Origin of the sequence: Draconibacterium sp., assembly GCF_041583095.1 — a bacterium.
Taxonomy (GTDB): Bacteria; Bacteroidota; Bacteroidia; order Bacteroidales; family Prolixibacteraceae; genus Draconibacterium.
Window position 1 is genome coordinate 1 of the sequence record NZ_JBFHGM010000012.1, and the last position, 41,111, is coordinate 41,111.

Here is a 41,111-nt window from a genome sequence, read left to right on the forward strand (position 1 = left end):
AACTCAAAAAAACAACTGCCAGTAATATGAAAAGAATTCGTTTTACCATAACACTACTTAATCACATTCACTTTGATTTTCACATCATTATACGGCCGGTTATTGCTATCGGTTTTTAGAGCTGCAATTTTATCAATCACATCAAATCCCGAAATGCATTCGCCAAAAATGGTGTATTTCCCGTCCAGCTCGGGATAACCTCCAACGGTAGTATAAGCTTTGCGCTGCGCTTCAGAAAATTCAAGCGTATTAGGATCAAGATTATAATCCGTTTCAATGTCGTCTTTTATTTCGCCGGCCAATTCCCGAAACTCTTTCACCTTTTTTTCTTCTTTCAACTGTTTCAGCTGCTCCCGGACTTCAGGCGTCATATACCTCTCTACAATTTTCTTCCGGATAGGAACATTCACCGCCATTTCCATGGTGTCCAAAGCACCACTGGTATGCACGCTTCCTTTTACTATAAAAAACTGTGAAATATCCGACTGCTTAAACGGGTTTACCTCATCGGGCTGGCGGGGTGCACAAAGCGATCCCTTTTTATGGAAATAATGCTTCAGAATTTCGTCGTCAACGGTTTTGTCCGGATCGCCATAACCAATGCGTTTTCCTGGGGGTACATTTCTCGAGCTTTTTGAACCTCCCTGAATCAGAAAATCTTCGATAACACGGTAAAACAAAGTGCCATCGTAATAACCTTCGTTGGCCAGTTCGATAAATGCCTTTTGGTGTTTCGGCGTGTCGTCGTAAAGCCGGAAACGCATATCGCCGTAATTGGTCGAAATCTCTACAACACGCGACTGAGCAAAAGATGAAACACCTAATAAACAAACAAATACAATTAACAATCCGGTTCTAAACATAAACTACTTTGTGCTTTTTATTTCCATTTTTATATCCGTATTCGGCCGGTCGTACTGATCCGTTTCAACGGCCGCAATCTTATCCAAAACATCCAATCCCTCAACAACCTCGCCAAAAACAGTGTAATCTCCATCTAACGATGGATAGCCGCCAATGGTAGTGTAGGCCTCACGTTGCTCGTCGGTAAACGAAAATTTTGGTTGCTCAGTCCAGGCACTATCGGCAGCTGCACGCAGTTCAGCAATAAAAATATTAAAACCATCCTGATCGTTATTTTTTCGGTATTCGTCTAACTTCGGTTTTTCTTCGGCAAATTTTTCCTGCATAAATTCATTCTTGGCGCGGCTGTTCAGCATCATTTCCATGGTGTCGAGTTTCCCGGGTGTAAAAACTTCGCCATGCACAATGTAGAACTGTGAGCCGCTCGATCGTTTTTCAGGATTCGACGGGCCGCCACGGCGCGCTGCTGCCAAAACTCCTTTTTTATGAAAATGCTGCGGTAGAATTTCTGCCGGAATGGTATATCCCGGATTTCCGCCTCCCAAACGTTTGCCGGGCGCTGCATCTTTCGAATCCGGATCGCCTCCCTGTATCATAAAATTTTCCATAACGCGATGAAACAGCAATCCATCGTAATAACCTTCGTCAATCAGTTTTAGAAAATTCTGTTTGTGCTCCGGTGTATCGTCGTACAATTTCAATTTTATTTCGCCAAAATCTGTTGAAATAACAACCAGGTTATGTTCGTTGCTCTGTTTGGCATTGCTACACGAAATTCCTGCGCCTACAAAAGCAATTAATATTAAAACAATTAATTTCATTCGTTTACTATTGTCAATTCTCAATGGTAACTCAGGGAACTCGCTTATAATCCTCTTCCATTGTGTAAAATTCTTACATGCTCGTTTCTTCATTCCTATATAATTTTCTTATTTTAACATTACAAAATTCCCGTAAAGATAAAAAGATGATAAACATTCACTCCTGCCTTCTTTTAATGTTCGTGTTTTTTTCCTGTTCAAGCCCCCGGAAGAAGACAGACAACCCAATTGTACTATTGCAGGCCGAAAAATATATTCCTGATGTTGCAGATAAATTAAACGAGATTTCGGGACTGATGATTTTCAACGATCATTTTTGGGGATTTAACGACAGCGGTGGCAAAAACGAGCTGTATGGTTTTAATAAATCGGGGAAAATAAAGTACGAAATTGAGCTCGACAACGCCAAAAACAGGGACTGGGAATCGATAACACAAACCGATGAAAAGATTTTTATCGGTGATTTTGGGAACAACCTGGGCAACCGCAACAATCTGCTCATTTACAAAATTGATAAAAAGGACATTTCGGACAATGAAGAGCAAAAAGTTGATGTGAAAGAAATTAATTTCAAATATGCCCAACAAAATCGCTTCTCGTTTTTAGATAAAACTACCCCATACGATTGCGAGGCGATGGTGGCTTTTAAGAGCAAACTCTACCTTTTTAGCAAAAACTGGCGCGACGGAACTACCTGGCAGTACGAACTGCCCACAAAAAAGGGCGAATACGAAATAACCCCTACCGATACGTTTACTATAAAATGCCTGGTAACCGGAGCCGATATTAGCCCCGATAATAAAACACTGGCGCTGGTAGGCTACGTAAACTACAAGTCTTATATCTGGCTGTTTTCCGACTTTCCGGGAGACCAATTTTTTGAAGGAAAAAGCCGACATATAAAACTGGAAGGAATTGATGGTGCCCAAACCGAAGGAATCTGTTTTTTAAACAACGACAGCATTTTGGTATCGTGCGAAAAAACAAGAAGTCACAATCAGCAGGTTTTTCTGTTCGATTTAAATAAACTCAACGATGGAACACATTAGGGTAAACCATAAAATCAGGCTCGAACTGATTAATTCGTCGATGGCAGAAATTGTTTTTCAAGCCATTGACCGCGATCGCGAATACCTGAAAAAATGGCTCCCGTTTGTGCAGCACACCAGCAAAATTGAAGACACGCAGGCATTTATTGACAGCATCTCCCGAAGCAGCAATAAAAGCGACCTGATTTTCACCATTTGGTACAATGAAGAATTTGCCGGATTGATAGGTTTTAAAGACACGGATTGGGTAAACCGCAAAACCGAAATCGGCTATTGGCTGGCCGAAGAAATGCAGGGAAAAGGAATTATTACGGCCTGTGTTGAAAAACTTGTCCGTTTTGCCTTTCAGAAACAAAAAATGAATCGCATACAGATTAAAGTGGCGGAAGAAAATTTACAGAGTGAGAAAATTCCACAAAAACTTGGATTCGTCTACGAAGGCACTGAACGCCAGGGCGAACACCACAACACCGGCTATGTAAATCTTAAAATTTACAGCAAACTCAAACACGAAATTGCAGATTAGTTGCAACTTTCACCCAATTTTCATGTCGGTATTAATGTAAAACAATGGTTATGATGCAGATTGTTAGCCATAAAGTATAACGAACTCGTTGATAATTTATATATTTGACCCGTAAATTCATTTGTTCGAATTTTAAACAATAACAATGGAGACAGAAACAGTTACAGAAAAGTCGCTACGAAGAAACCTCTACCGGGTGTTGCGTAAAACGGGTGTTACCAGAGATAACATCTGTTTAACCGCCTCGTTTTATGAGGATCTGAATTTCGACAACATTGATTGGACAATTTTTATTCACTATTTAGAACGCATCTTCAACATACGAATAAATGATGACGAGCTAAATAGTTTCTCGAATGTAAACGATACGCTCCTGTACTTACGTGGAGCATTGGTTTTTTCGAGAAATTAGACATTGGAAACAGAAATGAAAGAAAAAGGGATTCAATAAATTTGAGTCCCTTTTTTATTTGAACTTTTCAGATGAAATTTGTATCTTACATACAAATTTAAATGACCAAACAAAATGGAAGAAGTAAACAATTTATCAGAACAAATTTACGATTTAGTAATGTTCTATGGCCCCAAACTAATCGGTGCAATCGTTACACTTATTGTTGGTTTATGGATTATCTCTATTCTTAGAAGAGCGATTCGTAGTCGTTTTGAAAAACAAAATGTAGATCCCTCACTTCGGGGCTTTCTAAACAGCCTGGTCGGGATTGGCTTAAAAGCTATGCTTTGGATCGCTGTTATTGGAATGATGGGCGTTCAGATGACCTCTTTTATTGCAATTCTTGGTGCTGCCGGTTTGGCCATCGGTATGGCTTTTTCGGGCACTTTATCAAATTTCGCAGGAGGGGTAATGATCCTCATTTTCAAACCTTTTAAAGTTGGAAACTATATTAGTGCCCAGGGACATTCAGGAACTGTGAGCGAGATCCAGATCTTTAACACAATACTTAAAACACCTGACAACAAAACGATTATCATACCAAACGGCGGATTATCTACCGGATCTATGATCAATTTCTCGACCGAAGCCAAACGTCGTGTTGACTTTACTTTTGGTATTGCTTACGGCGATGATGTAGATAAAGCGAAAGAAGTTTTAATGAAACTGATAAAAGCTGACGAAAGAATTATAAATGATCCGGCCGAACCTTTTATTGCAGTTAGCGAACTGGCCGACAGCTCGGTAAATTTAGTGGTTCGTGTGTGGGCTGAAGCCGCCAATTACTGGGGCATTTATTTCGATCTTCAAGAGAAAGTTTACAAAACATTCGATAAGGAAGGTCTCAATATTCCTTTCCCGCAAATGGATGTACACGTACAGAAATAAAAAATTATATACAGAAAAGAAAAAGGCGCTTATTCGAGCGCCTTTTTTGTTTTTATCTTAATTACTGTTATTCCGTCTTCATTTGTTTTCTCGATTTGTTCAACCTCATTATTTTTCAATAATTCCTTCACCTTGTCGCTTTTTACTTTTTTACCATCGATGTAATAAACCGTACTGGTGTCACCCGGTGTGGTTAAGAAGATTGGTTGCCGGCCGTATTTTTCTGCCATTTCCCTTTGCTTCTCTGCCATTTCCCTTTGCTTCTCGAATTGCATTTGCGCCTGCTGCTCAATTTTGGCTATTTGCTCTTCAGACAGGCTTGCTTTTTCGGCCATCTCACGTGCCCGGGCTTCAATTTCGGCCAGTCGGGCCTCATCAAATTCAAAACCAGGAAAGTTTCCAGGTCCTGCAAAATAACCTGGCGACGAATTATCAATTTTATACAGATTCTCTAATCCGCGCAGGTTTAAAGCTTTATTCAGGTCGGCCACTGTTGACAGGTCAATATCGCCATCCAGTTCAACCAAACTGGTAGACCGACTTGAGTTGGTAATTAAAGCAAGTGCCGTTACTAATCCATCATTTCGTTGAAGATAAACTTTTACTTCTTCGCCCATGCGCTTTTCAGTTTTCAATAGCGAATAACCATTTTGTTTGTAATGTTTTATTATATCCTCAAATAATTCAGGCTCTCCTGATTTTTCCTTTTTTGCAGGCTTATCGCCATCAAAAAAAGCAGCTTCTGCCGATCCAAATCTATTTTGGCTGATCACTAAAATATTATCCAGACTTTCCAGCGCTTCTGCCAGTTCCGAGTCTTCATCTATATTTTTCTTTTTCAGGTACAGATCGAACATATCTCTGCTTAACATGCTGGCGCTAAAACCATCCTGGTTGGCATATTTTTCTGTTAACTGCTCAAACAGGCTCTGAAACTGCTGTGCCAATACCGGAAAACAAATTCCAATCATTAACACAAATACTACTAATTTTTTCATATTCCTTTCTTTTTTAATTGATTCTTTTTCCTTTTAAACTCACTCTTCTGTTTTGGGATTCGCATTTAAATAACCACTAAAAAATCGCTGTCAGTTTATAATAATTTCCACATCATCATCTACCCAAAGAACAAGCATATCGTCAGGTTCCGGTTCGGGCTGCAAACTTTCCGACACCTGGAACAAGGCTTGTTCCATTACAAAAAACTGGTCCTCCAACTGTGTCTGCTTTTTATTTCTTACATCAAGAAAAACAGTTAATACAATCAGCACTACGGCAGCGGCTGAAACAACCGAGTAAAGTCGCATTCGAATGCTTTTCTTCTTAACTGTCTGCTTTTCGATTCCGGCAAAAAGATCGTCCTCCAATCCTTCCGGAACCTTAGCTTCTTTTTCATAAAAAGAAAAAATATCCTTCTCCGCACTTTTTGTTTTACTTTCTGAAACGGCGGTTTTCAGCTCTTTTTCCTCCTCCAGTGAAGTTTCGCCTTTATAATATTTGTCGAGCATATTTTCCTGATGTGTCATAATCGTAAATTTTTTCAACCTCTTCTTTTACTTTTTGCCTGGCCCGCGAGAGAATCACCCGCAGGTTGGCCACTTCATAACCGGTTATTTCTTTGATCTCCTCAAACGAAAAGCCATCAATGTCGCGAAACTCAATAACCGTTCTGTATTTCTCAGGCAAATCTTTAATCACCTGTTTTACCTTTTCGTATCGTTCAATTGTGTCAGAATCTGTTCCATCGGCTTCCATATTCAAAATCAGGTATTCATGCTTCTCCTCAATCGCCTGCGGCTTATTCTTTTTCAGCAGATCAAAACTGTAATTTCGCGCCATGGTTACGATGTAAGCCGACTGGTTAGTGCACTTTACCAGCTCATCCTTCCGGTTCCATAACCTGAGCATCAATTCCTGCAAGGCATCGCGTGTTTCTTCCTCATTTCTGAGAATCCGAAACAACATCGGGTACAGCTTTACGGAATATGGAATCACCGTATTTTTAAACTCTTCAGTGGTCATCTGTTATATTGGACGAGTGGCTTTCAGTTTTATAACAAACATTTTCAAAAAAAAATAGTCGAATAATTTTCATGCTTAAATTCAAAGTATGCAGAAAACTAATTTTATTATTTTTGCGGCACCAATGACTACAGCAAAATTCATAACCTTTTTACTTCTCGGTATTGGCTTGAGTTTCGATTCCTTTGCAGTTTCTGTGTCGTGTGGTTTGATGAAACGAGAGATCAAATTTAAACAGGCGACATTGGTTGCTGCGTCACTGGCATTTTTTCAGGCAAGTTTTCCGGTTATTGGCTGGCTGATTGGCGAAGCACTTAAAGACCTGATCGCGTCGGTAGATCATTGGATCGCTTTTGGATTGCTGGCATTAATTGGTGGAAAAATGATTGTGGAAGGTATAAAAGAAGATGGCACTCTTAAGAACTTCGATCCCTTTAAAATCAGCGTATTAATTGGTCTTTCGATAGCCACCAGTATTGATGCACTGGTTGTCGGGCTAAGTTTTGGGTTTCTTGAAATCCCTATTCTTTTTCCGGTTTTGGTTATTGGTTCGGTAACTTTTATTGCAGCCATGTTGGGCATGTTATTCGGGAAAAACATCTCGGCCAGAAGAAGCCATCAATCGCTTATTATTGGCGGAATAATTTTAATTGCCATTGGCCTGAAGATATTGGCAGAACACCTTTTTATGCAGGCTACCTGAGAATTTTCATTTTAATCCGATAATCTTCAACTTTCGTATCCGCATTAATATCCGGGTAAGGAGTTACATCAATTAATTCGAAAGTATAATCACCCGATGTTGCCGTGCGTTGATCATGCGTACTCAACTCCAGCGTATCAATTTCCGGGCTGGATATCGCAATCTCAACACGAGCTTCTCCTGCCCAAATACAAACTACTCCTGTTGGGCAGCGCGAATCGGAAATAGCAGAGATTTCAAAAACAAGCGATTCACTGAAATCTGAATAAAATTCATGAACCCGGAATTGTTTCTCTTCTCCCAAATCGAAGACGTTTGATTCCTCATCATCTGTGCACGAAAAAACCGCAAACAGCACCACAAATAGTATGAAAATCTTTTTCAAAATATCCATTCTGTTTCTTTTCATATAGATGATTTCAAGGATAAAAAAGTTGCGTAATTTTAAATGTTCATCCAATTCGTCGGATAAAAACCGTAATTTCACGACTTTAAATTTATACATGAATGGCGAAGATAAGAGTTACCAAGAAGTTCCATTTTGAAATGGGCCACGTACTGCACAATTACGATGGCTTGTGCCGCAATATTCACGGGCATACCTACAACATGGAAGTGACTTTACTTGGTGAAATAAGGGAGGAGAAAGGACACCCGAAAGACGGGATGGTGATTGACTTTGGGAAGCTCAAAAAACTGGTAAAAGATAAGATCGTAAATGTGTACGACCACAGTTTGGTGGTAAGCAGGATTTACGCCGATAAAAACCAGAAGCACCTATTGAAAGCTACCGAGCGACTGATCGTTCACGATTTCCAACCCACATCGGAAAATATGTGTGTATATTTTGCCGGCGTTCTTCAACAAGAACTGCCCGAAGATGTTTCTTTGTATAGTATTCGTCTTTACGAAACGGCAACATCGTATGCCGAATGGTTTGCAGAAGACAATAAATAGTTCGTATCCTGAAAATTAATATTATGGCTGAAAACAAACAGCAAAAACTTTTTCTTTTAGACGCTTTCGCACTGATTTACCGCAGTTATTTCGCATTTATCCGCAATCCAAGGTTTAACTCAAAAGGTGTAAATACCTCGGCAATGCTGGGGGTTACCAACACCATTGTGCAGTTAATGGAAAAAGAAGATCCGGAGTATCTCGCTGTGGTTTTTGATGTGTCGGCGCCAACTTTCAGGCACGAAATGTTTAAGGAATACAAGGCCAACCGCGACGAAATGCCGGAAGACCTGCGTAAATCGATTCCATACATTCGTAAAATTATTGAGGCTTTTAACATCCCCATTATTGAAAAAGCAGGTTACGAAGCCGACGATGTTATCGGAACACTGGCAAAAAAAGCAGAAAAAGAAGGTTTCACCACTTATATGATGACGCCTGATAAAGATTATGCACAGCTGGTTTCGGATAAGGTTTTTATGTATAAACCCGGGAAAGGCGGTGGCGATGTTGAGATTTGGGGATTGCCGGAAGTACAGGAAAACTTTGGTATTGAAACTGCCGACCAGGTAATTGACATTCTTGGATTGATGGGCGACTCGGCAGATAATATCCCCGGATGCCCCGGCATTGGACCAAAAACAGCACAAAAATTGATTGCCGATTACGGAAGCATTGAAGAACTGTACAAAAACACCGATAGGCTAAAAGGCAAACAAAAAGAACGTATTATTGAAAACGAAGAGCAGGTGCGCCTATCAAAAGTGCTGGCAACCATTGTTACCGATGCGCCGGTAGAATTTGATCTTAAGCAGCTGCAGAAAGACGAGCTCAACAAAGAGGAACTGGTAAAACTGTTTAACGAACTGGAATTTAAAACACTGATTTCGCGCTTAAACCTGAGCAGTGCCCCTGCCCAACCGGCCATGCAGGGAACACTTTTTGGTGCTCCTGAGGAAGTTGTAACCGAAGTTCCTTCCACAAAAGAAAATATCGACTCAGTTCCGCACCAGTATTACGTGGTTGAAAACGAACTGCAACGCGCCAGTCTGCGGGCCGAACTTTCGGCGCAAAAGGAATTTTGTTTTGATACCGAAACCACCGGGTTGGATACGCAAACGGCCGAGATCGTTTGTATGTCGTTTGCGTTTAGGGAGCACGAAGCTTATTGTGTTACTATTCCCAACAACCGGGAGGAAGCGCAAAAGGTAATGGATGAGTTCCGCGAAATTTTTGCGGATACGAATATTACCAAAATCGGGCAAAATATTAAATACGACATTCTTATTCTGAAGAATTATAACCTGGAGGTGAAAGGGCCACTTTACGATACTATGCTGGCGCATTACCTCATTCAGCCCGAAATGAAACACAACCTCGACCAGTTGTGTTTACAGTATCTTAACTATGAAAAAGTTCCGACTGAAAACCTGATCGGCAAAAAAGGGAAAAACCAGGTAACCATGCGCTCGGTAACAACCGAAAAGTTACGCGATTATGCCTGCGAAGATGCCGACCTGACGCTGCAATTAAAAAATGCTTTGGACCCGGAACTGGATAAAGCCGGGGTACGCGAACTTTTCGAAACACTTGAAATGCCACTGGTGCCGGTGCTCGCAAAAATGGAAAGTGCGGGTGTAAAATTAAATTCAGACGAGTTAAATAAATCTGCCATCGTTTTACGCCAGCAGATCATTGAACTGGAAAAGGAAATTATAGAACTGGGCGGCGAAGAATTTAACGTTTCGTCGCCCAAACAATTGGGCCCCATTCTTTTTGAGAAGCTAAAAATTGATACCAACGCCAAAAAGACCAAAACTAAACAATACTCAACTTCCGAGGAGGTTTTGATTCGTTTGGTCGACAAACACCCGATCGTTCAGAAAGTATTGGATTTCCGTGGATTGAAAAAGCTGTTATCGACTTACGTTGAGGCTTTACCACAATTGGTAAATCCGAAAACCGGCAAGATTCATACTTCTTACAACCAGGCCATTGCTGCCACCGGACGTTTAAGTTCAGTTAATCCGAACCTGCAGAATATTCCGATCCGCGATGCTGCGGGCCGCGAAATTCGCAAAGCTTTTATTCCGTCGGATGATGAGCATACATTCTTTTCTGCTGACTACTCGCAGATTGAGTTGCGGATTATGGCAGCGCTAAGTGGCGACGAAGAAATGCAGCGCGCTTTTAACGAAGGAAAAGATATTCACTCCATTACCGCGGCAAAAATCTACCAGATTCCGGAAAGCGAAGTTGATTCAGACATGCGTCGTAAAGCTAAAACGGCCAACTTTGGAATTATATACGGTATTTCGGCATTTGGATTGTCGCAGCGTTTAAATATTCCAAGAACTGAAGCGAAGGATTTGATTGATGGCTATTTCGAGAATTTTCCGAAGATTAAAGCTTTTATGGACAAACAAATTCACCTGGCCCGCGAGCAGGGTTTTGTTGAAACCATAAAAGGCCGACGACGCTATTTAAACGATATTAATTCGGCTAATGCAGTAGTTCGCGGTATGGCCGAACGAAATGCAGTGAATGCGCCGATTCAGGGTTCTGCGGCCGATATCATTAAAATTGCGATGATCAATATCCATAACAAAATGGAGGAGCAGAACCTGCAATCGAAGATGATTTTACAGGTGCATGATGAATTGAACTTTGATGTGTACAAACCGGAACTGGAAACGGTACGTTCGTTGGTGAAAACAGAAATGGAGAATGCTGTGGATATTGGCGTTCAGTTAACGGTTGAAAGCAACGCCGCCGATAACTGGCTGGATGCGCATTAGCATTCAGTTTCTGCAACGATTGTTTCGACTACGCTCAACATGACCAAAACTGTCAGACTGAGCGAAGTCGAAGTCTCAGCTATTAATTTCGTTAAATATTGATTTTACAGTCGGATTGTATCTATTGAGGGCTTTTACCTTTTTAATGTGTTTCATCACCTTTTTTTGGTTTGGAAAACAATACGCAAAATAACTCCAGAACTGTTTCATTTTATTCAGTGCATTACCTTCGTTATCCATAATTTCAAGATAATGCTCCAACATGGATTGATGAAATATAGACAACAAATCGGTACGTTCTTTATCCGAAATATCAATACCTTTTATTTCGTGTGGCAACAAGGGATTCATTAAAACTCCGCGTCCCAGCATCCAGGTATTTATGCCCGGAAATTTGTTTTGTTTGTCAATAAAATCCTGTTTCGAAAAGATATCGCCGTTGTAAACCAGTTTGTGTTTTAGATTTTGTGTTGCATAAGAAAATGCGTTTTCATCAATTTCACCCGAATACAACTGTCCGGCCAACCGCGCATGGAGAATTACTTCTTTTAACGGAAACTGGTTCAATACGTTTATAACGTCTTTTATCTCCTCTGGTGATTTAAACCCGGCTCTTAATTTTACAGAGAGTTCTCCTTCTTCCTGGCGGAAAAAATGATCAAGTATTTTATAAATCTTTTCCGGAAAAGGTAAGAGCCCGGAACCTTTTCCCCGGTTGGTGACCATCGGGTACGGACATCCCAGATTTAGGTTAAATTCTGAATAACCTTGCCCGACCAATACATTTTCCAGCAATTCAAACTCAGCGGCATCTTTTGCCAGAATTTGAGGAACGACCCTGCTTTGGGTGTTATTCTCCGGAAGTAGCTCGCGCGTATATTTATTCGGCAACACATTGTTTTTCACCGAAATATAAGGGATAAAATAAGCATCAACAGTCTTGAACACCTGTGCGTACGACGCCCGGTACACATAGTCGGTGAAACCCTGTAAAGGGGCTATGTAAATCTTTGCTTCCATTTTTTGTTTTATGCCTTACAAATTAACAAAAATTACTCCGCTGTTTTTTATAAAAAAGCCCACTTGTTCTTTTGGATGATTAAGTTCTCATCCTAATATTTTGGTATCTTTGCGCCATTCAGAACTATGGGGGCAAATTATACATATTACCAGGATACTACTGCAGCATATAACGCAAGTGCTGAAGTGCCCCAAAACGTTGAAAAAACAAGCACAACGGCACCAGTCAACTACACTCCCAAACGAAAGAAACAAGAAGTGCAGAGCTCTGACTACATGGCTCCACGACAACAGGCAGAAATGCAAAGCACTCAACTTGAACAAAACTCCCTGGTTTTACCCAACCGTGAGCGCCAATATCCGGGGCACGACTGGTTAACCATTATTATTTTTGTTGCCATTGCCCTATTTGCCAGCATCCGGTATTCGTATGCCAAATATATTAAGCAACTTTTTTTATCGCTATTCAACAATGCCACTTCAACGCGTATGCTCAACGATAAGAATTACCCTGTTTTTCATGCGGCATTTCGTCTTGAGGCCATTTTTTATATCATCTTCCCCATTTTTCTTTTTCAGTGTTTAAATTTGTTTAAATACCAAAACACAGCATTAACGCCAGCATTGTTAGCCTTAATTTTCGGGAGTTCTTTACTCTACTTTTTTGGCAAAAAAGTTATCTATTTAACATTAGGATTGATGTTTGAAACGCAAAATGAAACCCGGGAATATCTGTTTAGCTACGATAATTTTAACCGTTCGCTCAGTTTAGTTTTTTTACCGGTGGTAATTTTAATTCAATTTGCGCCGCTTAAAACCCCTGTATTTATAGCTATTTTAGGACTAATTATTCTCCTTCTTTTTAATCTAATATTACTAAGAAGGGGTGCAATAATATTATTGAAAAAACAATTTTCTTTATTTTATCTGTTTTTGTACCTTTGTACCCTTGAAATTTTACCCTTGCTTTTAATTTATAAAGTTGTTGTTTGAATAAGAAGGGGGAAAGTCTCATTAAAAGCATAAAAATTTGAAAGTCAAGAGCATTTTAGTTTCACAACCGGAGCCAAGTACAGCAAAATCACCGTATTTTGAGTTGGCTGAAAAGAATGGCCTGAAAATCGACTTCAGACCCTTCATTCAAGTTGAGGGAGTTCCTGCCAAGGAATTCCGCCAAACACGAACGCAGATACTTGAGCATACTGCGGTAATATTTACCAGCCGTACTGCTATCGACCATTTTTTCAGAATTGCACAGGAATTGCGCATCACAGTGCCTGATTCGATGAAATATTTCTGTATTTCTGAAGCAACTGCTTTCTATCTTCAAAAGTATATTGTGTACCGTAAGCGTAAAATATTTTATGCCGATGGTAGATTCGCCGATTTGGTGAATGTGATGAAAAAACACAAAGATGAAAAATTCCTTGTGCCACTTTCGGATATTCACAAACAGGAAATCCCAACCCTGTTAGACAAAGGCGGCTACACCTATACGAAAGCAATTTTGTACCGCACCGTTAGTGCCGATTTATCGGATTTGGCAGATATAAAATATGATGTGCTTGTATTTTTCAGCCCATCGGGAATCAAGTCGCTGTTCCAGAACTTCCCCGACTTTGAGCAAAATTCAACACGCATAGCATGTTTTGGTCCGTCAACAGCAAAAGCAGTAGAAGAAGCCGGATTAAGACTGGATATTCAGGCTCCGACAGCACAGGCTCCTTCGATGACTATGGCTCTTGAACAATACATCAAGAAGAGCAACAAGAATTAAATAGAAAAATATATACTTTTGAAAGGCCGTCCGTCATATGACGTATGGCCTTTACTTTTTTATGGAAGCAAAAGAAAAAATAGAATCGCCAACATCCTACACACTTAAAAAAGTGGAGCGTTTGTGCAGCAAAAAGGTTATCGATAAACTTTTTGCTGAGGGCGAGTCGTTTTTAGCGTTTCCAATAAAAGTCGTTTACAAGGTAACTAAGCTGCCTCAACCTGTTCCCGTTCAGGCTGGTTTTACGGTAAGTAAAAAAATATTTAAACGAGCTGTAAAACGAAACCGCATTAAACGCCTGATGCGGGAAGCTTACCGTTTGAACAAACAAATGCTTCCGCTGCTTGCAGATGAGCAGCAAATGGCCGTTTTCTTCATTTTTATTGGCAAGGAACTGCCAAAGTTTGTGCAGATTGATAAAGCCATGAAGAAGGCTCTTTACAAGCTGGTCAGTTCGTGTGCTGAAGTAGAAAACAAAAAAGCATAAAAAAGCCCCGAAAAATCTCCCGAGGCTTTCTATCATTTTTCCAATAGAATTTTATTCCTGGTCCATAATTTCGGTTTGCATACGTACCGAATCTTCGTGAATCAACTGAAAAAGTATTTTCACAAAGGTTTCATTTATGTCCATACTTTGTCCAAGCTTTACGCGATTTTCCATCAACTGAGTCCAGCGGTTTATCTGCAGTGCTGTAACGTTATTGTCGCGTTTATACTCGCCAATTTGTTTAACAATCTGCACACGCGAAGCCAGTGTTTCCAATAACTCTGCATCAATTGCATCAATTCGGTTACGCAACACATCCAGTTGATTGTCGAATTCAGGATTGCTCGCATTCTCATAACGAATCACCAATTTATCAAGCATTTTTCCAAGATCGGCAGGAGTAAGTTGCTGACCGGCATCACTCAAAGCACACGACGGATCGCGGTGTGATTCGATCATCAAGCCTTCCATTCCCATATCAAAAGCTTTCTGCGAAATTTCGAAAAGGTATTCGCGTGTTCCGGCAATGTGGCTCGGATCGCAGATTACAGGTAAATTCGGCAGCAATCGCTTTAACTCAATAAAGGTTTTCCAGTTGGGGTAGTTACGGTATTTTGTTTCGCGGAATGGCGTAAAACCACGGTGTATTCCCACGATGTTTTTGACACCTGCCTGGTGGATTCGCTCAACTGCCCCCATCCAAAGTTGCACATCAGGATTCACCGGGTTTTTAATCATTACAACAGTGTCCGTTCCTTTTACTACATCGGCAATTTCCTGCACCACAAATGGGCTGGCAGTAGAACGTGCTCCAATCCACAATACATCAAGTCCGGCTTTTAAAGCCTCTTCGGTGTGTTGTGCGTTGGCTACCTCAGTTCCCACCGGCAAACCGGTTTCTTCTTTTACCTGCTGCAGCCATTTTAAACCGATCGATCCAACGCCTTCGAATGATCCCGGGCGTGTTCTGGGTTTCCAAACCCCACCACGAAAAACAAATACGCGTTTGTCTTTTGCCAGCAAACGGGCGGTTTCCATGGTTTGTTCTTCCGTTTCAAGGCTACATGGCCCTGAAATAAGCAATGGATTGTCGATATTTGGCATCCACGCTTTAATCGGATTAATGTCTAATTTTAAAGTCATGATTATTTCGTATAAAGTTTTGTCAATTTCTCTTCATTCTTCAGAAAATGCGGATTCTTACCTTCAAGAATTCCACGGATTTTATTTGCATTGTTAATCAGATCGAGCATTTTATCATCCTCCTCGTTTTTCATACAATCGCGGAATTCAATAAGATGTTTGATGTACACGTTCAGCGATTCAACAACATATTCGCGATTTTGTTGAAAAATCGGGTGCCACATCGTAGCCGAACTCTTTGCCAAACGAACCGTTGAACGAAATCCTCCACTTGCTAGATCGAAAATGATTTTACGATCCTCTTTTGCCTGAACCGCATTGGCCAGCGCATAGGCGGCTGCGTGGGGCAAATGCGACACAAAAGCGGTGCTGTGGTCCTGTTCATCCGATGTCATATAAGCAATATCCATTCCCAGCACCTGAAACATTTTTTCAATTAAAGCCACATGCTGCGGGCCTGAATCCTCCTGGTCGCACAGAATGGCAATTTTGCCTTTAAACAGGCCTTCCAAAGCTGCTGTTGGTCCTGAGTCCTCCGTTCCCGACATGGGGTGCCCCGGAACAAAGTTTTTACGTCGTTTGTGATTGGCCACCAAATCAACAATCACTTTTTTTGTCGATCCCATATCGGTTACCGTTGTTCCGCTGCTAATGGTATCCAACACTCGTGGCAAAACCTCAAGCTCCTTGTTTACCGGAATGGCAATAATAACCAGGTCGGTATCTCTCACCCCGTCTTCCAGCGTTTCAATCCGGTCGACCAATCCAATTTCCAAGGCTTTGGCAGCATTTTCTTCACTGGCATCAACCCCGATTAATTCGGTGGCAAAGTCCGATTTTCGCAAATCGCGGGCAATCGACCCCCCAATTAATCCAAGTCCTATTACTGTTGTTTTCATTTGTATATTCAGTTTTGTTTAATTCATTTTTATCCAAAAAAAAAGGTCCCGAATTTTTTCGAGACCTTTCTGTAAAATATCTTTAATTTAGACAATACCCTACTTCCTGACCCCGTTTTCAGAACCATAATAAAAATAAAAGTAGAAATAGTTATTGTTAAATTTTGTTGTCATTTCTTTAATTTCTGTCAACAAATATAGAGATATATTTTTGAAATGAAATTTTTATCATGTTTTTACTCCGAATTTTAAAGCTAATATTCGAAATTTAGTTTTTAATTAACTTTTTCGTAAGCACGGTTTGCCCGTTTTGGCTCACTTTTACGAGGAACATTCCATTTCCGTATCGCGAAAAATCAATTTCATGCGAATAGGTGCCAATTACTCCCTGCTCTTGTGTAACATATATTTTTTGCCCCACAGCGTTATAAACATCGATTTGGATTTGCGACTCCTGTTGAACAGCTGAAATTTTTACCGTAACATTATCGGTAAACGGGTTTGGATAAACGAGAATCTCTCCCGGCGATAACAAAGTAATATTGGCCGACACGGGTCGTTGAATCTCCAAATTATCGATTGCCCATCCCCAGCCTGCTGCGAAAGGGTCGGAATATAACCGGAAACGAATAAGAATAGTATCACCGGCCGCACAATAATCGTTATCGGTTAGCGTAATCGTACGGGTTACAAACCATTCAGCCTTTCCCAAGGTTTCTGAATCCTGTTCGCCAGTTGGGATTCCACTATTATAGTTGGTTAGCCATGTATTTTGTGATGAAGAATCATAACCGTCGGCCAGCGGATACCACTTACGACCTAAATCTTTGCTTCCTTCAACAATAACATAGTCGAAAAAATCGCTATCACCATAAGTCGATAGCTGCGCTCCGGGTTCTATAAGAACAACTTCATCGAAAGTCATGATCCCACCTTCTTTTAACACCACAGGCCTTTTCAGAAAAGTAGAAAATTCCAGGTCTTCGTTATCTTTATTTGGAGCCGGATATGGATGTACACTATGCAACGCCCCATCGTTAAAAAACTCGGCCGTATAAATATCAAAGTCAGAAATTACAAAATCAGGGGTCTCCTGATTAAAGTTATTACTGTAATAACTAACCGGCTCAAATATTTCTTCAACTTTAAATGAGAAAGATATCTTTTGTATTTCGGGTAATCTTGCACTATTCGGACTGCTTGCTCCGTCAACAGCATATATTGCATAGGTAATTTCATCTCCGTCTTTCAGAGTGTTCAGATCGAATGGGAAATTGCCAATATACCGATCATCAAAATCTCGTTTTAATGCAAAGGGTTCCTGTGCTTCTCCATTGATAGAATATTGAACGTACGCAGTATCAACACCAAGATTGTCGCTGATATTCGCAGATAGTTGCTGCTCTTCATTTATCAAGAGGAAATAATCAATTTCATCATGAGCAATAACTGGTTTTTCGGTATCGGGACCAACATGCACAGTATAGAATTCAGTTGGCGCCAATGCAGGATCGGTCCTCATACGATTCATGGTATCCTGAACTTCAATATAATAAGAAATTTTATCGGTACCGGCTTCGGGAGTATAAGTTACAGAGTACGTTCCGTCGCCTTCCATATCAATTAATTCAAGAGTGTCGGAATGGGTTACAAATTCGTCTAATGAATAAATGAGTTTCGGCGTGGCGGCTTTTACACCGTAATCACTTTCAAACCACCCGCTGAAAACCAGTGGTTTTATCTCCTCAATATCTTTTACCTGATTGAAACGAATAAATATATTTCGCCAGCCAATATCGTCCATTATTCCACGAGTAAGTGGCCCCGGATCATGAATGGCTTCCGCCATGCCAATCGCATGAGTCATCAATGAATTGTCATTTCCATTCGGATACGTGTTATCATTAAGGTGATATACACTTGAACCATCATCGAAAAATTCGGGAGCATAAAGCTTGGGCTTATTTCCCCTGTTACGCTCCATTGCAATCGGACTATTTGCATACAGATTCCTTGATTGTAGCGCACTCAAAAGTTCGGCACTTTTATTCTCAAAAAATGATGTATTTACAAGTTGTTCGCCATCTGCAGCACCTTGCTCTACCAGCAAATCAAAAGAAGTGGCATCACCAAATTCGTAATAACCATAGGCCCCTTGCGACTCCGCATCATCGACAAAAAAGAATCCGGTGAAACCAAGCCCGTGACCAATTTCGTGCATTACAACAGTAACCAGATCGTAAAGGGTATCCGGACAATTCATATCAGTACCGTAGTACCAATCAACGTTGCTGTTAAAATTGGCGATCATATCGTAACGGCTCTCTCCGTTCATTTCTCTTTTGGCTATTTTTTCGGCTATGGCAACCGGGTAATACCGACCTTTAAAAGGAGCATCTTTGAAATTTTTGTAATAGGTTTCAGGTCCACAACTACCCAGAACATTCGTTTCCAAATTGTTCTTCCAGTTGGCTTGCATCCGAATTGGCATATCCGATTCAATAATCGTTTCCCAAATGCTAACAGCATAGGCGAACGCCACCTGCGCTTCTGGTGTAAACCCGTTATAGTCTACAATTATTTCTGCTTTTGCTGCTCCGGCCGATTTCAGTAGGAATTCCGCAGGCGGCCCAATCCGAGCCCTTTCAACTTCGCCGGAACCGTAACAAACCGGTGGTGGAATTTTTATGCTTTGATTGTAACTCTTCATTTGTGCACCTGAGGATAGCGCTACAAGAATCAACAAACTTAACAATGTATAATACTTGCTCATTTTACTCTTTTAATAACATTTTTAGGGCAGTAAATTTTCACATTTAAAAGAACATGGACAACAAAAAGTTCATATAAGTTGGATGTGATGCAAAAAAAATGCCGGAATTTTCATTCCGGCATTACCTAATTTAAGGTCGTAATACCAATCATCTAATATTCTAACCTTTGCGCTTTTTTCTCTGTTAGTAATTTGTACAACACCACTAAAGACGTTACTAACCCTGCGAATGCAGCAATAAATGCGATCATTAATAAAGTTTCCATAGTTCTAATTTTTTATGATTTTTTGAGTAATAGTATTTAAATAATTATCAGAGATACTTGCCATGTAAACTCCGGGAGCTACATTAGGGAGATCGATTTTAATTTTGCCGGAATACGCTGCATTGTAAAGTGTTTCGCGATGCACTGTTTTTCCGTATAAGTCGGTAATTGTTATTTCTACATCGTCTGCCGTCTTTGAACGGAATCCATCGATATAGATGCTGCTTTTAAACGGATTTGGATAAATGCTTACCTCGTTGGCAGCCAGCTCTTCGTTAACATCGGTAGTAACTTGCTGTATTGACAAATTATCGATTGCCCATCCCCATCCGGTTGTGGCTTTATCTGATGCCAAACGAAAGCGAAAAATTACGGTGTCGCCTGCTTCAAAACCGGTGTTGTCGGTTAAGTTTATGGTTTGTTTCAGGAACATGTTTTCTGCTCCGGCAGCTTGCGACACCGCACTTTTTAACGAACCTGTGAACTGCGAACTCCAAAGATCATCAACACTCGAGTCGTAACCATCTGTTATAGGCAACCAGCTTTTTCCATTGTTTTTACTTGCCTCAACGATTACAAAATCCCAAAACTGATCTTCAGTATAAACAGTTCCTTCTACACCCGGTTCTACTAAAACTACCTCATCAAAACTCATCAGACCATTTTCTTCAAGAACAATCGGATATTTTAACTGGGCGAGCAGGTTATATTTTTGATTATCAGCCTGTGATTCAGGGTATGGATTTATGGTGTGTAGGTTACCACTTGAGAAACCGGCCGGTAAGGTTACTTCAAAATCAGAAATTTCGAAATCGGTATTTGGCGAATCAAAATTATTAAAGTAACCGGCTAAAGCTTCTTTAGTTTCAAATACTGAAACGTTATAATAACCACTGGCTGGCATACGGCGCTGGTTCTCGCGCGAGGTATTGTCGATAGCTACTATGCGGTACTCAACCACATCGTCGCTAAATAATTGTGTTGGAAATTCGAGTTTACCGGCGTAATTATCTGCCCCGGCTTTTGACAAGATGAAGGGCTCTTGATCTTGTCCGTTAATACGGTATTGAACCTCAACTCTGTTTACTCCAACATTATCGCTTGCAACGGCTGCAAAGTTCATTACCGGGCTATCGGCGTTTACAAGTTTCTCAGGGTTATGTTGCAAAACCGGAGGATAATAATCTTCCCCAATGCGGAAACTAAGCTTTTGCTCGGGTGCACGTTCCGGGTAACTGTACACTACATTTCCTGTAGTTTTTGCTTCGTAGTAATAATATATTTTACCTTGTGCATTATTCAGCGGCAAGTCACCTTCAAACTGATTTGTATTACTATTGTAAGTAAGACTTACCGTCTGCGATGTTGCGAAGTTATCGGTTGAGAAATTGATTTTTACAGATGATTGATCAACATCCATTTCGCCTCCAACCTCAACAAAAACCGGAAGTTTTTCACATGGCTCTTCAAAATCTTTAATCTCGTAACCATCAAAACTAACCGACTTCCATCCCATTTGGGCCAGAATATCCATTGTTTTATCACCCGGATAATGAATGGCTTCTCCCCTGCAAATAAAAGGAGTCATCAGCGCGTTGGCATCTCCCTGGCTAAATTCATTCTCGGGGTAATGGTAAATACTTGTTCCAATGTTCCAGCTTTGCGGAGCATATACTTTTACAGATTCGGAATTACCCTGGTTTTTCAACACAAGATTATTCGAAAGCAATTGTTCTGCAAGTGTAGCCGAAGGGCGAGAAAAAAGATTTTCATCAGCAATTTGCTCGTTTAGCTGATTATAAACAAATACATCGTAAATACTTGGAGCATTGGCAGTGTTATCAATAATTCCCTGGTTGTTTTCTACATCGAAAAAACCAACAAATCCCAAACCATGTACCAACTCGTGCAACACCACGGTTACAAAATCGTACTCGTTTGATGGACAATCGCCATTGATACCCAAATACCAGTTGATTGAGCTGTTAAACGCACACTCGATATCAGCTTCCGTTCCGTTCAATTCTTTTTCGGCAAGTTTTTCCGCCAATGCTACCGGGTAATATACATTACTTTGTTGTGCACCTTTAAAATTCCGGTACATACTTCCTGGTGCACTACTCGCCAACACATTATTTCCCACCCCTTTCCAGGTTGCACGTACTTTAACCGGCACGGGCGACGAAATCAGGTTTTCGTAAATTGATACAGCGTATAAAAATGCAGGTTTTGCATTTTCAGGAAAGTTCACAAACTCCACCTGGAAGTCGGAATTTAATACCGATCCGGATTTTAAGTTTGTTTCATGGGGTGCGATAAATGATTTTTTACTGTCTTCAGAAGCAATGTTGATCGGGGCATTGATTTTTTTGATCCTTTCCTGATCGGATTGCTCGGCCCTGGCACAAAAAGCGCCAACTAATACCAGGGCGGTAATAACTAAATGTCTCATTACAATTTAAATTAGGGTTTGTAAAATTGTCATGCCTAAATCTTCTTCGCGCAAAGGTTAATCGGCATGTTTTTAGGAAACTTACATTTTGGTGAACCTATTTCAATTGGGTTTGTTTAGTATTGAAATAGTGGGTTTGTAACACCACCTTGCTTATTCCCTAAGACTTTTTTTCAGTAAACAAAGAACTTAATCTTCTTGGAAAACGACTTCTATATTGTCCTGTCAAATATTCACTATAAAGAACCTGACTTTTAATAGAGTACCCTAATTATTGTTGCTGATTGATTGACCACAGATTGACCAAAATCTTACCGGTGAAAAGCTGATGATTTTATTAAATCCTTAGATCGGGATCCGAAATCGGGATGTTTTGCTGAGAAGATGGGTTTACTTTTCTTAGACCGTTTGTCTATTGTTTGCCCACAAAGTTCTCATACTTTTGTACTCCGCAATTTTCGATCGAAATCTTTTCCCGTACCTTATTGTCTATTAGATATTTTGGTTCCATATATGATTTACCGGGTTTGTTATGTAAATCATTGGGTTTGTTGAAACCGCAATTTCACACCAATAAAATTCGCTTAAATGCGATCAGTAAATAAATTTTTTTTGTTGATTACAGCGTCCTCAAAAATTAATTGATTTGGTTTCATTACAACTTAAATTAGGTTCTATCTTCTTTCTTATAAATAATGAAACATTCATTTGATACCGGCAAAATCTTTCATGAAACGTATGCAAGAGCAAGTAAAAGTTGAGTAAGTAAAAATCCGTTTTATACACACTATAAGAATACAAAACGGTGGGTTTGTAATTTACTTCCACAAAACATCCACCCTATAACAAAGGTTTCTTAACGCAAAAAATTCAACTTTTGATTTTTAATCTGATGATTGATGTTGTGTTGAAAATCAAAAGCGCCAGTCAAAGAACGGTTCTATATTTATGGGTTTGTGGATGTAAATGTAGGAATTAATTTAATTAAACCAAATTTTTTTTCATAAGTTTAGCTCGATAACAAAATTTAAGATCCGATTTTTTATGAACTTTTTATCAACAACCTTACTCTCTATTGCTCTGCTCATTAGTCTTCCGGCGCAAAAAAAGGAGCAAAAACTTTACGACGAACTTTACCGCCCACAATTCCATTTTACGCCGAAAAAAAACTGGCATAACGATCCAAACGGGCTGGTTTTTTACGAAAATGAATACCACATGTTTTACCAATATAACCCAAAAGGAAACGAATGGGGATACATGCATTGGGGGCACACGGTAAGCACGGATTTGTTAAACTGGCAAGCACTTCCGATTGCACTTTACCCCGATGAAGGTTCAACTGATAAAGAAAAATGCACCGCCTATTCGGGTTCGGCAATTGTTGATGAAAACAACCTGCTTGGTAAACAAAGCGGGAACAATAAAACACTGGTTGCTTTTTACACCAGCCAGCATTGCGGCCAGCGTATTGCCTATAGTACGGACAAAGGAAGAAACTGGGAAAAATATGAGGGAAATCCGATAATAGCGTTTGATGAAAATGACGATGCCCGCGACCCGAAGGTTTTCTGGCACGAAGAAAGTGGAAAATGGATAATGGCACTTTACCGCAAGACGAGTGAGGAAGAAGGCTCTAAAGGCGTTTCGTTCTATACCTCAACCAACCTGGTTGACTGGGAGTGGCAAAGTCACATTCCAGGTTTTTACGAGTGCCCCGACCTTGTAAAATTCCAGGTAACCAACCGCCCCGATGAAACCAAATGGGTAATTTTTGATGGCGATGGCAGCTATATTATTGGTAGTTTCGATGGGCAATCGTTTACCCCGGAAACAGCTAAAATGAAAAGCGATTGGGGGAAAAATTATTACGCCACACAAACCTGGAGCAATATACCGGAGTCGGATGGCCGCGTAATACAGATTGCCTGGATGCGAGGTGGAGAGTTTCCCGATATGCCCTTTAACGGACAGATGTCGTTTCCGTGCGAACTATCGGTTACCAAATTTGACTATGGTTATCAACTGGTGCGAAAACCGGTTGCAGAGATCGAAAAATTGCATGGCAAACATTATTCGTTGGAAGACAAAAACGTTTTTCCCGGACTTAACGACAACAAACTAAAAAAGGTATCGGGCGATTGCCTGCACATTATTGGCGAATTCGACCTGAAAACAAGCGACAATTTTGGATTTATGCTTCGCAATAGTAACAAGTTGGCCGGAACAGAAATCCTTTATAATGTAAAACGTGAAACGCTATCCGTACTTGGTTGTACCGTGCCACTTCCGCCTGTTGGCAATAAAATTAAACTCGAAATATTACTCGACCGCTCCTCCATTGAAATCTTTGCCAACGATGGCAAAAAAGTGATCAGCAACTGTTTTACCCCCGACGAAAATGCAACCGACGTTGTACTTTTCACCAATGGTGGCGAACTGGGAATTGATAAAATTGATGTTTACGAAATGAATTCGATCTGGGAAAAAGAATAAAACGATGAAACACCTTAAAACAATAGTTCTTAGCCTTGTAATGATTTTGCCACTGCTAATATGTGCACAGGAACAGAAGATTTACGACACTACTGCTGATGCCAAAAAGGACATTGCCGAGGCTGTTGATGCCGCTCAAAAAGCTAACAAACATGTATTCCTTCAAATTGGCGGAAACTGGTGCCCCTGGTGTATCAAATTCCACAATTTTGTGCATGATGATGAAGAACTAAGTTCTTTTGTGGAAGATAATTTTGAGGTGGTAAAAGTAAATTACGATCAGAACAACCGCCAGGAACAACTGTTGGCAGAACTCGAATTCCCGCAACGATTCGGCTTCCCTGTTTTTGTTATTCTGGATGAAACAGGCAAACGTATCCACACGCAAAACTCGGCCTATTTAGAAAAGGATAAAAGTTACGACAAAGACAAGATCTTACGTTTTCTGAAAAACTGGTCGCCAGCTGCTTTAGATCCGGCGTCGTACGAAAAATAACTAGAAAAACATCGTAATCAGCTGAACACAAATAATCAGCAACACCATTGCTACCGGGTAAACCGTGGCATAGGCTATGGAGTGCGCGTTGGTGTCGGTCATCGAATCGGCAGCTGCCAAACCCGGCGTGCTTGTCATACTTCCGCTGATAGCCCCCAGCAGTGTTAGAATGTTCATTTTAAAGAAATACTTCCCGAGAATTCCTGCCACAATCATTGGCAGAATGGTAATGACACCTCCGTACAGGAACAGCTCAATTCCGTATTGATTAAATGTTTCCACGATTTTTTGCCCGGCGCCTGTTCCAACTGCTGCAAGAAAAAGCAACAAACCAAACTGACGAACCAACTGGTTGGCTGCGCCTGTCATGGTCCATAAAATCGGGCCGGTTTTACCTATACGACTCAATACCAAAGCTACAACAAGCACACCTCCGGTAAGTCCCAGGCTAAAGGCAAAGGTTCCCATGGCAATACTGATTTTCCCAACCAATACTCCAAGAATAATACCGAGAGCTACCGGCAAAATATCAGTGTCGGACAAACGTTTTTGGTCGTTACCAAATATTCTTGAAACCATATCCATATTGGCACGGCTACTGGCAATTACAAGTTTATCTCCAAACTGCAGTTTCGAACTGGGACTTGGCACAATATTAATACCTGCACGGCGAATACGGGTAATCGTTGCACCATAGGTATGCAGCAGATTGATCTGCCCAACGGTTTTATTCACCACCTCTTTATTGGTTACCAGCACCGACCGAACATCGTATTTCGCGTCGATTGAAATTTCCTGTTCAGTTTGAGGTCCGATCAGTAACTCCACATTTTTTAGCGCTTCTTCGGTTCCTACAGCTTTTATTAAATCACCTTTCAGTAAAAAAGTTTGGGGAGTTGGAGTAACAGCAACACCATCGTGCACCACGCGCGAAACAACGGCCTTGGTCATAAACCGGATACGTAACTCTCCGATGGTTTTGCCAACAACATTTTCGTTTTCAACAACAAAATTGCGTTTTACTACCTCCGGAAATTCATCTTTTAAAACCGCAAGATGTTCTTCTTCAGCTTTAGCAATGGAAGTACCCAATATTTTAGGAAGGAAGCGAATAAACAGGATTACACCGATAACTCCAAACGGATAGCCCACACCATAACCGATTGATGCCAGTGGCGAGCCGGTATAATCGATAGCCGCAGCTAAACCCGGCGTACTGGTTAACGAACCGGTTAACAGACCAACCGCAATATTCGGGTCAATTTTAAAAACGGTGATAATAAAAACGGTTATTACCGATGCCAGTACAATTAGCAAAGATGCAAATCCGGCCAGTTGCCGCCCCTCTTTTTTAAACGACTCGAAGAAACCGGGACCAGCCTGAATTCCAATGGTAAAAATAAACAGTACCAAACCAAGGTACTGGAAATCCTTTGGAATAACTATGCCGTAGTGACCAAAAACAAGGGCTACAAAAATCACTGCCGACACATCAAGCGACAGCCCGAAAACCTTGATACGGCCAACGATAAAGCCCAGTGCAATAATTACAAAGAGGGCAAAATAACTATTTCCCAGTAGTTCCATTTGTACTAAGTTTGGCACAAAGGTAAGTAATAGTTTCTGGGACTAACAAGCATCGAACCCGAGATACAGCCCGATTTAATGTTAACTACAGGAATAAAAAAACCGGATAATAATTATCCGGTTACTTTATAATGTGTTCCAATTTATGGCAGTAAAAAGCTAAAATCGTCGCCGGCCTTTAACTCATAAGGTTCCTGCCCTTTTCTAAAGATGCGGCAACTTCTCTCACCAATCATTTCAATTTTTCCGTCTTCTACTTTAAACATGGTTCCTTCGCGCAAGCCTGCCACGTAGCAATTCGGATTAATTTCAAGAAATTCGGTAATCCGCTGTTCACGGGTTTCGCCTCCGTGTCCTTCAGGATTGGCATCCAGGTAGTGCGGATTGATCTGGAAAGGTACCATATTAATACAGTCAAATCCCAGCGGATCGATAATCGGCATATCGTTGGTGGTGCGCAATGTTGGGCAGGCCACGTTTGATCCTGCACTCCAGCCAATGTAAGGAGCTCCGTTGTACACACGTTCGCGGATCGGGTTCATCAACTTCTGATCGTGCATCATACGCACCAGCTGCCAGGTGTTTCCGCCACCAACAACAATGGCTTCGGCTTCTTCAATTGCTTTCACCGGATTTTTAAATGTATGGATACCTTTAATGTGATGCCCCAATTCGGCAAAACGTTCTTCCACTTTTTCGCAGTAGGTATCAAACGAAAAAGTAACGGCTGCATACGGAATAAAAACCGCAGTTACCGACTTTTCGCCCAGGAATTTTTTTATCTCGTTTTTCGGGTAATCCAGGTAAGGTTCGCCCGGCATTGTTGAGTTGCTTAGCAGTAATAATTTCATTCGTCTACAATTGTTTATTTTAATGGAGACTCATGTAACTCGCATAGTCATGCCTCTGAGTACTAAAGAAGCTTTTGATGATGCTCGTTTCATTTCTCTTGACCAATTAATTTGTTGCCGAAATAACTGAAATCTTAAGGATTTTTCCAATGATTATTAATGACTTTTGTAAATTTTGTATATTTAAAAACGAATAATCAATCTTTACTTAAATGGATCTCCAAATTATTCAAACGCGTATTGTTGAAATAAGAGGACAACGGGTAATGCTGGACTTTCATCTGGCTGAACTTTATGAAGTTGAGACAAAGGTTCTTAAGCAAGCTGTAAGGCGAAATCATTCAAGATTTCCTGAAGATTTTATGTTTGAACTCACTCAACATGAATTAGAGAAACTAAGGTCACAAACAGTGACCTTTGACTGGAAACCAACAACTTATGCTCCATTTGTTTTTACAGAACAGGGTGTTGCAATGTTATCGAGCGTACTTAAAAGTAAAAAAGCCATTCAGGTAAATGTTGAAATTATCCGGGCATTTGTGCAACTGCGGAAATTCGCAGTCCAAAATTCGGAATTAATTCATCGTCTTGATGAAATGGAGAAAAAATACGATGAACAATTCAAAGAAGTATTTACTGCACTTCGTTACCTCATAAATCCTCCGGAAAAAGAAAGACGAAAGATTGGTTATAAATCATAAGAAAATGTTAGCATCTTAAACCTCGATCTTTTTACTCATACATATCCTCAAGATCACAAGCCGCCAGTTCCACAAAATAATCAGCTATTTGCGTGGTCACATCATCTACAAACCTTCTCCCTTTTTCGGCGGTGGCTTTTTTCGGATTTCCAACACCGGTATCGGCCGAAACCTTATCCCATTGGCGCGGTGCCCAGGCTGTTTTGTTTTTCAGCCCCTGAAGTTTGAAAGCTTTTGCATCTCCGTCACCTGCCTCGTCAAGCGGCAGAACCAACCCGGGGAAAAAATGCATGATAATGCTTGTCTCCATTTCGTTGGCATGGTCGCCGGCTTCCTCAAAATAATCCTCCTGATCGATCATTCGAAACCACTCCACCAACGATATAAACACATCGGGAAACTGCGGTTGTAACTCACGCACCAACGGTTTAAAATCATTTCCGCCATGGCCGTTCATTAACACCAGCTTTTTTATTCCTTGCCTACTTAAAGCCGTTAACAGATCTTTCAGAATAATCAATTGGGTAGAAGGTTTGGTGTGCAAACAAAACGGCATATCAATCTGCCCCATGTTTTGTGCGCCCAAGGGAATTACCGGAAGCACCATTACTTTTGCGCCTTTTTCCCAGGCTTTACCGGCTGCCTGCTCGGCAATTTTTGCCGTCTCCAGCGAATCGGTTCCGTAGGGCAAATGGAAATTATGCGGCTCGGTGGCACCCCAGGGCAAAATAGCCACATCGTATTTTTGATTTTTTACTTGTTTCCAGTTGGTTTGTTCCAACACATAAGGTTTAGCGTTCATTCTGTTAGGTTTAGCTTGTTCTTGTTTATAATTGGAATAAGGTGATACCAAAAGTAAATGGCGTAAGTTCAGGCCCTTTATCGGTTTTAAACAGCGGCACCAAATCGTAGCTGGCAAATACATTAAACCAGCGGTAGCCGGTTCGCACCATTACCGAGTATTTAAAACGGTGCATCGAAAAATCATCCACCACCTTTAATTTCTCTTTCTTTTCTTCTTTATACTTTATTTTAGTGTGACTACTCAGCCTTACACTTCCCACCACACCGGCTGAAAAAAACAGGCGGTTATCGTAATGATTGATGGGAATCTGAAATTCAAGAAGCAAGGGTAGCGTGATCATCTCAACTGCCAGCTTCGATTTTTGGTTATCGTTAAAATACAGGTATTCGGGCGATATCACCCCATCGTTACCTTTTACAATTGTGGTATTATCATCCAGGCGATAGCTCTGCAATTGCAGCCCCAGCCCGGTAACCAGGCCAATGGTATTCCTGTTTTTCTGCAAGCCGATACTTTGTTGTAAAAAGTTGAAATACGCCGAATTCGAGCGAAAAACATCGTTATCCATAAACTTCGCCTGGTATCCGGTGTAATCTTCGTTAAGCAGCATGTTAAAACCAAAATCGATGCCAACCCAGTGACCCGAGAAGTCGTCTTGCCACAATTTCAGGCCGTTGTGAGTAACTTCCGAAAGATCGATTTTACGTAAAAAACGCTGTGGGTTTTCTATCGGAACAATACTGTCGTTTTCCTGTGCTTTTATTTCCAAACCGGAAAAACAGAGGAACAGCAATACAAGTATCTGAGTTTGAAGTATTCTTTTCATGGGCTTTCTGTGTTTCATATCTAACACGTGTTTTACATATGAACACTAACAAAAATACACGTTTGGAAAGAATTTAAAGCCATTTCGGTGTTAAAAATGGTAATTGTCATACAATGCACCTATTGTTTTATCGAATACAAAGAGATCAACCTAAAAAAGAAGTGAATTTGAGGGGCATGCAAAAAACAGACTTTTCGCCTTATCAGGCAGATTCTACTCTTTGGTTTAGCCCAAAGAGTAGACAGAAAACCCAAGGCTGCGCCCGCTTCCCTCGGAAAAGCTACGTGATGCCGGCTAAAATTCCTGAAACTTCCCGATGCTACGATCGGGACAGGCAGTCGTACCTCCTCACACAACAGTAATTTTTACGCCATCACCACTTGTTTTCCGGCTCACCGGCCGAGGCCAAGCTTTGATGTAGCTGTCGTTACATCAGTGGAACGGCCTCTTTTGGTCTTTGCCCGAAGTTGAAATAAAATCTTAGTGAGAGCGGGAAGCTCCGAAGAATTGAGGAGATCACCCGTCCGAACTTAGGTTTTATGAAAATGTAGGGTGAAGATCAAAAGCAGCCTTGATCTTTGTGCATACTATTTGGATTAAGCCAAATAGTTTGGCCGCCGGCAGGCAGAAAAGCCGATTAACTCTACATTACCTGAAATTGCTATCTCCCAGATTTTCTGTGTGATTTATACAAAGCGAACACCCAAAGTTAAATTTAAGAAACAAGAGGATATAAACCTCTGAAATACAAATAAAAAGAATACCTTTGCGGCCACTTTAAAAAATTGATTATGAGTTTATTCGAAACAATGGGGTTAAAAGCCGAAATTCTGGGGGCGATCCAGGAACTTGGTTTTGAGAATCCCACGCCAATCCAGGAACAAACAATTCCGTTTCTACTGGAAAACGACCAGGATATGGTTGCCTTGGCACAAACAGGAACGGGAAAAACAGCGGCATTTGGCTTACCCATTGTTCAGCAGTTCGATTGTTCGGTAAAAGCCCCACAGGCTTTAATACTTAGTCCGACACGCGAGCTTGCTTTACAAATAGCAAAAGACCTTGAGAATTTCTCGAAGAATATCAAAGGAGCAAAAATTGCCACTTTATATGGCGGCTCCGACATCAGGAAACAGATTAAAGAGCTTGAGAGTGGTGCCCAAATCGTTGTGGGAACACCGGGCCGTACACTCGACCTGATAAAAAGGAGTAAATTAAAAGTAAACGAAATCCAGTGGTTGGTACTCGACGAGGCCGACGAAATGCTTTCGATGGGATTCAAGGACGACCTTGATGCCATTTTGAAAGATACTCCGGCAGAAAAACAAACACTGTTGTTTTCGGCTACAATGCCAAAAGAGATCGTACGAATTGCCAATACATACATGGCCGATCCGCACGAAGTTACAGTGGGCAAAAGAAACACTGCCGCTGAAAACGTAGAGCACAACTATTACCTGGTACACGCCAAAGACCGTTACATTGCATTAAAACGTGTTGCCGATATTAACCCGAACATTTACGGGATTATTTTCTGCCGTACACGTGCCGAAACTAAAGATGTGGCCGACAAACTGATGCAGGACGGATACAATGCCGACGCATTGCACGGCGATTTGTCGCAGGCACAGCGCGACCACGTTATGTCGCGTTTCCGTAGCAAACACCTGCAAATGTTGGTGGCTACCGATGTGGCTGCACGCGGACTGGATGTGAACGAACTGACCCACGTTATTAACTATAACCTGCCCGACGACCCTGAAGTGTATATTCACCGAAGCGGAAGGACAGGACGTGCCGGTAAAAAGGGAATTTCCATTACACTGATTCACATGCGCGAAAAAGGTAAACTTCGCGATGTGGAGAAGAAAATGGGCAAACAATTCACGAAAATTCCGGTTCCGCTGGGAAAAGAAATTTGCGAGAAGCAGCTTTTCAACCTCATCGACAGGGTGGAAAAAGTGGAAGTAAACAACGAGCAGATTGCAGAGTTTATGCCGGTTATCTACAAAAAACTGGCATGGCTGGAGCGCGAAGAGCTGATCAAACACTTTGTATCGGTAGAGTTTAACCGCTTTTTACAATACTACGAAAACGCCAAGGATATTAACGTTGACGAGGCGCGCGAAAAAGAATCGATGCGTAGCGATCGTGGCGACCGCCGCAGAGGTGGACGCGACGGACGTGAGCGTGGTGAACGTGGAAACCGCGAGCGCGGCGGAGACCGTGAGCGCGGAGATCGTGGCAGAGCACGAAGAGGCAATGGTGGTAACATGTCGCGTTTCTTCTTTAGCCTGGGTAAAAAGAGCGGCGTTAACAAACGTGCAATCATCGATTTGATTAACCAGAATACCCCGGGAAAAAGTATCGATATTGGCAGCATTGAAGTGCTGAAAGGTTTCTCCTTCTTCGAGATCGACTCGAACTACGAAAAAGAAATTACAAAAGCTTTCAAAAATGCCCGCTTCAGAGGCCAGAAAGTGAATATTGAAGTAGCGAATAAAAAGAAATAGCTTCTAGTTGCAAGACGCAAGTTTCAAGCTACAAGCTTAAGAAATAGAAAATCCGGTCTTTTTTTGGGACCGGATTTTTTTATGGCTATCAATTCCCCATTTATTCCCTCCCGATGTTACAATCGGGACAGGCTCTTCGCCAGGGGGGACGCGTCCTCCTTTATGTAAAGGAGGTGTCCCGATATTATCGGGACGGAGGATTAGACAATCATCACCGGATACAAATTGAAAGCTCCAATTACAATATTGATTTAGCAACTATCGTTTGCACCGTGCTTTAGCCCGGTGATTTCTTAGAGTACATGAAAATGGCTTTAGCATTTAATTTTATACTATTAACGGCTAAAGCCAATCCATTTAACAACACTAACCACCGGGCTAAAGCCTCGGTGCAAAAACTATCATTCTATTCTTCCACTTCATCCTCAGCATTACGGCCATCGCGCAAACTCATGTTGGTATTGTATTTATCGATACGTTCGTTAAGTTCGGCAACAAAAGCTTCGTAGGCTTCGGGGCCTTCAACAAACATTAAACAATCAACCAGTTTGGCTACGTTGCGGTAGGCAGCGTCGAGTTGTTTGCGGGCTTCTTTCATATTTAGGGGCGGTTTGCCTGTTTCGTCGGTGTAGCGTTCGCCCACCAGGTTTTTCAGCGCCTGGTTGTTGGCCGTTAGCTCGGTTGCCCAGTCGGTAAGGCCTACCATTTGCATATCGGTTCGGTAGGTAGTTTGCAACTGAGTAAGCAACACATCGGTAGCAGCTGTTTGCGCATCGTAAGGTTTTGTGGTGATACCTTTGAAACTATCGAAAACAATTTTCAGGCGACGGGCGGCCGCGCGCACATCGGGGTTAAAATGGCGCAATGCCGCGTCAACCATATCTTCCATTCCCAGCGTAGTGGTGTCGCGGGTGTGGTCGGCATCGGCAATCGGGCCGGTAAACATACTTTTCTGCACCACATCCAGGGCTTCGGCTTCGGCATCCAATGCCGCCGTAAAAGCAGGATAATAGCGTTGAATTTTTAAGGCTTCAACCGTAAAACGAACGACAAGGTCGTTTACTTCGGTGTGAAAATTCTTGTGTTCTTCGTTGCGAAGGTTTGTGAGTTTAATTTTTAAGATTTCCATTTAAAAATGTTTTAATGTATTTGAAATAATTTTTACTTAAATATTCCCTCCATTAAGTTGGGAAAGAAAAAAATATCGCTCATTTGAGCTGGAGCTAATCAAATTAATGTCTATTGTTAGAAAGCACCGGGCGATGAAGACTTCACCAAACTTTCATTCTAAGTTTCATCAACTGATGAAGGCTTGTTTCTTTTTGGTTTCAGCCTTTCATCGGTGGATGAAAGGCTGTCTTCATTTCAATTCAGGTTTTCATCGAATAATGAAAGCTAAAAATGAACTCCGTTTAGCCTTTCATCGAAAAATGCAAGGTTGCTTAAAACTTTATTCTGGCGTTCATCGGTTGATGAAAGGGATTTTTATACTTGAGTTTAAGGTTTCGCGCGTTTGCGACGAGTGTTTTGGCATTCATTTTATTGACATTTGATATTTAACATATCAAAACTACAACATAATTAAATGCATGTCAACCGTAGAATTACCTGGTTTTATGCGGGTAGTTTTACCTGGTTTTGGGAATTGGGCAAAGGGTATTTGCTCCGGCAAAAGATCAATAAGCCTTTATAAATCTTGCGATTCCATTTGAAACCTTAAATTCCCAATATCGATGATATATGCATCCTGCCGGACAATCACCACTGCCAATGCTAAAAATAATTGTAGCCGACTCATTATTCCTTGTTAAGGTTATGGTGTTTCCGTCGCCAATACATCCATGATTAAATTCAGCAGTTAAAACAGATTCAATATAGTTAAATTCTTTTTCAACGGTTATCATATTATATTCGTCGTCAGTATAAACAGTCAACCACGGAAAACGAGGATAACTATAAGCAGTTCTAACAGAATCAAAATTATAAGTACTCAATATATTATCTAATGAAGTTTCTCCTGTTGGAATTATCTTATTGGATAAGTTTTGTATCTCGGATAATTCTGTTTTTACTTTCAAGCTGATTGAATTAAAACTGTAGCAATAATAACCATGAATTTGATATACATCGAACACCGTATCCCGCTCGGGGGAGTGAGAATCATATACTGCCTGAATAATTTTTAAAACTTTATCTATTTCCTTATCATCAAGAATTGGATCGTTATAGTTAAAGTGAGTACTATCCTGATATACTTCATGAAAGTATAATTGTTTGGCATCATACAAATAGTTTTCAATAACGTATGTATCCAATTCTATCGCATCATAACCAATTGTTCCTTCTTCCTTTTCACAGCATGTTAGTATCGAAGCTAAAATTATCAGTAGTAAATTCTTCTTCATCTCATTTCGTTTTTGCATTTAATTAGCAGCATCGGAGTTGCTTTTACTCAATAGTAATCTCCTTCTGCATTCTCAGGCTGCCCAACCAAATCTGGCCATTGGCTTGATTAATAGCTGCCTTACTCACCTGAAAACCTAGCCCGGGAAATTCGAAAGTAGCTTTGTATTGCCCCGGTGGTACAGCTTCAAAATTGCTATAGGTAATTGTAATTTCTTTGCTCTGGTTACCACCAATTACCGACAACCAATCTATATCCCAGCTATTCCATGGGTCGGCCGAAACTGTCTCAATTTTATGCTCATACATCTCATAGGTACTAAAATTCCGGATGTATAATCCATTTGTAAAATAGTGAAAAAGGCCAATCCCGGTTTTTTCAGGATCGATATAATAGTAATTGAAATCGTCGTTATTTTTTAGCAGTAGTTTAACTGTTACGTTTGTTGAAGATACGTACTCAACTGATGTGATTTCACAACTCAATCCGGCATGAAACTGATCGTACTCTTTTAGTGCCTCAACAATTCTTTCATCTTCGCGTGGATCAGGTAAAAAGTTACCCAATGAATCGAGGTAGAGCATAAATCCAATCGAAACGATATTGTCGCCATAAAAAGAAGGATGGGTACTAATTATCGGACCGATAGGCATCGAAGACGAATAACCCGGCCAGGTCTCACCACTGTATATTTCCTCTTCCTTTGCAAAGACTGTAAATTCTCCAAGGTTTTCAAAATCCTCAACAAACGACTTATTATCATTTAAATAAATCAGATGAGTGGAATAATCGTAGTATTCAAAATCATTATGCGTTAAAACAACTTCGCCATTTGATGTAATACAAAATCCATCGGTAAGATTTTCGTTGATATCATTTTCGTCTTTGTTGCAACCTGCAGCAACGAATAGCAACAGCAGAAAAAATAAGGAAGTGCACTTTGTGGCTATTGTTTTCATTTGGCAGTGGTTTAATATGTTTTTGATTTTTAGATGATTAAAAATAGAAAAAGGTTGCGTTAATGTTGAGATGTGAGCTTATGTTTATACGCATAATGAATGCTATTTGAAACATATACCCCCCGTTTCAGCCTAACCCGATAAATCGGGATGGCGGCCTCAACTGTCCCCCTACCTGTAGGGGGACGGCTGGAGCCGGTGGCTTCGAAGAAGGACCGGAGAAAGCCGGGGGCTTCGAAGAAGGACCGGAGAAAGCCGGGGGGTACGTTCAGTATTCAAATTTCCAAGTGACTAATGACCAATAGCCAGTGACCTGTGACTAGTGACTTTCTCTTTCCCATTCGTACCCCAAATTCCCCCACTCAGCAATTCTTTTTTTCAGAAAAACAGTGTTTGCTGCATCTTTGAACAAGCAAAAATAAATTCATGAAAACAATCTTTCTTTGATCTGATTATTGAGATTAGAGGTGGCCGGTTGTAATTGACCGGCTGCCTTACAAAGTGTTTTTCAGAAACAGTTTTTTATTATCTTCATAAACCGAAACCATGGCAAACTTTCAACTACATAAACAAACAAAAAAACAAGTGCTCAAGCACGTGGCTATCCTGGCGGGTGCAGTTGCCATCAGCATTGTTTTTAGCCTGGTGCTTTTTCAACGTATTGCGTCGCAAGGCTTGTGGAACATGGTACTGCTAACTTTTATCCAGCTGGAGCTGTTCCTGTACCTGGGCAATCGTTTTTTCAAGTCGGTCGATCCCGACACACCGGGAGCCATAAGGAAAACCATCATTCGTTTGGTGCTCTTTTACTTTACGGTGCTGCTTATTGCCTCAGCATTGTTCCTTACACTTTTCGCCTGGCACTTTTGGAGGGGCGGAGCGCCATTTTCGGAGTTTATCCCCAGCCTTATGCATGCCGAGTTGCGGTCGTTTTTAACCGCTGCCGGAATTGGTTTTGCCGTGGGTGCCCTCTTCTTTTTCTACACGCAATGGGCCGACACCGTTAAACGCATGCAGAAACTAAAGGAAGAGAAGCTTATTTTTCAGTACGAGACGCTGAAAACGCAGGTGAATCCGCATTTCCTGTTCAACAGTTTAAACACGCTGTCGTCGCTGGTAAGTTCCAATCCTGCGTTGTCGGATAAATTTATTCATAAACTTTCGGCCGTGTACCGTTATGTGCTCGAGAACCAGGAGAAAGACCTTGTTCCGCTGGCTGCCGAAATGGAATTTGTAAAAGACTTTTTTTACTTGCAGAAAATTCGCGACGGCGAGAAAATAGAGCTCAAAATCGATTTTGAAGAAACAGGAACCGCGAAGATCATCCCGGTGTCGTTACAAATGCTGGTTGAAAACGCCATAAAACACAACGTTGCCACACGCAAAGAGCCGCTGCTCATCACTATTCATTTTGAAGGAATTGACAAACTGGTGGTGCGCAACGACCTGCGCCAACGTATGCAACTGGCTGCCTCATCGAAAATCGGCTTAAAAAACCTGAACGAACGATGCAAGCTCATCCTGAACCGCGAAGTGGAAACACAGGAGACTGCTGATGAATTTATTGTGAAAGTGCCATTAAAACTGAACAACCAAAGCAAATGAAGGTAGTAATTGTAGAAGACGAGCACTTTGCTGCGGAAAAGCTGATGCAGCAGTTACACACCATCGCCCCGGAAGCGGAGGTGCTTGCGGTGTTGGAATCGGTGGAAGAAGCGGTGAACTGGTTTGCTGAGAATCCTGCTCCCGATCTGGTTTTTATGGACATTCAGCTCGACGATGGACTTTCATTCGAAGTTTTTGATGAGCTGGAAATAAAAGCTCCGATAATTTTTACCACTGCTTTTGACGAATACGCCATTCGTGCCTTTAAAGTAAACAGCGTTGACTACCTGCTAAAACCCATCGAGCTGGAAGCTTTGCGCTCGGCTATGGAGAAATACACGGAGTTATATGGTCAGCACCAACTGTTGGAAGACAAGGTGGCTAAAGTGATCGAGCAGTTGTCGAGAACTTACAAGTCGCGGTTCTTTATTAAAATCGGTAACCGTTTTCAGTCGATACAGGTAAGTAAAATCTGTTGCTTTTTTGTGCAGGAACGCAGCACATTTATAAAAACCATGGAAGGCAAAACCTACGATCTTGACTTTTCGCTCGATCAGCTGCAAAAAATGGTCGACCCCGATCAATTCTTCCGCATTAGCCGTAATTACCTGGTAAACATTAACTGCATTAACGAAATTGTGGGCTATTCCTCTACCCGGCTAAAACTAAAACTGGCTGCCGAGCTGGACGAAGATGTTATCGTTAGCCGCGATAAGGTTTCGGGTTTTAAGAAGTGGATGGATAAGTAGGTTAAGAATTGGGTGGAAGACGGAAGACAGAAGCCTGAAGAAGAATTTCTATCTACCCCTCTCCCTATCGGGAGCTCCCCTCAAAAGGGGAGCGAGCGCTGAAAACTCTTTCAGTTTATCATCATAGTTTCCTGCCCAGCCTTGCCGATGTTTCCCCTCGTGAGGGGAAATGGCGATAGCCAAAGGGGTAAAAGAGAACCTTGACATTCTCAATATATCCAAAATTTACAGGTAGTCTTTCGAAATTAAAGTGCTTAACAAGCGAGAACAAAAAAAGGAGCCATCTCTGACTCCCTCTCTTATATGCAATTTATGACTTTCTCTTTTAAACCAATTTTGCGTCTAATTCAATTTCGGCAGTACCGCCGGCATACAAACGCGAAATCGGGCATTTAGCTTTAGCCGCAGCTGCAAGCTCGTCAAATTTCTCTTGCGACAAACCTTCGCATTTTGTAACGTTGGTTAATTTAATGTTGGTAATGGCCGGTCCGCCATCTACCTGACCAAGCGTAACGGCTGCTTCTGTTTCAACGCTTTCAGGAGTTAATCCTTCGCCGCTGATAAGAGCTGCTAAAAACATTGAGTAACAACCTGAGTGTGCTGCACCTACCAGTTCTTCGGGGTTGGTTCCTTTTCCATCTTCAAAACGCGATGCAAAAGTAAACGGCCCGCTATAACCGGTGATGTTCATATTTCCTTTTCCCTCTTTAAGAGTTCCGTTCCAAACTGAGTTTACTTTTCTTACTGACATAATTTCTAGATTTTAAGTTTTACCTTCTATAGTGTATTGTCTCCTGGCTGCCAGTTACATCCGGTTAAACCAGGATTTTGAGTAGCTTCCAAAGCTCTTAATACTTCGGCAACGTTACGGCCGGTTGCATCGTTGTTACAGTTTACCCACTGAATTATTCCTTCAGGATCAACAATAAACGTAGCACGGTAAGCAACGCTTCCAGGTTGTAAGATACCCAATTTTTTGGACAATGACTTAGAAGTATCTTCAATTAACGGGTAGGTAAGATTAGCCAAACGCGGGTCGTTCGATTTCCATGCCAGGTGAACCTCGGCAGTATCGGTTGACACACCATATAACTCAGCATTTAACTCTTCAAATTTTGCGTGGTTGTTGTTAAACTCCACAATTTCGGTTGGGCATACAAAAGTAAAATCTTTTGGGTAGAAGTAGATTACCATCCACTTGCCTGCTTTCTTATGATCTTCTGATGTTACTTCTCCGAATTGGTTATCTGCTAATACTGCAGTTTTTTTAAACTTTGGAAATTTATCTCCTACTGATTTCATGATTTTTTCGTTTTTTATTTTTTAAAGATTACATGCAAATGTAAATTGAAATACAGCGCGTGTCAAATTGATTTTTTTTAAGCGAAATAGACAAAAGCTATACATAAAGCAGTAAACCGCTGATGTTGAAGATTATTCGTTTCCACGAACAAAAAATACCGCTCGTCCGGGCACCGGTTTATTTTCGTTTTTATACTTGTTTCTCAACATTCTTTATTGAAAAGCACTTAACTATCACTATATTTAACCGTTTTTTTGGAATATATTTCAAGAATATTTAATACCTATCCGATTAAATTTAATATTGTTATGGAGGAAAAATCAAAAATGACATCTGTATCAAGAAGAGCATTTCTTGGTACAACAGCAGCTGCAGCTGCAGGATTTACAATTGTTCCGCGCCACGCAGTAGCAGGCCTTGGTCATAAAGCACCAAGCGACAAGCTAAATATTGCCGGTGTTGGTGTTGGAGGTATGGGTTTTGCTAACCTGAAAAACCTGGAGTCGGAAAACATCGTTGGTTTATGTGATGTTGACTGGAAGTACTCAGCACCTGTATTTAAAAGATACTCGGGCGCCAAAAAGTACAAAGACTGGAGAGAAATGTATGACGAGTTGGGTGACAGCATTGACGGTGTAGTAGTTGCAACTGCCGACCACACACACGCAATTGTTGCTGCTCATGCTATTACTATGGGTAAGCACGTTTATGTGCAAAAGCCATTAACTCACTCGGTTTACGAATCTCGCCTGCTTACAAAACTGGCCGACAAGTACAAAGTAGCCACATCGATGGGTAACCAGGGATCGTCGGGCGAAGGTGTAAACCTTACCACCGAATGGATCGCTAACGGCGAAATTGGTGAAGTAACAAAAGTTGAAGCTTTTACCGACCGTCCTATCTGGCCTCAGGGTTTAAACACTCCTGAAAGAGGCGACTGGGTTCCTGATACTTTGGATTGGGATCTGTTTACCGGACCTGCAAAAATGCGTCCTTACAACCAGGTTTATCACCCATGGAACTGGCGTGGCTGGTGGGATTACGGTACTGGTGCTCTTGGCGATATGGCTTGCCATATTCTTCACCCCGTATTCGTTGGTCTTGATTTAGGTTATCCTATTCATACTCAAGGAAACTCAACAGTGTTGTTACAAGACTGTGCTCCTACTGCCCAGTCGGTAAAACTGACTTACCCAGAACGTAAGGCAAGTGCAGGCAAACCATGGAAAGGTTTGAAGAAAAACACGCTTCCTCAGGTTGATGTACATTGGTACGATGGTGGAATTAAGCCAATGCTTCCTGAAGGATGGCCAGATGGTAAAAATCCGAACGATCAGGGTGGTGGTGTAATTTTCCACGGAACAAAAGACAAACTGATTTGCGGATGTTATGGTGTAAACCCATGGTTATTGTCGGGTCGCACACCTAATGCACCTAAATTCCGTCGCCGTGTAGAAACCAGCCACGAAATGGATTGGGTACGCGCATGTAAAGAAAGTGCTGAAAACCGTGTCCCAACTGCATCTGACTTTAAAGAAGCAGGTCCATTCAACGAAATGGTTGTTATGGGTGTTCTTGGCGTTCGTTTACAGTCGCTGAACAAAGAACTGGATTGGGATGGCGAAAACATGCAATTCACCAACCTTACTGACAGTGAAGAAATCAAAGTTGTTATCAAAGATGGCTTTGAAATTCATGATGGTCACCCAACGTTCCACAAAACCTGGACTGATCCTGTTCCTGCAAAAGACTTTGCAGCTGAATTAATCAAGCATACTTACCGTAAGCCTTGGAGCTTACCTGATATGCCTGCATAATTTCAGTTTTAGAAGATATGAGAAAGGTGTCTGCGAAAGCGGGCACCTTTTTGTTTATCTAATTTTTAAGAAATGCTTGCTTATATTCGTGCAAATTCGT

37 protein-coding genes are annotated in these 41,111 nt (G+C 41.2%); 17 read left to right on the plus strand and 20 right to left on the minus strand.

Annotated elements, in window-relative coordinates; genetic code table 11:
* Nucleotides 1-53: 53 nt before the first annotated feature.
* Complete coding sequence (locus ABZB17_RS01990; protein ID WP_372647798.1) at nt 54-863, minus strand: peptidylprolyl isomerase; 810 nt, start codon at nt 861-863, stop codon at nt 54-56.
* 3 nt (nt 864-866) lie between these two features.
* A complete protein-coding gene (locus tag ABZB17_RS01995; RefSeq protein ID WP_372647800.1) occupies nt 867-1,778 on the minus strand; it encodes a peptidylprolyl isomerase in 912 nt (303 codons plus the stop codon).
* Between the two features lie 53 nt (nt 1,779-1,831).
* Between ABZB17_RS01995 and ABZB17_RS02000 the strand changes: the two genes are divergently transcribed.
* The 4 genes from ABZB17_RS02000 (at nt 1,832) to ABZB17_RS02015 (ending at nt 4,602) form a co-directional block, all read left to right on the plus strand.
* The gene (locus ABZB17_RS02000; RefSeq protein WP_372647801.1) at nt 1,832-2,734 is read left to right on the plus strand and encodes a hypothetical protein; all 903 of its coding nucleotides are present in this window, start codon (nt 1,832-1,834) and stop codon (nt 2,732-2,734) included.
* Nucleotides 2,721-3,260 (plus strand): GNAT family N-acetyltransferase, encoded by a 540-nt coding sequence (locus ABZB17_RS02005; RefSeq protein WP_372647803.1) that lies wholly within the window; start codon nt 2,721-2,723, stop codon nt 3,258-3,260. Before ABZB17_RS02000 ends, ABZB17_RS02005 begins: the two co-directional genes overlap by 14 nt.
* A gap of 145 nt (nt 3,261-3,405) precedes the next feature.
* Nucleotides 3,406-3,672, plus strand: a complete 267-nt coding sequence (locus tag ABZB17_RS02010; RefSeq protein WP_372647805.1) for an acyl carrier protein — start codon at nt 3,406-3,408, stop codon at nt 3,670-3,672.
* Nucleotides 3,673-3,786: 114 nt separating this feature from the next.
* On the plus strand, nt 3,787-4,602 hold the full coding sequence (locus tag ABZB17_RS02015) for a mechanosensitive ion channel family protein (protein ID WP_372647807.1): 816 nt from the start codon (nt 3,787-3,789) through the stop codon (nt 4,600-4,602).
* Nucleotides 4,603-4,631: 29 nt separating this feature from the next.
* Here the strand turns inward: ABZB17_RS02015 and ABZB17_RS02020 are convergent, their stop codons facing one another.
* The 3 genes from ABZB17_RS02020 to ABZB17_RS02030 form a co-directional block, all read right to left on the minus strand.
* On the minus strand, nt 4,632-5,600 hold the full coding sequence (locus tag ABZB17_RS02020) for a DUF4252 domain-containing protein (RefSeq protein WP_372647809.1): 969 nt from the start codon (nt 5,598-5,600) through the stop codon (nt 4,632-4,634).
* Nucleotides 5,601-5,690: 90 nt separating this feature from the next.
* Nucleotides 5,691-6,128: a hypothetical protein gene (locus ABZB17_RS02025; RefSeq protein WP_372647811.1), complete on the minus strand. Its 438-nt coding sequence runs from the start codon at nt 6,126-6,128 to the stop codon at nt 5,691-5,693.
* Nucleotides 6,091-6,624: an RNA polymerase sigma factor gene (locus tag ABZB17_RS02030; protein ID WP_372647812.1), complete on the minus strand. Its 534-nt coding sequence runs from the start codon at nt 6,622-6,624 to the stop codon at nt 6,091-6,093. Before ABZB17_RS02030 ends, ABZB17_RS02025 begins: the two co-directional genes overlap by 38 nt.
* Before the next feature lie 88 nt (nt 6,625-6,712).
* Here ABZB17_RS02030 and ABZB17_RS02035 point away from each other — a divergent pair, with 88 nt between their 5' ends.
* Nucleotides 6,713-7,327 (plus strand): manganese efflux pump MntP family protein, encoded by a 615-nt coding sequence (locus ABZB17_RS02035; RefSeq protein ID WP_372647813.1) that lies wholly within the window; start codon nt 6,713-6,715, stop codon nt 7,325-7,327.
* On the opposite strand, the gene ABZB17_RS02040 is transcribed toward ABZB17_RS02035, so the two are convergent.
* The gene (locus ABZB17_RS02040; protein ID WP_372647815.1) at nt 7,320-7,736 is read right to left on the minus strand and encodes a hypothetical protein; all 417 of its coding nucleotides are present in this window, start codon (nt 7,734-7,736) and stop codon (nt 7,320-7,322) included. The two genes, ABZB17_RS02035 and ABZB17_RS02040, sit on opposite strands and share 8 nt — an antisense overlap.
* A 98-nt stretch (nt 7,737-7,834) precedes the next feature.
* Here ABZB17_RS02040 and queD point away from each other — a divergent pair, with 98 nt between their 5' ends.
* Together queD and polA are read left to right on the plus strand one after the other, a co-directional pair.
* A complete protein-coding gene (gene queD / locus ABZB17_RS02045) occupies nt 7,835-8,284 on the plus strand; it encodes a 6-carboxytetrahydropterin synthase QueD (protein WP_372647817.1) in 450 nt (149 codons plus the stop codon).
* 23 nt (nt 8,285-8,307) lie between these two features.
* The gene (gene polA, locus ABZB17_RS02050; protein ID WP_372647819.1) at nt 8,308-11,082 is read left to right on the plus strand and encodes a DNA polymerase I; all 2,775 of its coding nucleotides are present in this window, start codon (nt 8,308-8,310) and stop codon (nt 11,080-11,082) included.
* Between the two features lie 75 nt (nt 11,083-11,157).
* Here the strand turns inward: polA and ABZB17_RS02055 are convergent, their stop codons facing one another.
* Nucleotides 11,158-12,102: a tRNA dihydrouridine synthase gene (locus ABZB17_RS02055; RefSeq protein ID WP_372647821.1), complete on the minus strand. Its 945-nt coding sequence runs from the start codon at nt 12,100-12,102 to the stop codon at nt 11,158-11,160.
* A 126-nt stretch (nt 12,103-12,228) separates the two neighbouring features.
* Between ABZB17_RS02055 and ABZB17_RS02060 the strand changes: the two genes are divergently transcribed.
* The 3 genes from ABZB17_RS02060 to rnpA are packed head-to-tail and all read left to right on the plus strand — an operon-like array spanning nt 12,229 to nt 14,366.
* Nucleotides 12,229-13,095: a DUF4271 domain-containing protein gene (locus ABZB17_RS02060; protein WP_372647822.1), complete on the plus strand. Its 867-nt coding sequence runs from the start codon at nt 12,229-12,231 to the stop codon at nt 13,093-13,095.
* Between the two features lie 37 nt (nt 13,096-13,132).
* The gene (locus ABZB17_RS02065; protein WP_045031296.1) at nt 13,133-13,879 is read left to right on the plus strand and encodes a uroporphyrinogen-III synthase; all 747 of its coding nucleotides are present in this window, start codon (nt 13,133-13,135) and stop codon (nt 13,877-13,879) included.
* Nucleotides 13,880-13,916: 37 nt separating this feature from the next.
* Entirely contained in the window at nt 13,917-14,366 is a 450-nt protein-coding gene (rnpA, locus tag ABZB17_RS02070; RefSeq protein ID WP_372647824.1) for a ribonuclease P protein component, read from the plus strand.
* A 51-nt stretch (nt 14,367-14,417) separates the two neighbouring features.
* On the opposite strand, the gene ABZB17_RS02075 is transcribed toward rnpA, so the two are convergent.
* From ABZB17_RS02075 to ABZB17_RS02090, 4 genes are all read right to left on the minus strand, one after another.
* Entirely contained in the window at nt 14,418-15,509 is a 1,092-nt protein-coding gene (locus tag ABZB17_RS02075; protein ID WP_372647826.1) for a chorismate mutase, read from the minus strand.
* Between the two features lie 2 nt (nt 15,510-15,511).
* Nucleotides 15,512-16,408, minus strand: a complete 897-nt coding sequence (locus ABZB17_RS02080) for a prephenate dehydrogenase (RefSeq protein WP_372647828.1) — start codon at nt 16,406-16,408, stop codon at nt 15,512-15,514.
* A gap of 268 nt (nt 16,409-16,676) precedes the next feature.
* Nucleotides 16,677-19,181, minus strand: coding sequence for a T9SS type A sorting domain-containing protein (locus ABZB17_RS02085; RefSeq protein ID WP_372647830.1), 2,505 nt, complete (start codon nt 19,179-19,181; stop codon nt 16,677-16,679).
* A gap of 270 nt (nt 19,182-19,451) precedes the next feature.
* Nucleotides 19,452-21,899, minus strand: a complete 2,448-nt coding sequence (locus ABZB17_RS02090) for a T9SS type A sorting domain-containing protein (protein ID WP_372647832.1) — start codon at nt 21,897-21,899, stop codon at nt 19,452-19,454.
* A gap of 1,044 nt (nt 21,900-22,943) precedes the next feature.
* Here ABZB17_RS02090 and ABZB17_RS02095 point away from each other — a divergent pair.
* Together ABZB17_RS02095 and ABZB17_RS02100 are read left to right on the plus strand one after the other, a co-directional pair.
* A complete protein-coding gene (locus ABZB17_RS02095; RefSeq protein WP_372647834.1) occupies nt 22,944-24,395 on the plus strand; it encodes a glycoside hydrolase family 32 protein in 1,452 nt (483 codons plus the stop codon).
* Between the two features lie 4 nt (nt 24,396-24,399).
* A complete protein-coding gene (locus ABZB17_RS02100; protein ID WP_372647836.1) occupies nt 24,400-24,891 on the plus strand; it encodes a thioredoxin family protein in 492 nt (163 codons plus the stop codon).
* Here the strand turns inward: ABZB17_RS02100 and ABZB17_RS02105 are convergent, their stop codons facing one another.
* Both ABZB17_RS02105 and pepE read right to left on the minus strand, forming a co-directional pair.
* Nucleotides 24,892-26,478, minus strand: a complete 1,587-nt coding sequence (locus tag ABZB17_RS02105) for an aspartate:alanine exchanger family transporter (RefSeq protein WP_372647838.1) — start codon at nt 26,476-26,478, stop codon at nt 24,892-24,894.
* Nucleotides 26,479-26,621: 143 nt separating this feature from the next.
* Nucleotides 26,622-27,329 carry a dipeptidase PepE gene (gene pepE, locus ABZB17_RS02110; RefSeq protein ID WP_372647840.1) on the minus strand — a complete coding sequence of 236 codons (708 nt, stop codon included), beginning with the start codon at nt 27,327-27,329 and terminating at the stop codon, nt 26,622-26,624.
* A 212-nt stretch (nt 27,330-27,541) separates the two neighbouring features.
* On the opposite strand from pepE, the gene ABZB17_RS02115 reads away from it, so the two are divergent.
* Nucleotides 27,542-28,030, plus strand: a complete 489-nt coding sequence (locus tag ABZB17_RS02115; RefSeq protein WP_372647842.1) for an ORF6N domain-containing protein — start codon at nt 27,542-27,544, stop codon at nt 28,028-28,030.
* Nucleotides 28,031-28,061: 31 nt separating this feature from the next.
* Here the strand turns inward: ABZB17_RS02115 and ABZB17_RS02120 are convergent, their stop codons facing one another.
* Nucleotides 28,062-28,832 carry a creatininase family protein gene (locus ABZB17_RS02120; RefSeq protein WP_372647844.1) on the minus strand — a complete coding sequence of 257 codons (771 nt, stop codon included), beginning with the start codon at nt 28,830-28,832 and terminating at the stop codon, nt 28,062-28,064.
* A gap of 25 nt (nt 28,833-28,857) precedes the next feature.
* Nucleotides 28,858-29,679: a PorT family protein gene (locus ABZB17_RS02125; RefSeq protein ID WP_372647846.1), complete on the minus strand. Its 822-nt coding sequence runs from the start codon at nt 29,677-29,679 to the stop codon at nt 28,858-28,860.
* Nucleotides 29,680-30,452: 773 nt separating this feature from the next.
* Here ABZB17_RS02125 and ABZB17_RS02130 point away from each other — a divergent pair.
* Nucleotides 30,453-32,174, plus strand: coding sequence for a DEAD/DEAH box helicase (locus tag ABZB17_RS02130; RefSeq protein WP_372647848.1), 1,722 nt, complete (start codon nt 30,453-30,455; stop codon nt 32,172-32,174).
* 406 nt (nt 32,175-32,580) lie between these two features.
* Here ABZB17_RS02130 and ABZB17_RS02135 read toward each other — a convergent pair whose 3' ends face one another.
* From ABZB17_RS02135 to ABZB17_RS02145, 3 genes are all read right to left on the minus strand, one after another.
* Nucleotides 32,581-33,303: a DUF6261 family protein gene (locus tag ABZB17_RS02135; RefSeq protein WP_372647850.1), complete on the minus strand. Its 723-nt coding sequence runs from the start codon at nt 33,301-33,303 to the stop codon at nt 32,581-32,583.
* A gap of 547 nt (nt 33,304-33,850) precedes the next feature.
* Nucleotides 33,851-34,579 (minus strand): hypothetical protein, encoded by a 729-nt coding sequence (locus ABZB17_RS02140; RefSeq protein WP_372647852.1) that lies wholly within the window; start codon nt 34,577-34,579, stop codon nt 33,851-33,853.
* Nucleotides 34,580-34,622: 43 nt separating this feature from the next.
* Nucleotides 34,623-35,537, minus strand: coding sequence for a hypothetical protein (locus ABZB17_RS02145; RefSeq protein ID WP_372647853.1), 915 nt, complete (start codon nt 35,535-35,537; stop codon nt 34,623-34,625).
* A 546-nt stretch (nt 35,538-36,083) separates the two neighbouring features.
* Between ABZB17_RS02145 and ABZB17_RS02150 the strand changes: the two genes are divergently transcribed.
* On the plus strand, nt 36,084-37,142 hold the full coding sequence (locus tag ABZB17_RS02150) for a sensor histidine kinase (RefSeq protein WP_372647854.1): 1,059 nt from the start codon (nt 36,084-36,086) through the stop codon (nt 37,140-37,142).
* On the plus strand, nt 37,139-37,891 hold the full coding sequence (locus ABZB17_RS02155; RefSeq protein WP_372647856.1) for a LytR/AlgR family response regulator transcription factor: 753 nt from the start codon (nt 37,139-37,141) through the stop codon (nt 37,889-37,891). The genes ABZB17_RS02150 and ABZB17_RS02155 overlap by 4 nt, the downstream gene beginning before the upstream one ends.
* A 325-nt stretch (nt 37,892-38,216) precedes the next feature.
* Here the strand turns inward: ABZB17_RS02155 and ABZB17_RS02160 are convergent, their stop codons facing one another.
* On the minus strand, nt 38,217-38,642 hold the full coding sequence (locus tag ABZB17_RS02160) for an OsmC family peroxiredoxin (protein ID WP_045031270.1): 426 nt from the start codon (nt 38,640-38,642) through the stop codon (nt 38,217-38,219).
* 26 nt (nt 38,643-38,668) lie between these two features.
* Entirely contained in the window at nt 38,669-39,193 is a 525-nt protein-coding gene (locus tag ABZB17_RS02165; protein ID WP_198152470.1) for a peroxiredoxin, read from the minus strand.
* A 309-nt stretch (nt 39,194-39,502) separates the two neighbouring features.
* On the opposite strand from ABZB17_RS02165, the gene ABZB17_RS02170 reads away from it, so the two are divergent.
* Complete coding sequence (locus ABZB17_RS02170) at nt 39,503-41,011, plus strand: Gfo/Idh/MocA family protein (RefSeq protein ID WP_372647858.1); 1,509 nt, start codon at nt 39,503-39,505, stop codon at nt 41,009-41,011.
* The last annotated feature ends 100 nt before the right edge of the window (nt 41,012-41,111 follow it).

What these genes read in the sequence shown, in the direction of transcription:
- ABZB17_RS02140 (WP_372647852.1), bottom strand. Translation starts at nt 34,579, where the DNA reads ATGAAGAAGAATTTACTACTGATAATTTTAGCTTCGATACTAACATGC.
- ABZB17_RS02040 (WP_372647815.1), bottom strand. Translation starts at nt 7,736, where the DNA reads ATGAAAAGAAACAGAATGGATATTTTGAAAAAGATTTTCATACTATTT.
- ABZB17_RS02150 (WP_372647854.1), top strand. Translation starts at nt 36,084, where the DNA reads ATGGCAAACTTTCAACTACATAAACAAACAAAAAAACAAGTGCTCAAG.
- rnpA (WP_372647824.1), top strand. Translation starts at nt 13,917, where the DNA reads ATGACGTATGGCCTTTACTTTTTTATGGAAGCAAAAGAAAAAATAGAA.
- ABZB17_RS02035 (WP_372647813.1), top strand. Translation starts at nt 6,713, where the DNA reads ATGCAGAAAACTAATTTTATTATTTTTGCGGCACCAATGACTACAGCA.
- ABZB17_RS02160 (WP_045031270.1), bottom strand. Translation starts at nt 38,642, where the DNA reads ATGTCAGTAAGAAAAGTAAACTCAGTTTGGAACGGAACTCTTAAAGAG.
- ABZB17_RS02130 (WP_372647848.1), top strand. Translation starts at nt 30,453, where the DNA reads ATGAGTTTATTCGAAACAATGGGGTTAAAAGCCGAAATTCTGGGGGCG.
- ABZB17_RS02060 (WP_372647822.1), top strand. Translation starts at nt 12,229, where the DNA reads ATGGGGGCAAATTATACATATTACCAGGATACTACTGCAGCATATAAC.
- ABZB17_RS02015 (WP_372647807.1), top strand. Translation starts at nt 3,787, where the DNA reads ATGGAAGAAGTAAACAATTTATCAGAACAAATTTACGATTTAGTAATG.
- ABZB17_RS01995 (WP_372647800.1), bottom strand. Translation starts at nt 1,778, where the DNA reads ATGAAGAAACGAGCATGTAAGAATTTTACACAATGGAAGAGGATTATA.
- ABZB17_RS02105 (WP_372647838.1), bottom strand. Translation starts at nt 26,478, where the DNA reads ATGGAACTACTGGGAAATAGTTATTTTGCCCTCTTTGTAATTATTGCA.
- ABZB17_RS02120 (WP_372647844.1), bottom strand. Translation starts at nt 28,832, where the DNA reads ATGAACGCTAAACCTTATGTGTTGGAACAAACCAACTGGAAACAAGTA.
- ABZB17_RS02135 (WP_372647850.1), bottom strand. Translation starts at nt 33,303, where the DNA reads ATGGAAATCTTAAAAATTAAACTCACAAACCTTCGCAACGAAGAACAC.
- ABZB17_RS02115 (WP_372647842.1), top strand. Translation starts at nt 27,542, where the DNA reads ATGGATCTCCAAATTATTCAAACGCGTATTGTTGAAATAAGAGGACAA.
- ABZB17_RS02155 (WP_372647856.1), top strand. Translation starts at nt 37,139, where the DNA reads ATGAAGGTAGTAATTGTAGAAGACGAGCACTTTGCTGCGGAAAAGCTG.
- ABZB17_RS02000 (WP_372647801.1), top strand. Translation starts at nt 1,832, where the DNA reads ATGATAAACATTCACTCCTGCCTTCTTTTAATGTTCGTGTTTTTTTCC.
- ABZB17_RS02085 (WP_372647830.1), bottom strand. Translation starts at nt 19,181, where the DNA reads ATGAGCAAGTATTATACATTGTTAAGTTTGTTGATTCTTGTAGCGCTA.
- ABZB17_RS02080 (WP_372647828.1), bottom strand. Translation starts at nt 16,408, where the DNA reads ATGAAAACAACAGTAATAGGACTTGGATTAATTGGGGGGTCGATTGCC.
- ABZB17_RS02075 (WP_372647826.1), bottom strand. Translation starts at nt 15,509, where the DNA reads ATGACTTTAAAATTAGACATTAATCCGATTAAAGCGTGGATGCCAAAT.
- ABZB17_RS02090 (WP_372647832.1), bottom strand. Translation starts at nt 21,899, where the DNA reads ATGAGACATTTAGTTATTACCGCCCTGGTATTAGTTGGCGCTTTTTGT.
- ABZB17_RS02020 (WP_372647809.1), bottom strand. Translation starts at nt 5,600, where the DNA reads ATGAAAAAATTAGTAGTATTTGTGTTAATGATTGGAATTTGTTTTCCG.
- ABZB17_RS02170 (WP_372647858.1), top strand. Translation starts at nt 39,503, where the DNA reads ATGGAGGAAAAATCAAAAATGACATCTGTATCAAGAAGAGCATTTCTT.
- polA (WP_372647819.1), top strand. Translation starts at nt 8,308, where the DNA reads ATGGCTGAAAACAAACAGCAAAAACTTTTTCTTTTAGACGCTTTCGCA.
- ABZB17_RS01990 (WP_372647798.1), bottom strand. Translation starts at nt 863, where the DNA reads ATGTTTAGAACCGGATTGTTAATTGTATTTGTTTGTTTATTAGGTGTT.
- ABZB17_RS02055 (WP_372647821.1), bottom strand. Translation starts at nt 12,102, where the DNA reads ATGGAAGCAAAGATTTACATAGCCCCTTTACAGGGTTTCACCGACTAT.
- ABZB17_RS02125 (WP_372647846.1), bottom strand. Translation starts at nt 29,679, where the DNA reads ATGAAACACAGAAAGCCCATGAAAAGAATACTTCAAACTCAGATACTT.
- ABZB17_RS02165 (WP_198152470.1), bottom strand. Translation starts at nt 39,193, where the DNA reads ATGAAATCAGTAGGAGATAAATTTCCAAAGTTTAAAAAAACTGCAGTA.
- ABZB17_RS02145 (WP_372647853.1), bottom strand. Translation starts at nt 35,537, where the DNA reads ATGAAAACAATAGCCACAAAGTGCACTTCCTTATTTTTTCTGCTGTTG.
- ABZB17_RS02095 (WP_372647834.1), top strand. Translation starts at nt 22,944, where the DNA reads ATGAACTTTTTATCAACAACCTTACTCTCTATTGCTCTGCTCATTAGT.
- ABZB17_RS02010 (WP_372647805.1), top strand. Translation starts at nt 3,406, where the DNA reads ATGGAGACAGAAACAGTTACAGAAAAGTCGCTACGAAGAAACCTCTAC.
- ABZB17_RS02030 (WP_372647812.1), bottom strand. Translation starts at nt 6,624, where the DNA reads ATGACCACTGAAGAGTTTAAAAATACGGTGATTCCATATTCCGTAAAG.
- queD (WP_372647817.1), top strand. Translation starts at nt 7,835, where the DNA reads ATGGCGAAGATAAGAGTTACCAAGAAGTTCCATTTTGAAATGGGCCAC.
- pepE (WP_372647840.1), bottom strand. Translation starts at nt 27,329, where the DNA reads ATGAAATTATTACTGCTAAGCAACTCAACAATGCCGGGCGAACCTTAC.
- ABZB17_RS02005 (WP_372647803.1), top strand. Translation starts at nt 2,721, where the DNA reads ATGGAACACATTAGGGTAAACCATAAAATCAGGCTCGAACTGATTAAT.
- ABZB17_RS02025 (WP_372647811.1), bottom strand. Translation starts at nt 6,128, where the DNA reads ATGACACATCAGGAAAATATGCTCGACAAATATTATAAAGGCGAAACT.
- ABZB17_RS02100 (WP_372647836.1), top strand. Translation starts at nt 24,400, where the DNA reads ATGAAACACCTTAAAACAATAGTTCTTAGCCTTGTAATGATTTTGCCA.